Source organism: Acinetobacter sp. YH01010 (assembly GCF_013420775.1).
In the GTDB taxonomy this organism is placed as follows: Bacteria; Pseudomonadota; Gammaproteobacteria; order Pseudomonadales; family Moraxellaceae; genus Acinetobacter; species Acinetobacter amyesii.
This window is the reverse complement of record NZ_VOYF01000004.1, coordinates 1-57,671: the sequence shown is the minus strand read 5'-3', so window position 1 is coordinate 57,671 and position 57,671 is coordinate 1. Positions and strand designations below refer to the sequence as shown.

54 protein-coding genes, 4 tRNA genes and 1 pseudogene (1 of these 59 running past the window's edge) are annotated in these 57,671 nt (G+C 41.7%); 25 read left to right on the top strand and 34 right to left on the bottom strand.

What is annotated here, in order from left to right; genetic code table 11:
• Both FTT77_RS04825 and truA read left to right on the top strand, forming a co-directional pair.
• On the top strand, window positions 1-670 hold the 3' portion of the coding sequence (locus tag FTT77_RS04825; RefSeq protein WP_180007259.1) for an asparaginase domain-containing protein. It extends 293 nt beyond the left edge of the window; the window shows 670 of its 963 coding nt (coding positions 294-963); its start codon lies beyond the left edge, outside the window; the stop codon is at window positions 668-670.
• Between the two features lie 16 nt (window positions 671-686).
• The gene (gene truA, locus FTT77_RS04820) at window positions 687-1,484 is read left to right on the top strand and encodes a tRNA pseudouridine(38-40) synthase TruA (protein WP_180007151.1); all 798 of its coding nucleotides are present in this window, start codon (window positions 687-689) and stop codon (window positions 1,482-1,484) included.
• Window positions 1,485-1,611: 127 nt separating this feature from the next.
• On the opposite strand, the gene FTT77_RS04815 is transcribed toward truA, so the two are convergent.
• A complete protein-coding gene (locus FTT77_RS04815; RefSeq protein WP_078189717.1) occupies window positions 1,612-2,619 on the bottom strand; it encodes an AraC family transcriptional regulator in 1,008 nt (335 codons plus the stop codon).
• A 231-nt stretch (window positions 2,620-2,850) separates the two neighbouring features.
• On the opposite strand from FTT77_RS04815, the gene infA reads away from it, so the two are divergent.
• The 3 genes from infA to FTT77_RS04800 all read left to right on the top strand — a co-directional run bounded on the left by infA (window position 2,851) and on the right by FTT77_RS04800 (window position 4,161).
• On the top strand, window positions 2,851-3,072 hold the full coding sequence (infA, locus tag FTT77_RS04810; RefSeq protein ID WP_001284370.1) for a translation initiation factor IF-1: 222 nt from the start codon (window positions 2,851-2,853) through the stop codon (window positions 3,070-3,072).
• 153 nt (window positions 3,073-3,225) lie between these two features.
• Window positions 3,226-3,600, top strand: a complete 375-nt coding sequence (locus tag FTT77_RS04805; protein ID WP_180007150.1) for a hypothetical protein — start codon at window positions 3,226-3,228, stop codon at window positions 3,598-3,600.
• A 114-nt stretch (window positions 3,601-3,714) separates the two neighbouring features.
• Window positions 3,715-4,161 carry a hypothetical protein gene (locus FTT77_RS04800; RefSeq protein WP_306669366.1) on the top strand — a complete coding sequence of 149 codons (447 nt, stop codon included), beginning with the start codon at window positions 3,715-3,717 and terminating at the stop codon, window positions 4,159-4,161.
• Between the two features lie 74 nt (window positions 4,162-4,235).
• On the opposite strand, the gene leuB is transcribed toward FTT77_RS04800, so the two are convergent.
• The 4 genes from leuB to leuC form a co-directional block, all read right to left on the bottom strand.
• Window positions 4,236-5,315, bottom strand: a complete 1,080-nt coding sequence (leuB, locus tag FTT77_RS04795) for a 3-isopropylmalate dehydrogenase (RefSeq protein ID WP_078189719.1) — start codon at window positions 5,313-5,315, stop codon at window positions 4,236-4,238.
• A 41-nt stretch (window positions 5,316-5,356) separates the two neighbouring features.
• Window positions 5,357-5,920: a hypothetical protein gene (locus FTT77_RS04790; protein ID WP_111884086.1), complete on the bottom strand. Its 564-nt coding sequence runs from the start codon at window positions 5,918-5,920 to the stop codon at window positions 5,357-5,359.
• Window positions 5,921-6,029: 109 nt separating this feature from the next.
• The gene (gene leuD / locus FTT77_RS04785; protein ID WP_180109034.1) at window positions 6,030-6,680 is read right to left on the bottom strand and encodes a 3-isopropylmalate dehydratase small subunit; all 651 of its coding nucleotides are present in this window, start codon (window positions 6,678-6,680) and stop codon (window positions 6,030-6,032) included.
• A 99-nt stretch (window positions 6,681-6,779) separates the two neighbouring features.
• Window positions 6,780-8,228, bottom strand: a complete 1,449-nt coding sequence (leuC, locus tag FTT77_RS04780; RefSeq protein WP_180109035.1) for a 3-isopropylmalate dehydratase large subunit — start codon at window positions 8,226-8,228, stop codon at window positions 6,780-6,782.
• A gap of 356 nt (window positions 8,229-8,584) precedes the next feature.
• Here leuC and FTT77_RS04775 point away from each other — a divergent pair, with 356 nt between their 5' ends.
• Window positions 8,585-8,821 carry a DUF2061 domain-containing protein gene (locus FTT77_RS04775; RefSeq protein WP_078189723.1) on the top strand — a complete coding sequence of 79 codons (237 nt, stop codon included), beginning with the start codon at window positions 8,585-8,587 and terminating at the stop codon, window positions 8,819-8,821.
• 129 nt (window positions 8,822-8,950) lie between these two features.
• On the opposite strand, the gene FTT77_RS04770 is transcribed toward FTT77_RS04775, so the two are convergent.
• Entirely contained in the window at window positions 8,951-9,160 is a 210-nt protein-coding gene (locus FTT77_RS04770; RefSeq protein ID WP_180109036.1) for a hypothetical protein, read from the bottom strand.
• A 469-nt stretch (window positions 9,161-9,629) separates the two neighbouring features.
• Between FTT77_RS04770 and FTT77_RS04765 the strand changes: the two genes are divergently transcribed.
• Window positions 9,630-10,493 (top strand): LysR family transcriptional regulator, encoded by an 864-nt coding sequence (locus FTT77_RS04765; RefSeq protein ID WP_078189725.1) that lies wholly within the window; start codon window positions 9,630-9,632, stop codon window positions 10,491-10,493.
• A gap of 197 nt (window positions 10,494-10,690) precedes the next feature.
• Here the strand turns inward: FTT77_RS04765 and FTT77_RS04760 are convergent, their stop codons facing one another.
• The 3 genes from FTT77_RS04760 to FTT77_RS04750 all read right to left on the bottom strand — a co-directional run bounded on the left by FTT77_RS04760 (window position 10,691) and on the right by FTT77_RS04750 (window position 12,248).
• Window positions 10,691-10,933: a DUF2789 family protein gene (locus FTT77_RS04760; RefSeq protein WP_078189726.1), complete on the bottom strand. Its 243-nt coding sequence runs from the start codon at window positions 10,931-10,933 to the stop codon at window positions 10,691-10,693.
• 94 nt (window positions 10,934-11,027) lie between these two features.
• Entirely contained in the window at window positions 11,028-11,501 is a 474-nt protein-coding gene (locus tag FTT77_RS04755; protein ID WP_180109037.1) for a DUF2628 domain-containing protein, read from the bottom strand.
• 90 nt (window positions 11,502-11,591) lie between these two features.
• On the bottom strand, window positions 11,592-12,248 hold the full coding sequence (locus FTT77_RS04750) for an HAD family phosphatase (RefSeq protein WP_111884093.1): 657 nt from the start codon (window positions 12,246-12,248) through the stop codon (window positions 11,592-11,594).
• 181 nt (window positions 12,249-12,429) lie between these two features.
• On the opposite strand from FTT77_RS04750, the gene FTT77_RS04745 reads away from it, so the two are divergent.
• From FTT77_RS04745 to FTT77_RS04735, 3 genes are all read left to right on the top strand, one after another.
• Entirely contained in the window at window positions 12,430-12,909 is a 480-nt protein-coding gene (locus tag FTT77_RS04745) for an RNA pyrophosphohydrolase (RefSeq protein ID WP_078189729.1), read from the top strand.
• A gap of 77 nt (window positions 12,910-12,986) precedes the next feature.
• Complete coding sequence (ptsP, locus tag FTT77_RS04740; protein ID WP_180005299.1) at window positions 12,987-15,284, top strand: phosphoenolpyruvate--protein phosphotransferase; 2,298 nt, start codon at window positions 12,987-12,989, stop codon at window positions 15,282-15,284.
• Between the two features lie 79 nt (window positions 15,285-15,363).
• A complete protein-coding gene (locus tag FTT77_RS04735) occupies window positions 15,364-15,570 on the top strand; it encodes a hypothetical protein (RefSeq protein WP_180109038.1) in 207 nt (68 codons plus the stop codon).
• Here FTT77_RS04735 and FTT77_RS04730 read toward each other — a convergent pair.
• Complete coding sequence (locus FTT77_RS04730) at window positions 15,554-15,715, bottom strand: hypothetical protein (protein ID WP_180109039.1); 162 nt, start codon at window positions 15,713-15,715, stop codon at window positions 15,554-15,556. The genes FTT77_RS04735 and FTT77_RS04730 overlap by 17 nt on opposite strands.
• Before the next feature lie 144 nt (window positions 15,716-15,859).
• On the opposite strand from FTT77_RS04730, the gene FTT77_RS04725 reads away from it, so the two are divergent.
• A complete protein-coding gene (locus tag FTT77_RS04725; protein ID WP_180109040.1) occupies window positions 15,860-16,021 on the top strand; it encodes a hypothetical protein in 162 nt (53 codons plus the stop codon).
• Window positions 16,022-16,043: 22 nt separating this feature from the next.
• On the opposite strand, the gene FTT77_RS04720 is transcribed toward FTT77_RS04725, so the two are convergent.
• Both FTT77_RS04720 and FTT77_RS04715 read right to left on the bottom strand, forming a co-directional pair.
• Window positions 16,044-16,244, bottom strand: coding sequence for a hypothetical protein (locus FTT77_RS04720; RefSeq protein WP_180109041.1), 201 nt, complete (start codon window positions 16,242-16,244; stop codon window positions 16,044-16,046).
• Window positions 16,245-16,437: 193 nt separating this feature from the next.
• Window positions 16,438-18,099 carry an acyl-CoA dehydrogenase family protein gene (locus tag FTT77_RS04715; RefSeq protein WP_180109042.1) on the bottom strand — a complete coding sequence of 554 codons (1,662 nt, stop codon included), beginning with the start codon at window positions 18,097-18,099 and terminating at the stop codon, window positions 16,438-16,440.
• 91 nt (window positions 18,100-18,190) lie between these two features.
• Between FTT77_RS04715 and FTT77_RS04710 the strand changes: the two genes are divergently transcribed.
• Window positions 18,191-18,799 (top strand): TetR/AcrR family transcriptional regulator, encoded by a 609-nt coding sequence (locus FTT77_RS04710; protein WP_180109043.1) that lies wholly within the window; start codon window positions 18,191-18,193, stop codon window positions 18,797-18,799.
• Between the two features lie 624 nt (window positions 18,800-19,423).
• Here the strand turns inward: FTT77_RS04710 and FTT77_RS04705 are convergent.
• On the bottom strand, window positions 19,424-19,672 hold the full coding sequence (locus FTT77_RS04705) for a hypothetical protein (RefSeq protein ID WP_180062908.1): 249 nt from the start codon (window positions 19,670-19,672) through the stop codon (window positions 19,424-19,426).
• Window positions 19,673-20,713: 1,041 nt separating this feature from the next.
• Between FTT77_RS04705 and FTT77_RS04700 the strand changes: the two genes are divergently transcribed.
• Window positions 20,714-22,234: a catalase gene (locus tag FTT77_RS04700; RefSeq protein WP_111884100.1), complete on the top strand. Its 1,521-nt coding sequence runs from the start codon at window positions 20,714-20,716 to the stop codon at window positions 22,232-22,234.
• Window positions 22,235-22,316: 82 nt separating this feature from the next.
• Here the strand turns inward: FTT77_RS04700 and FTT77_RS04695 are convergent, their stop codons facing one another.
• From FTT77_RS04695 to hcaE, 9 genes are all read right to left on the bottom strand, one after another.
• Window positions 22,317-23,372, bottom strand: a complete 1,056-nt coding sequence (locus tag FTT77_RS04695; protein ID WP_180109044.1) for an MBL fold metallo-hydrolase — start codon at window positions 23,370-23,372, stop codon at window positions 22,317-22,319.
• Window positions 23,373-23,432: 60 nt separating this feature from the next.
• A complete protein-coding gene (locus FTT77_RS04690) occupies window positions 23,433-24,374 on the bottom strand; it encodes a cation diffusion facilitator family transporter (protein WP_078192768.1) in 942 nt (313 codons plus the stop codon).
• 231 nt (window positions 24,375-24,605) lie between these two features.
• Window positions 24,606-25,508, bottom strand: coding sequence for a DMT family transporter (locus tag FTT77_RS04685; protein WP_168377924.1), 903 nt, complete (start codon window positions 25,506-25,508; stop codon window positions 24,606-24,608).
• Window positions 25,509-25,944: 436 nt separating this feature from the next.
• The gene (gene hcaD, locus FTT77_RS04680) at window positions 25,945-27,180 is read right to left on the bottom strand and encodes a 3-phenylpropionate/cinnamic acid dioxygenase ferredoxin--NAD(+) reductase subunit (RefSeq protein ID WP_168377925.1); all 1,236 of its coding nucleotides are present in this window, start codon (window positions 27,178-27,180) and stop codon (window positions 25,945-25,947) included.
• Between the two features lie 11 nt (window positions 27,181-27,191).
• Complete coding sequence (locus FTT77_RS04675; RefSeq protein ID WP_180109045.1) at window positions 27,192-28,154, bottom strand: 3-carboxyethylcatechol 2,3-dioxygenase; 963 nt, start codon at window positions 28,152-28,154, stop codon at window positions 27,192-27,194.
• Between the two features lie 65 nt (window positions 28,155-28,219).
• Window positions 28,220-29,038: a 3-phenylpropionate-dihydrodiol/cinnamic acid-dihydrodiol dehydrogenase gene (gene hcaB, locus FTT77_RS04670; RefSeq protein WP_078192772.1), complete on the bottom strand. Its 819-nt coding sequence runs from the start codon at window positions 29,036-29,038 to the stop codon at window positions 28,220-28,222.
• A 2-nt stretch (window positions 29,039-29,040) separates the two neighbouring features.
• Window positions 29,041-29,367: a 3-phenylpropionate/cinnamic acid dioxygenase ferredoxin subunit gene (gene hcaC / locus FTT77_RS04665; protein WP_067763933.1), complete on the bottom strand. Its 327-nt coding sequence runs from the start codon at window positions 29,365-29,367 to the stop codon at window positions 29,041-29,043.
• Window positions 29,367-29,885, bottom strand: a complete 519-nt coding sequence (gene hcaF, locus FTT77_RS04660) for a 3-phenylpropionate/cinnamic acid dioxygenase subunit beta (protein ID WP_067763936.1) — start codon at window positions 29,883-29,885, stop codon at window positions 29,367-29,369. The genes hcaC and hcaF overlap by 1 nt, the downstream gene beginning before the upstream one ends.
• A complete protein-coding gene (hcaE, locus tag FTT77_RS04655; protein ID WP_078192774.1) occupies window positions 29,882-31,249 on the bottom strand; it encodes a 3-phenylpropionate/cinnamic acid dioxygenase subunit alpha in 1,368 nt (455 codons plus the stop codon). The genes hcaF and hcaE overlap by 4 nt, the downstream gene beginning before the upstream one ends.
• 278 nt (window positions 31,250-31,527) lie before the next feature.
• On the opposite strand from hcaE, the gene hcaR reads away from it, so the two are divergent.
• Window positions 31,528-32,433 (top strand): DNA-binding transcriptional regulator HcaR, encoded by a 906-nt coding sequence (gene hcaR / locus FTT77_RS04650; protein ID WP_180002937.1) that lies wholly within the window; start codon window positions 31,528-31,530, stop codon window positions 32,431-32,433.
• Window positions 32,434-32,833: 400 nt separating this feature from the next.
• Here the strand turns inward: hcaR and FTT77_RS04645 are convergent, their stop codons facing one another.
• The 8 genes and pseudogenes from FTT77_RS04645 to FTT77_RS17575 form a co-directional block, all read right to left on the bottom strand.
• Window positions 32,834-33,691, bottom strand: coding sequence for an alpha/beta fold hydrolase (locus tag FTT77_RS04645; RefSeq protein ID WP_078189745.1), 858 nt, complete (start codon window positions 33,689-33,691; stop codon window positions 32,834-32,836).
• A 294-nt stretch (window positions 33,692-33,985) separates the two neighbouring features.
• On the bottom strand, window positions 33,986-35,254 hold the full coding sequence (locus tag FTT77_RS04640; RefSeq protein ID WP_180078117.1) for an OprD family outer membrane porin: 1,269 nt from the start codon (window positions 35,252-35,254) through the stop codon (window positions 33,986-33,988).
• 547 nt (window positions 35,255-35,801) lie between these two features.
• Window positions 35,802-36,821: a 4-hydroxy-2-oxovalerate aldolase gene (gene dmpG, locus FTT77_RS04635; protein ID WP_180109046.1), complete on the bottom strand. Its 1,020-nt coding sequence runs from the start codon at window positions 36,819-36,821 to the stop codon at window positions 35,802-35,804.
• Between the two features lie 11 nt (window positions 36,822-36,832).
• Window positions 36,833-37,729, bottom strand: a complete 897-nt coding sequence (locus tag FTT77_RS04630) for an acetaldehyde dehydrogenase (acetylating) (RefSeq protein ID WP_180066245.1) — start codon at window positions 37,727-37,729, stop codon at window positions 36,833-36,835.
• A gap of 36 nt (window positions 37,730-37,765) precedes the next feature.
• Window positions 37,766-38,563, bottom strand: coding sequence for a 2-keto-4-pentenoate hydratase (gene mhpD / locus FTT77_RS04625; protein ID WP_078189749.1), 798 nt, complete (start codon window positions 38,561-38,563; stop codon window positions 37,766-37,768).
• A gap of 683 nt (window positions 38,564-39,246) precedes the next feature.
• Window positions 39,247-39,915 carry an HAD-IA family hydrolase gene (locus tag FTT77_RS04620; RefSeq protein ID WP_180109047.1) on the bottom strand — a complete coding sequence of 223 codons (669 nt, stop codon included), beginning with the start codon at window positions 39,913-39,915 and terminating at the stop codon, window positions 39,247-39,249.
• A 151-nt stretch (window positions 39,916-40,066) separates the two neighbouring features.
• Complete coding sequence (locus FTT77_RS04615; RefSeq protein WP_078189751.1) at window positions 40,067-41,038, bottom strand: RluA family pseudouridine synthase; 972 nt, start codon at window positions 41,036-41,038, stop codon at window positions 40,067-40,069.
• Between the two features lie 55 nt (window positions 41,039-41,093).
• Window positions 41,094-41,404, bottom strand: a pseudogene (locus FTT77_RS17575) (hypothetical protein).
• A 394-nt stretch (window positions 41,405-41,798) separates the two neighbouring features.
• On the opposite strand from FTT77_RS17575, the gene FTT77_RS04610 reads away from it, so the two are divergent.
• The 6 genes from FTT77_RS04610 to FTT77_RS04585 all read left to right on the top strand — a co-directional run bounded on the left by FTT77_RS04610 (window position 41,799) and on the right by FTT77_RS04585 (window position 48,030).
• Window positions 41,799-45,227: an Rne/Rng family ribonuclease gene (locus FTT77_RS04610; protein WP_180109048.1), complete on the top strand. Its 3,429-nt coding sequence runs from the start codon at window positions 41,799-41,801 to the stop codon at window positions 45,225-45,227.
• 185 nt (window positions 45,228-45,412) lie between these two features.
• The gene (locus FTT77_RS04605) at window positions 45,413-47,254 is read left to right on the top strand and encodes a long-chain-acyl-CoA synthetase (protein WP_180109049.1); all 1,842 of its coding nucleotides are present in this window, start codon (window positions 45,413-45,415) and stop codon (window positions 47,252-47,254) included.
• A 140-nt stretch (window positions 47,255-47,394) separates the two neighbouring features.
• Window positions 47,395-47,470 (top strand) — tRNA-Lys (locus FTT77_RS04600).
• A 21-nt stretch (window positions 47,471-47,491) separates the two neighbouring features.
• Window positions 47,492-47,567, top strand: a tRNA-Lys gene (locus FTT77_RS04595).
• Window positions 47,568-47,616: 49 nt separating this feature from the next.
• Window positions 47,617-47,692, top strand: a tRNA-Lys gene (locus FTT77_RS04590).
• Between the two features lie 262 nt (window positions 47,693-47,954).
• Window positions 47,955-48,030 (top strand) — tRNA-Lys (locus FTT77_RS04585).
• 137 nt (window positions 48,031-48,167) lie between these two features.
• Here the strand turns inward: FTT77_RS04585 and FTT77_RS04580 are convergent.
• Window positions 48,168-48,821 carry a hypothetical protein gene (locus FTT77_RS04580; protein ID WP_228145137.1) on the bottom strand — a complete coding sequence of 218 codons (654 nt, stop codon included), beginning with the start codon at window positions 48,819-48,821 and terminating at the stop codon, window positions 48,168-48,170.
• A gap of 300 nt (window positions 48,822-49,121) precedes the next feature.
• Between FTT77_RS04580 and FTT77_RS04575 the strand changes: the two genes are divergently transcribed.
• Window positions 49,122-49,379: a PspC domain-containing protein gene (locus tag FTT77_RS04575; protein ID WP_180007126.1), complete on the top strand. Its 258-nt coding sequence runs from the start codon at window positions 49,122-49,124 to the stop codon at window positions 49,377-49,379.
• 118 nt (window positions 49,380-49,497) lie between these two features.
• On the opposite strand, the gene FTT77_RS04570 is transcribed toward FTT77_RS04575, so the two are convergent.
• A complete protein-coding gene (locus FTT77_RS04570; protein WP_168377935.1) occupies window positions 49,498-50,604 on the bottom strand; it encodes an HPP family protein in 1,107 nt (368 codons plus the stop codon).
• Between the two features lie 275 nt (window positions 50,605-50,879).
• Here FTT77_RS04570 and FTT77_RS04565 point away from each other — a divergent pair, with 275 nt between their 5' ends.
• Both FTT77_RS04565 and FTT77_RS04560 read left to right on the top strand, forming a co-directional pair.
• Entirely contained in the window at window positions 50,880-51,461 is a 582-nt protein-coding gene (locus tag FTT77_RS04565) for a hypothetical protein (protein WP_180109050.1), read from the top strand.
• Entirely contained in the window at window positions 51,461-52,063 is a 603-nt protein-coding gene (locus FTT77_RS04560) for an OmpA family protein (RefSeq protein ID WP_168377937.1), read from the top strand. The genes FTT77_RS04565 and FTT77_RS04560 overlap by 1 nt, the downstream gene beginning before the upstream one ends.
• 291 nt (window positions 52,064-52,354) lie before the next feature.
• Here FTT77_RS04560 and FTT77_RS04555 read toward each other — a convergent pair whose 3' ends face one another.
• Window positions 52,355-52,642, bottom strand: a complete 288-nt coding sequence (locus tag FTT77_RS04555; protein WP_257223011.1) for a 2OG-Fe(II) oxygenase — start codon at window positions 52,640-52,642, stop codon at window positions 52,355-52,357.
• Between the two features lie 313 nt (window positions 52,643-52,955).
• On the opposite strand from FTT77_RS04555, the gene glyQ reads away from it, so the two are divergent.
• Both glyQ and glyS read left to right on the top strand, forming a co-directional pair.
• Window positions 52,956-53,939 (top strand): glycine--tRNA ligase subunit alpha, encoded by a 984-nt coding sequence (glyQ, locus tag FTT77_RS04550; protein ID WP_067666981.1) that lies wholly within the window; start codon window positions 52,956-52,958, stop codon window positions 53,937-53,939.
• Window positions 53,939-56,008, top strand: coding sequence for a glycine--tRNA ligase subunit beta (gene glyS / locus FTT77_RS04545; RefSeq protein WP_180109051.1), 2,070 nt, complete (start codon window positions 53,939-53,941; stop codon window positions 56,006-56,008). The genes glyQ and glyS overlap by 1 nt, the downstream gene beginning before the upstream one ends.
• A gap of 46 nt (window positions 56,009-56,054) precedes the next feature.
• Here glyS and FTT77_RS04540 read toward each other — a convergent pair whose 3' ends face one another.
• Window positions 56,055-57,617, bottom strand: coding sequence for a DUF262 domain-containing protein (locus FTT77_RS04540; RefSeq protein ID WP_180109052.1), 1,563 nt, complete (start codon window positions 57,615-57,617; stop codon window positions 56,055-56,057).
• Window positions 57,618-57,671 lie beyond the last annotated feature (54 nt).

Sequence of the window (57,671 nt, the reverse complement as noted above, 5' to 3'; positions counted from 1 at the left end):
TATAGGACAGTCTGCTCATATCGTGCTTACAGGCAGCCAATATCCGCTGTTTAATGTGGCTGGTGACAATACCCGTGAATTTACTGATGCCATCGACAATTTAAATTTTGCATTGGAATCGGTACATCAATTGAGTGTTGGGGTTTATTTGGCCTTTCACCATCAATTGATGCATGCTCAATCCGCACTGAAAGTGCATACAACCGATCTAAAAGCCTTTGATGGGCTGCCAGCCACACAGCCACTTTCAATGCTGACATCGCCTTATATTGTTCAGGCCAATGATTTAGACAAAGCGGCTCATTTCAATTGCCTGAATTGGATGTGGCAACCGATTGCAACCAAGCTACACAGTCAAAATTTAACGACTCTGCTTACACACACGCCAGACGTTTTGATTCTGCAAGGTTTTGGCACAGGCAATATTGCCGTTGATGCTGAGTTACTCAATGTATTAAAGGCTATACAACAAAAAAATTGCAAAATTATTTTAAGTACACAGGTTGTTCATGGCGGTATAGATCAACGCTATGCTGTGAATGACTGGGTCAAAGACAGTGGAATATTACTAAGCAATTGTTTGGGTCATGCAGATCTTTATGCCAAATGTTTGAAAATGTATTTACAATACGGCAGTGCCGCAGACTGGACTGCGCATTGGAACGATTAAGTCATTTGAGGTAACTATGCAACGTTTTGCGATTGGGATTGAGTTTTGTGGCATGCAATACAAGGGCTGGCAAACTCAGCAACCGGGCGTACCAAGCGTGCAAGAAACCATTGAAACCGTCCTCAGTAAAGTAGCCAATGAGCCGATCATGTTGCATGGCGCTGGCCGAACAGATGCCGGCGTCCATGCAACCAATATGGTGGCACATTTCGATACTCAGGCGATTCGCCCCATTCGCGGATGGTTAATGGGCAGCAATAGCCAATTACCCCGTGATATCTCCATCCAATGGATTAAGGAAATGGATCAGGACTTCCATGCCCGCTTTAAAGCGCAAGCACGTCGTTATCGCTATGTGGTCTATAACAATCCACAACGTCCAGCTTTACTGCACAAGCAAGTGACTCATGTTTATGCCAAGCTAGATGTGCTAAAAATGCAACGTGCCGCGGCCAAATTTGAAGGCACTCATAATTTCGAAAGCTTCCGTGCCGCAGCCTGTCAGTCCAATCAGCCTGTTCGTCATGTCAGCCATTGCCGTCTGATCCAACACGGATGCTACTTGGTCCTAGATATTCAGGCCGATGGTTTTTTACATCACATGGTGCGTAACATCATGGGCTGTTTGTTGGAAATTGGGCAAGGTATGTATGACGTTGACCATATTGACGATATTTTTGCTGCTGAAGACCGTAAAGCAGCAGGTGTCACTGCACCACCCGATGGACTATATTTTATCCATGCAGACTATCCAGCTCAGTTTAAACTTCCTCAAGTTCCGTTAGGACCACATTGGCTAAATATGCCTGAATAAACAATCCCTCCCAACCCCACTTTCACAGAGAGGGTGTTTCATTTCCGCCATTGCCAGATTCTAAAGATGAAAATCCCTCTTTGAAAAAGGGGGATTCTGTTTAGGGAATACTTTTAAATGTTCAACGTTAACGCTGCTTTCGTTTACGATATTCCACAGGCGTTTCATTGGTCCAGCGTTTAAATGCACGATAGAACGTACTTGGTTCAGAAAAACCCGTTAAGTACACAATGCGCTCCACACTTTCATTGGTATTGGCCAATAATTTTTTAGCCAAACGACAGCGATAGTCTGACAAAATTTGCTGAAAACTAGTATTGGCTTCTGACAACTGAGTCCGTAAACGACGCGGGGTAATGTTGAGCTGCGCAGCGACCGTTTCAAGCGTGGTTTCACCACTTTCTAGCGTTGAACCAATTGCACGGCGAACTTCACCGACCAAATCATAACGCGCCAACTCCTGAAGTTTTTCAATCGCCAACTGCTCATGCAATTGTAATAACTCAGGTTCTGCCTGCCACAATTGATACTCTAAAATAGCCGGATCAAAATACAATCGGGTTTCTTTCTGCCCTAAGCTCACAGGGCATTCATAAACACGGAAATACTCATCATCTGGCGCGCCCTGACTAAAGTTAAAGTCGATATAAATCGGCTGAAAACGCCCTTCAGTAATAAACTTAAAGAAACGCAAAACACCGGACATCGCGCATTCAGAAAAATGACGATTCACGATATTTTCTGCCCAAGGCTGATGACCATTGGTCAAATAGCAGCGGTCATCTTCAATCACCAATTGTGCATGAAAGGCATCGCTAATTAGGCGTTGATACGCCAAAGCTCGCTTTAAACCTTCACCAAAATTCTCAGATGAAATAAATAAGTGTTCAATCACCTGCCCTCGATATAAAGGCAAATGCTCTCCCAGATGCAAACCAATATCAGGATCCTTACTGACTTCTTCTGCAGCCACCCAGAACGCAAATTGCGCATTCAATGGGGTACGGTCATTGGTTTCAACCTGATTTAATGCCACACCCGCTTTTGTTAAAATTTCTTCTGTTGGCAATCCGGCACGACGAATCGCTTGATACCCTAAACGCAACACAACAGATGCATCAGTTAGCTGACCCACTCCAGAACCTTCCTTGTATGTACTTCATTTATACCTAAAAAGATTGATTTTAGATTAACTGTGATTGACCAAACTGACAACTGTTACTGCACATTTTTTGTTGAAAATATTTAACTGAATTGTTCGCTTATTTTACTGACAGTCGATCAGTTCAAAGCCTTTTACGGCTTGTATTCTGAAAAAAAATTGACTATAATTTGCGCCTTGCTAATTTATTCATTCAGGTAGGCTATGGCCAATAAAGAGGAACTCATCGAGTTCGAAGGCGTTGTCACCGAGACGCTTCCTAATACTATGTTCCGTGTACGTTTAGAAAACGGTCATGAAGTGATTGCTCACATCTCTGGCAAAATGCGTAAACACTATATCCGTATTTTGACTGGCGACAGTGTTAAAGTAGAAATGACACCTTATGATTTGACTAAGGGTCGTATCACTTACCGTGCGCGCTAAGTTTTAGCGAAGCGAAAAAGCCACTTTATAAGTGGCTTTTTTTGTATTTATTTCAATACAATGATAAAAATTGACTGCAAATTTGCTTTCCTTTACAGTCTAAAAACATAAAAATTCGATTATAAAATTCAAAATATAAGGACATAAAATCATATGAAACATCTAGGATTAGTCGGTGCTATCTTTTGTGTGGCTTGCGCCACGACAGGCCAAAAGCAACTCAATCAATCCCTACAACACTATATTGGACAGCCAGCTGATCAAGTTCATAAAGAGCTCAACTTGAGTCAATTGGGCTATAAAGTGATGGGAGCACCCGTACAAAGCAATGAAAAACTTAGCTATACCATTTTACGCTCGATGCCAATCCCGATTGGTACACCAAATATCGGCACCAGTATAGCCATGGGCGCCCCTATCCCAACGCCGTCTAAAGGTGGTGTCACTGTCGATATGGAATGTAAAATCGAGTTCAAATTACGCAATCAAATAGTTGAATCCATTGACTATGTTGGCAGAGCTTGTTGATCCTGCATGAGAATACTAGAGGCTAATCTTGCTCAGATGACCGTGTATCAAATGACTACAGTGTTATACAGACCGATCTGACTAAACTGAATTTATTTCGTGAGGAACTGACCCATGGAATTTATTTTAGAACATCAGGTTTACAAAGATCAGCGTTTTATTCGTCCGATATTGAGCATGGGATGCGTTCTAAGCATTGTATGCTTGGCTGGCTGTAGCACGACATCAACGATATCCTCCGTTGAACGTGAACGCTATTTAACCTCATTTATTGGTCAATCGAGCCAAACGATTCAAGCAGAACTTAATCTCAGCAAACTCGGCTATCAAAGAACCTCTCCCGTAGAGGTCAGTTCTGACTACCTCCGTTATCGTGTCGCACGCCCGATCAGTATTCCTTTACCGATGGCTGAAAATCCCGCAATGGGCATGGGCAGCGGCGCTGCTGTGCCGATTCCCAGTGGAAATACACGCTATGAGGTTGAGTTAAACTGCCTTATTCAATTTCGCTTAAAGCATAATATTGCAACTGATGTCCGATTAACTGGTCGCACCTGTTAGCGCATCAATTCTAAGATTGATAATTTCTAGGCACAAAAAAACGCAGCATAAACGCTGCGTTTTTTGATTCGCCATTAGTTCAATGCAGAAACTACAGCTTGACCCATTTCAACAGTACCGACTTGAGTACTGCCTTCTGACATGATGTCACCTGTACGTAAGCCTTGATCTAAGACGTTGCCTACTGCATCTTCAATCGCTTTTGCCGCCGCTTCTTCACGGAAGGTATAGCGCAGCATCATAGCAACAGACAGAATCGTTGCTAATGGGTTCGCAATGTTTTGACCTGCGATGTCTGGCGCTGAACCGTGGCAAGGCTCATACATACCTTTACCATTTTCATCTAAAGAAGCCGATGGCAACATGCCGATAGAACCGGTTAACATCGCCGCTTCATCAGACAAGATATCGCCGAACAAGTTACCTGTCACGATTACATCAAACTGTTTTGGCGCACGGACCAATTGCATAGCAGCATTGTCAACATACATATGAGACAAGTTAATTTCAGGATACTGCTCTTCTTTTAACGCAGTTACAGTTTGTTTCCAAAGCTCAGTCACTTCTAGTACGTTGGCTTTATCCACTGAACACACTTTACCACCGCGTAAGTTCGCCATTTCAAAAGCAACTTTGGCAATACGCTTGATTTCAGATTCAGCATATACGTCAGTATTGAAACCTTGTTTTTCGCCGTTTTCGAGTTCACGAATACCACGTGGTTGACCGAAATAGATCCCGCCAGTTAACTCACGTACGATCAAAATATCCAAACCTGCTACGATTTCAGGTTTTAAGCTCGACGCATCTGCAAGCTGCGGATAAAGAATTGCTGGACGTAAATTGGCAAATAAATTTAATTCTGAACGAATTTTTAATAGGCCACGTTCTGGACGAATTGAACGCTCAATGGTATCCCACTTAGGACCACCCACTGCACCCAATAAAATCGCATCAGCAGTCTTCGCTTGTGCTGCTGTTACATCTGGATAAGGTGAACCGTGCGCATCGATCGCTGCACCACCTAAAAGACCTTGTTCCCAAGTCAAACCTAAGTTGAATTTCTCGTTTACACGTGTCAGCACTTGTTCAGCCGCTTTCACGATTTCAGGACCAATACCATCACCTGGTAAAATCAAAATATGTTTTGACATGAGTCTTTCCATTTATACGCTGGCTTGATTACCAGTCAGATTTAAAGTTTCTTTTCTACAAACTCACCAAGTCCTGTGAGGACATTGTAGGGTCGGCAGAAACGTCGAATCGTTTTTGCACCTTGCTTTAAGTCTACACAGAGCGGATCAGGCGCAGATTTATCCAGTAAACTGCCTCTGTTTTTTGAACGCTCACGGTACATTTTAAAGGTGTACTCGTGTTTGGACCTAAAGTTGTGAATGACATGCAAGCGCTCTGCTTTTTCCTGAGAAATTGGATAATAGCGAATCACGATTTCATGCTGACCTGTAGGTACAGACAAATACAAAGGATTAGGTTCAGACAATGAACGACCATTCAACCGTACAATGCCTGCTTTAATCGCAGCACGTTGTACACGTTGATTATTTGGATCAACCACTTGTATTTGATCAAAACGCTCAAATTCACAGTGCGCTGTACCTGCACAGTAAATCAAAGCATTATTGTTTGTACTTTCAGTTTCTTTCACATTTTTAATGCGTGCCGTGTCAAAGCTTTGACAGGCAGAGAGCGTTGCAAACAGCGCTCCCGTTACAACCAGCTGACCGAAGAACTTTTTCATTTTTCGAACCCAACCTGATAAATTCTGGCTAACGTATAAATTTTGTTTCGCCTGATATTAACAAGACTTAAGCCGACTGACTACTAAGAAGTTCTACAGTGACACTGACTTAAGCTTTAATTTCTGCAAATACCCAAGGGCGAGATGCTTTGGTTTTTTCTTCATAAGCACGGATATCATCGGCTGCTTGTAAAGTTAAACCGATATCATCCAAGCCATTCAATAAGCAGTGTTTACGGAATGGATCGACTTCAAATGTAAATGCTTCACCACTCGGTGTACGCACTTCTTGCGCAGCCAAATCAATGGTTAATTGATAGCCTTCAGATGCAGCACATTCTTTAAACAACTGATCGACGATCTCTTCAGACAAGATCACTGGCAACATGCCGTTTTTAAAGCTGTTATTAAAGAAAATGTCCGCATAGCTTGGTGCAATCACGGTACGGAAGCCATATTCTTCCAACGCCCATGGCGCATGTTCACGGCTTGAACCACAACCAAAGTTAGCACGTGAAATCAAGATCGATGCACCTTGATAACGTGGTTTATTCAATTCAAAGTCAGGGTTTAAAGGACGTTTTGAGTTGTCTTGACCCAAATAGCCTTCATCCAAATAACGCAATTCATCAAAAAGATTTGCACCAAAACCTGTACGCTTAATTGACTTTAAGAACTGCTTTGGAATGATTAAATCTGTATCGACATTGGCACGGTCTAATGGTGCAACGACACCTTGTTCAACGGTATATTTTTTCATGTTTATTTCTCACTGAATCCGTGACCTCTCCCTAACCCTCTCCTAAAAGGAGAGGGAACTCCTTCTCCCTCAGGGAGAAGGTTGAGATGAGGGCTTAAACTAGAATGTACGCACATCCACAAAGTGACCTGCAATTGCCGCAGCTGCTGCCATTGCTGGACTCACCAAGTGTGTACGACCGCCATTACCTTGACGACCTTCGAAATTACGGTTTGAGGTTGATGCACAGTGCTCACCTGGTTGTAATTTATCTGCGTTCATTGCTAAACACATAGAACAACCCGGCTCACGCCATTCAAAACCAGCTTCGATTAAGATTTTATCTAAGCCTTCAGCTTCAGCTTGTGCTTTGACTAAACCAGAACCCGGCACCACCATCGCTTGTTTAATGCTTGAAGCCACTTTTTTACCTTTGGCAACTTCAGCAGCAGCACGAATATCTTCAATACGCGAGTTGGTACAAGAACCAATAAATACGCGATCTAATTTGATATCAGACAATGCTTGACCCGCTTTTAAGCCCATATATTGGTATGCACGTGTCCAATCGTTACGTTGTACATCATCTTTGGCTTGTTCTAAAGTTGGCACTGCTTGAGATACAGGAATCACCATCTCAGGAGAAGTCCCCCAAGACACTTGTGGCTCAATCTCTTCACCTTGCAACACCACAACAGTATCAAAATGCGCGCCTTCATCAGACACTAAAGTCTTCCAATACTTTACTGCAGCGTCCCACTGTTCGCCCTTCGGTGCATATGGACGGTCTTTTACATAGGCAATGGTTTTGTCATCGACAGCCACCATACCCACGCGCGCGCCACCTTCGATCGCCATGTTACACACCGTCATACGACCTTCGATCGACATATCACGGAATACTTGACCACCAAACTCAATCGCGTGACCTGTACCACCTGCCGTACCGATTTTACCGATAATTGCTAAAACCACGTCTTTAGGAGTTACGTCTTGACCCAATTGACCGTCAACACGCACCAACATGTTCTTCATTTTCTTTTGAACTAAGCATTGAGTTGCCAACACATGTTCAACTTCAGATGTGCCGATACCATGTGCCAAGCAGCCAAATGCACCATGCGTTGCAGTATGTGAATCACCACACACCACGGTCATACCCGGCAAGGTTAAACCTTGTTCAGGCCCAACCACATGCGCGATCCCTTGACGCACATCGTTGATGTCAAACTGGGCAACATTAAACGTTTTACAGTTGTCATCTAAGGTTTGCACTTGGATACGTGAGGTATCATCTTCAATACCCGCAATACCTTCAGCACGCTCCTTAGTAGACGTAGGTACGTTATGGTCTGGCGTTGCAACGTTAGCGCTTAAACGCCATGGTTTACGACCTGCAAGTTGTAGACCTTCAAAAGCTTGTGGAGAAGTCACTTCATGCAATAAATGACGGTCGATATACAATAATGAAGAGCCATCATCTCGTTGTTTTACTAGATGGTCATCCCACAATTTGTCATACAAGGTTTTTTTTGTTTGGGTTTCCGCTTTTTGGGTTTCGCCTGCCATGTCGATTTGCTCCACTGGACTGGGTAAATTCTTTCGTTAAATCGATTATAACCACGTATTCACATAAATCTAATTTATCATTTTTATTAGTTTAAAAACTTATAGGAATGATATTTAACTGCTGATTTCCGTTGCATTTTAATCACCATTGATGCGTTCAAAACACACTCACTTCAATACTTTCAGCAGATGAAACTTTAGATTTTTCTCCGAGTTTTTGATCACTTTCTGCCATTTTTAAACAGTAATTTAAAAATTCAATGATCATAAATTGAATTTTCTCTTTTACATTGCAAATAAGAATCATTATTATTAACTCATTGCCAAGATTTATCAATTTAACAAGGAGCATTCTCATGGCACACATTAACAAGTTCGTCGAAAATAATCAGCGCATGTTCAAAAAAACCTTGAGCTATTACATTATGCATATCACGGTTGCGATGTTGGTTGGTTATTACGTGACTGGCAGTATTGCAATGGCTATTACCTTAAGTTTACTTGAACCAACTGTTCAAGCGGTTGCCTTTTTCTTCCACGAAAAAGCATGGGAAAAGAAAGATAAAGCAGCAGAGGAAAATATCCCCGCTTAATTCAACCCTGCTCCTTGTAAAAAAACCACCATCACGGTGGTTTTTTTAATGACCTTAAAACGTTCTTTTACTCCATCCACTTTAACTTTCCATCGATTTCATCCTATAGATTCAATTGTAGACAGAACATCAAAGCTTGGCTTTTTGCTGTAAGGCCAGCTGATCATGCGCCTCAACCAATTGTTCTATCGCAAGAATCAGTCTGTTTTTTGCCGCATTACACTCGGCAGCTGCACGGTTTTCGTCGTCTTCATCATCTGCGATTTCATATATCGCACAGCGCTTTTCGACTGTCCCTTCAAAAATATCCAATAAATTTTTAATGTGTTTAATATCCATCGCCTTCTCCCTGTGAGGTACAACATTGCTAATCGATGCAGCCATGACTGTACCTGTTGCTATAATTATTCACTGAAAAGTATGTTCCCCAAGCCATCAAAACTTGAGTTCATTTTTTTGTTTTAGTTCAATACTGAATTAAAAAGAAACGTCATCGCTCCTCTTTAATTCAAACGGTTGAATTACTTTCCAGCCCTGTATTTTTTATATTATGCATAACTCTGGTTTCGGTTTAAAAAATAACTTTGTAACAGCGCATTTGAGCTGAAAATGTCACAGCCCAATCTTAAATCATGCAGTGACCAAGTACTCAAATAACACTATTGAACCCTGAAAATCCCCTCAGATTTAAAGCGTCATCTGGCTTGAACGCCTAGTTTTAAATCAAAAGATACAACTTTTCCTTTGATTTATTCTTAAAATATTATAACAATGAGACTACGCATAAAAATTCTTTATAGGAATGAAGATGAATCTCGCAGCCTTTGAAGCCTTTGTAAAAGTCATGGAAACTGGTTCGATCTCTTTGGCAGCAGATCAGCTCTTCATTACGCAACCTGCTGTGACCAAGCGTATTCACAGTTTAGAAGAATACTTCGGTGTCAAACTTTTTGAATCCGCGGGTCGTGGTGTTCAAGCGACGCATGCGGCAAACTCTCTCTTGCCAAAAGTAAAAAGCTGGCTGAATGAATTGGGTGATATTCACCATACGCTCAGCCATGAGCAAGGTCAGGTTCAAGGTAAACTGAAAATTGGTACCAGCCATCATATCGGCTTACACCATTTACCGGCGCATTTGCGTCAATATGTACAACAGTTTCCAGAAGTGACCTTAGATGTACACTTTGTTGATTCTGAACAAGCCCATGAGCAAGTTTTAGCTGGCGACTTAGAGTTGGCTTTTTTGACTTTACCGCCACAAGGTGACAGCCGTTTAAAATACATCACGACATGGAATGATCCATTGGTATTCGTGGTTGCGCCTTTCCATCCTTTGGCGCAAGTTGAACATTTAACCTTAGAAGATTTGATCCAATACCCAAGTCTTTTACCTGCGGCGCAAACCTATACCAGTCAAATTACTTTGGCTGAGTTTGAAAAGTATGGCCTGAAGCCAAAAGTCACCATGAGCAATAACTCACTTGAGTCGATTCGCATGTTGGTTTCAATTGGTCTCGGTTGGTCAGTCCTTCCTAAAACATTATTGAACCAAGATTTAAAACAATTGAATTTACCTTCAAACATGAATCGTCAATTGGGGATGGTATGGCATCCAGGCCGTACTCAATCACTTGCTGCACAAAAACTGGTTGAATTGATGAAACACATCTAATTCATTTTTTGCCTACAAAATTCAATTATTAATCAAGCCACCGCTATGGTGGCTTTTTTTAGTGATCTGTTTGAGCATTTAGAAAAAGCGAATGATTTTCTATATGTTGAATGGTCGCTTAAATTTATTTTGCATTAAAAATGGGATCGCCTATTTCAGCCGATCCCATTAAAAAAACCAAGGAAGACCCGTCAGTTTTACTTCGTCAACGAATCTTCATGTAATGATTCATTCAATTGATCGACAATAATCGCCCATTCACCATCTGACTTAATTTTTTCGGCCAAGAACTGACGCTGAGCATCTGTCCAATAGTCTGCTTCGGTAATTTTAGTTTGGGCACTGAGTTGATGCGTCACGATAAATAAAGCAATCGCGTCTTCACTCGAATCTAAACCCAGTTGTTCAAATAGATGAGTCATGCGTGGACGTACACTCATTGTCATTCTCCGTGTTAAAACTTATTGTTTATGGATACAAAATTTCTGTTTTAAGGATATAACACGGAACGGACACGCACTCAATTACAGAATTCTACAGCGGTGAAAATTGAATAAAAGGCAAACTGAGCATAATCATCACGACAGATTGAATAAATACCAACAATAAAGGCAGCCCCCAGTTCACTCCTCCTTCTTCAGCAAACACCTGTTCACTATATTTCGGCTGCTGCATATAGGCTTTGGTCTTTTGCACAGCAAAATCGCTATAAAGCCGCTTTCCGATCCCTGCGAGTATGAGGTTAGGAATCAATGACAGCCCCATCAAGACTTGTTCAGGCACACCGATGATGAGTGCCAACATGCTAATCAAAAAACCAACCGCAAAGAATAAGAAGAAATAGCGGTACATCTTTCGATAGAGTAACCAATAGGGTCCAAAAATTAACCCCGCCCAACTCAGGCCACTGTTCTGCCCACCTTGTTGTTCTATGAACTTTAAATAAGATTGAGCACGTGGCCCTATAAAGATTTGAATTAAATGTTTAAAAGAAGCTTCTGTCTGCATATGGAGCAATATTTCAAATAAGTTAGCCGAAGTTTAATCAAAAGGACGTCAAATAAAAAAGCATCTCAAGATGCTTTTTTATGTTTATCTTTAGGCTTGAATTGACCAGTCTTGAATGTCCCAACCTTGTTCTTTTGCAAGGACTTCTAAACGGTCATCTGGGTTAATTGCAAAGGCATGATCGGCATATTCCAATAGGAAGCGGTCATTAATCGAATCTGAATAGGCCCAAGATTCTGTCACATCACGACCTTCTAACCATTGATTCAAACGGACTAATTTGCCCTTTTGGTAGCACGGAGTATTAATCACTTTACCCGTATATTTACCATCCACAACTTCGGCATTGGTCGCAATGATTTCAGTAATACCAAATTCACGAAAAATCGGTGCGGTAATAAAATCAGACGTTGCGGTGATCCCGACCAATTGATGTCCTGCATCTTGATGGCGCTGAATGGCAGCAAAGCCCTCAGGACGCATTTGCGCACGAATAACTTTTTTCATAAACAACTGATGTAACTCAGTTAAGTAGGCATTGTCATGTTGGGTTAAAAACTCAAATACAAATTCGTTATAAGCAATCGGGTCAAGCTGGCCTTTTTTATAATCATCATAAAATTTGTCATTCATGGCACGATGACGAATTGGATCAACCAAGCCTTCATTGACCAAAAACTCCCCCCAAGAATGGTCAGAGTCGGTATTTAATAAGGTGTGATCAAGGTCAAACAGTGCCAATTTCATGAAAATACTCGTAAAAGCTGAAATTTAAGAAAAAAATTGTAAATCTATCTCCGCTAGTCGATAGAAATTCGTTAAGATCATAACAATTTTAACATTTTTACACTTTGCTTTTTCGAGATGGACACAGAAATAAACGTCCCCGTGAGCAAAGTCATAAATTACACAATATTTAGGTAGCCAAATGATCGATTCAGAAGGTTTCCGACCCAACGTCGGGATCATTTTGGCAAACGACATTGGACAAGTTTTATGGGCAAAGCGCATTGGTCACAATGCCTGGCAATTTCCACAAGGAGGTATCCAACATGGAGAAACCCCCGAACAGGCACTTTACCGTGAGCTGAGAGAAGAAGTTGGCTTACTGCCCGAACACGTCCAGGTGATAGCACAAACCCAAGGGTGGTTGCGCTATCGTTTGCCACATCGGTATATACGTACGGATTCAGACCCCGTTTGTATTGGTCAAAAACAAAAGTGGTTTTTATTAAAACTGACGGCTTCGGCACAGCATATTCAGCTGGATTTGTCAGATCCACCTGAGTTTGATCAATGGCAATGGGTCAGCTATTGGTACCCTTTGGGTCAAGTGGTGAATTTTAAACGCGATGTATATCGTAAAGCCATGGTGGAGCTGTGCAATCAGCTTCCGCAAAAACCGTAAAAATTTGCAGAATGGATGCAGATTTTTAGGATGAGTGTTGTTATAAATAAAGCAGAATAAATTTTGGAGCAGACACGATGTCGAACATGCAACTGGATACCTTAAGACGCATAGTCCAAGAGATTAATGCGTCGGCCAGTTTGCATGAATCTTTAGACATTATGGTCAATCAAGTGGCAGAAGCCATGCATGTGGATGTCTGCTCAATCTACTTGCTTGATGAACGAAATCATCGTTATTTACTAATGGCTTCTAAGGGTTTAAACCCTGAAGCCGTTGGGCATGTCTCTTTGCATACCAGTGAGGGTTTGGTCGGCTTAGTTGGACAACGTGAAGAAATCGTCAACTTAGACAATGCACCCAAACACGAACGCTTTATGTATCTGCCAGAAACGGGGGAAGAAATTTACAATTCCTTCCTCGGTGTTCCGGTGATGTATCGCCGTAAAGTTATGGGCGTCTTGGTGGTTCAAAACAAAGAGCCTCAAGACTTTAGCGAAGCTGCCGAATCTTTCCTCGTGACCCTGTGCGCTCAACTTTCAGGGGTGATTGCCCATGCACATGCCGTCGGGAATATTGAAGTCTTTCGTAAACCAAACAACCTCCCTGCCTATAAAACTTTCCAAGGTATTTCAGGTTCAGGCGGTATTGCGCTAGGTCGTGCAGTCATCCTGTATCCACCTGCTGATTTGGCTTCAGTCCCCGATCGTGAAGCCGATGACATCAGTGAAGAACTCGAATTACTCGACAATGCCATAGACGCAGTTCGTCAAGAAATTTTGTCTCTCGATGAAAAGATGCAAGATGCCCTCATGGCCGAAGAGCGGGCATTATTTAGCGTGTTCTTGCGGATGCTCGATGCCAATGCCCTCCCCGCGGAAATCAAAAGTGAAATTCGTGACGGTAACTGGGCACAAGGTTCGGTACGCATTGTTATTGATAAACACATTGCGCTCTTTGCACAGATGGAAGATGACTATCTCCGCGAACGTGTTTCAGACTTAAAAGATCTAGGGCGTCGTATCTTGGCCTTTTTGCAAGAAGCAGATGCCAGTCACCGTGAAATCACCGATGAAAGCATTTTAATTGGTGAGGAAATTTCTACGGCTGCCTTGGTTGAACTCCCTGTCGATAAAATCGCGGCGATTGTAACCACTGAAGGTGCCATGAACTCACACATGGTGATTGTGGCACGTGCCCTCGGTATTCCAACCGTAGTCGGTGTGACTGAACTACCAATTAATACCCTCGATGATGTCGAAATGATTGTCGATGCACATCAAGGTCGTGTATTCATCAATCCACCTCGTCGTTTACGCACACGTTATAAAGAGATTCAAAAAGAAGAAGAGCAAATTGCTAAAGATCTGAAGCAATACGAAACCAAAGATGCCATCACCCCTGACGGTGTTGCGGTTCGATTGTTTGTAAATACTGGCTTGATGATCGATGTGGTTCGCGGTGTACAACGTGGCGCCAAAGGTGTCGGTCTATACCGTTCTGAAATTCCATTTATGTTGCGTGATCGCTTCCCAGGTGAAGAAGAACAACGGGCGATTTACCGTCAACAGCTCAGTCATTTTGCCAATAAACCCGTGGTGATGCGTACCCTCGATATTGGTGCAGATAAAGACCTACCTTATTTCTCGATTGAAGAAGAAAACTCTGCACTGGGTTGGCGTGGGATTCGCTTTACCCTCGATCATCCTGAGATTTTTTCAGCCCAAATTCGCGCCATGCTCAAAGCCAGTATTGGCTTGAACAACTTGCATATTTTGCTGCCGATGGTGACCAGTGTCAGCGAAGTCGAAGAAGCATTGTATTTGCTCGATCGTGACTGGCAAGCGGTGCAAGAAGAAGAACAGGTGAAGATTACCAAGCCCAAAATCGGCATCATGGTCGAAGTGCCGAGTGTGCTGTTACAGATTGATGAATTTGCTGAATTGGTGGACTTCTTCTCAGTGGGATCAAACGATTTAACCCAATATTTACTTGCGGTTGACCGTAATAACCCACGTGTTGCCAATGTCTATTCACACTCACACCCAGCCGTACTTCGTGCGCTGACTCGTTTGGTGCAAGAATGCCATAAATACGACAAGCCGATTAGTATTTGTGGGGAAATGGCCGGTGATCCACTCACAGCCATTTTACTGATGGCAATGGGCTTTAACACCCTATCGATGAGTTCGAGTAACATTCTCAAAGTCCGTAAAGCCATCTGCCATGTGCCGATGCCCGATGCAAAAGAGCTCTTGGATCGTGCATTGAGCATGAATAATCCACTGATGGTGAAAAGCATGATGGAGTATTACTTCAAGACTCATGGTCTTGGTGATATGGTGAAATCGGCCACACGTATCGTGAGTGCTTAAGACCACTCATGTAAAATAATAAAATGAGGTGATGATGGATTTTTTATTTTTTCTGGCTTTTGTCGCCATTGCCTTTTATATGACAAAGATCCATCCGCAACTCAAACAAAAAATGTTAGAGCTGCAACACGACACACCGATTGAAAAAGCATCCTCAACTCGACCTCGACCGTCCCAAACACAACAAGTCAATACACGACCAACTAAGCCAACAAAATCCCAAGCCCCTGTCAGCCGCTCTCGTATTCCCCCCATACTTGGTATAGAAATTACTGCGTCACAGTAGCGCCGCTTAGGTAAAAATGATCCATCGGTACTGGCTGCACAGCGCGCCAAACAGCTAAACCAGACGCATCACACTGACTCAACATGGTTTGAGCAATTGACCAGTCAAGTGGAACACGTACTCCAGCAAACCAATGACGCCTCAAAACATCAAAGTACAGCGTCTAGACCGCAACAAAAATCCGCATTCAACAAAATGTTTGAAGACTTATTTTCAAAATAAGCGGTGTTTTAAGGTTCTACATTTAAACTCAAAACTAATGCTTTAAATACCGCATGGAACCATCTGAATGAACGTCGGTATCTTATTATTCAACGAAGTTGAAGTCTTAGATGATGCGGGGATTTCTTCGGGAATCAATGCATCTCTTTATATTGTGGCCAAATTGCATGGCCTAGAGATTGCGAAGCGAACAGTAAAACGTATGGAATATGATGTGAACTTTGTTTAAGCAGATGCTGAAGCCGAATCGTTTAGTAGACTACAAACTGAGAAAACACACTGAAATAAAAAGGGAGATAATCATTCGAATATCCCCCTTTTTTGTGCTTTGCATAGCCACGTTTTGCATTTTTCTTTCGATCTACAAAAGTTTGGCTTTTGTTAAAATCGTTCATGTGTTTTGCCACAAAGTTGCGAACTTCAACTTCAGACAGGACTTTTTTCTTTGCCATTTGCATTCACCTTTTGCCTATACAGCACCCTCGTGCTGTAGTGCATATATTGGTCTATTTTTAGATTTTTTCAAGCACTTTCCTATGGCTTTTTGATACAGCGTAGTTAGTCCCATGTCCATAAAAAATTGTTTTCCCACATTATTCCCATCTCCAAAACCCTCTCCCATTAAGAGAGGGAAATACATTGTATTTAACTTGCGAAAGCCCGTTCCAACAAACGCTCCACATCGACCATTTTAGCATCCAACATCCCCACCACTTGCCCATGTTTCGCACTATAACGGCTTTGAATAAAACCATTTGCTACATAATCAGGCGCATAGCGTTTCAATAACACCGCTTGTGCAAGTACCGTTAAACGACTGACCAAACTGCGCCCCATAAATTGTAAATCTTCAGGCGATTGATGGAACAACCTGAACAAGTCCTGCAATTCTGTTTGCAAGCTTTCATCTGTACTTGCTGTACTGGCCAAATCTTTAAACAGCACCTCAATAGATTTAGGATCACGCCCAATCGCGCGCAGCACATCTAAGCACATAACATTGCCTGAACCTTCCCAAATGGTATTCACAGGTGCTTCTTTAAAAATGCGCGCCATGATGCCGTTATCAACATAGCCATTACCACCAAAGACTTCCATCATCTCCCCTGTTAGCTCTACCGCACGCTTACAAATCCAAAACTTGGCTGCTGGCGTCATGATGCGCTTCCATGCCACAGACAAAGTATCATCCGATTCATAGCACTGCGCCAAATGGAAACTGAGCTGCGTCGCTGCTTCACTTTCCAAAGCTAAATCTGCCAAGACTGCTCGCATTAGGGGTTGATCAATCAGATGTTTACCAAAAGCCTGACGCTGACGGGTATAAGCAATACATTGCACCAAGGCTTGACGCAGCATGGCACTTGAACCGACCGAACAGGTCAGACGAGTATAGTTCGCCATTTCAATAATGGTTGGAATGCCACGCCCTGCCTCACCAATCATGATGCTCCATGCATTTTTGAATTCGACTTCCGAGCTTGAGTTACTGCGGTTACCGACTTTTTCTTTTAGGCGCTGTACCTGAATATTATTCTTCGTGCCATCTTCCAGCCAACGCGGCACAAAGAAGCAGGCCAAGCCATCTTGTTCGGTTTTTGCCACTACCAAATGCGCATCACACATTGGTGCAGAGAAAAACCATTTATGCCCTGTGAGCAAATAAGCTTTGCCTCGTCCTGTTTCTGCTACAGGTACAGCGATAGTTTTATTGGCGCGTACATCCGAACCGCCCTGCTTTTCGGTCATGCCCATACCGAGCCAAATCGACTTTTTCTGCGCAATCGGTACATCGCGTTCATCATATTCTGTCGATAGTAGTTTCTCGCCAATTTTCGCCCACAGTTCAGACTCACGTTGAATGAGTGGAATACTGCCGAGTGTCATTGAATTTGGACATAAATTGCCGCACTCGACCTGACCTGCTAAATAAAAACGTGCTGCCCACTCCACCCATTTTGCCTTGGAATTTGGCTGATTAAATGGATGTGCATGGGTATCAAACTGGCGGTTGAGTCCCATCCATTTATGCCATGAAGGATGAAACTCGATAAAGTCAGTACGGCGGCCTCGCGCATCGAAGGCATGTAAAATTGGGGTATGTTTGTTGGCTAAAGCCCCATGCTGAAAGTATTCACTTGAACCTGCCACTTTACCCATTTCGCATAAAGTCGGCTGATCATGGCTGCTGCAGCGTTTTAAGATTTCATGTAAAACCGTATCGCTTGAAAATAGATTGTAGTTTTCCAGTTCATCAAATTGGTTGCTGATTTGATGCGTCATCCATGTCTGTTCTAATGTATTCATCGACTATATTTTCCGCTTGTTCTTGTTGGCATTTCATTTCAGTATAGAGAAAATTTAAAGCATAGACGTTCGGTTTTCCGCGCTTAAAAATATGAAGAATTTAGCCATTAAAATACGGCGTAAGCCACGTCAATCACGTGCAAAACTGACGCAAGAAGCCTTACAGGACAGTTTTGTTCGGCTTTTGCATGAGCGCCCTGCCAGCCAAATTACCATTCGGGAGATTACCGACCTTGCAGGCGTGGGCTTGGGAACCTTTTATGAATATTTTTCGAAGAAGGAAGATTTGATTGCGTTGACCATTCATTTGCATGTGAAACACAATGCGGAAAGCTTAAAAAGTTATGCACAAAGCTTGATCAAGTTATCCACAGATTTGGAGTTTCAGACGTATTTGGAGCGCATTATTCACTTTCAAATTGAGCAAATTCAAGCACAGCAGTTTTTATGGTCGCAGGTATTTTTGTTGGAACGGCAGATTTCAGATATTGAAAGTTACCGTAAAAGTTATGTCATGATGGTGCAAATGTGGCAACACATGCTTAAGCCTTTTATAAATAACGAGGAAAAGCTCAAGCCAATGGCTTTAAATATACAAAGAGTGTGTTATGGCTTTGTTTCGCAAAGCTTGTTGATCGTACCAAACTTTACTGAATGGGATGAATTAAAGCGAGATATAATTCATATGTTGCGCGATTAGACTTCGCGGACAAGTCTAATGACGTTTCAAATGCATTGGTGAATAAAATAAAGTCATGTTATTTACAAAAAAACGGCTCTTAAACCAGTTATTTTAAATATTTAGGAAATTCATTTTTACGGTAGAAGAAAATCATTCATCACTTGGTTCATCCTTCAATAAAAGTGTTTTAGAAGTTAAGCTTATATTGCTAGCTTACTTATCTCATTTATACGCCTTTGCAATGCTGGCCAGTTGTAAGCTCTTTAAAAACTCAGCCGTATATTTCGGGCTATGGCGTAATGCATCTCGATGATCGCCATTTGGGATCGCATGATAGACCGCTGGCAATTTTTGTTTGCACACTTGCTGGTAATAACTTTGAGTACCAAGGTGATCTACAAATGGTCTGCGGCGCCTTAAACAAACATCAGTGTTACGGTTAGGGTCATATATTCAATCGACTACCGTTTTAAATAGCTTAGGGATGGCCTTAAGTCTGAATTTTTTAAAAGATTGGCTGATGTGCTTGTTTTAACTAATTTTTTAGTTCTGATAAACAGCGTTTACGGGCCTGATTTAGTAAAGACTGCATATCTGGACTAACCTGTTGATCTACATTGATCGATCTGCTGCGGCTGCTCCCTACAACACGCTGGGGAAAAATGCCGCTACATTGGTATCTGGATTTGGATTGGTTTCTACGTATTCAGCAATACATTCATATTGATAACCACCCGGTGCCAAGGGTATTGCAGCTTTAAAATTTAATTCAAGCGCATCTTTTTGCCCCTGAGCTGCAACCGCAATAGCAGCTGCACCACCTTGACTACGCCCCATCACCATCCAGTCTTTACTAAATTGCCTCGGCTTCCAAGAATGCAATGCACGCACAGAATGCACCAAATTATAAACTTAACTGACTACATTCATATGAGGGCGCAGTTTTGGCTTACCCAGTCCTTATAATCTGTTGCAACCACTACATAGCCATGCCTCAAACAACTGTCGATTGCACTATCTATGACTAGTTGCAAACTATATACAGGCCCATTGTATAATCACTTGAAGGAGCACTTGTATCAGCCACACAGTCGTGCCATGTGCTCATGCCAATACGGTCCAGTCTTGTTTAAGTGCTTATCCTTTTGGGCGTAAAATATATCCCGAGGTCAAAATGGGTTCGCCATTAACCCCCCTCAACTACGATATGCGATCACGTAAGGTTGCCTAGTATGTTGATATGATGTAGGAATCGATTCAAGCTGGAGTGACAACACCTGACCTGACAACAATAGAGATAGCTGTACCAACTGGCATCACCCCATAAAAATTTATTTACAATTTTCTAAAACAACTTAGACCACTTGCCAATATTTCTTCAGCTGTATTTTTAGCTTATTTTAAGTATTAAATAATGTCTTTAATGTTGAAAAGCTCTGCAATATTAACAACATAAAAATGTCTTTCATTAACTAGAATCAGCAAAAAAACCTATATTAAGGCCAAAATCCATAATAAAAATATGGATTTAGATATTTCGTCCTGTTCTACCTATCATAGCTTTATATTTGAGTTTAATTCATGGATAAAATATTAAAACAAAATATATAAATAAATAATATAAATTCAATAACTTAACCAATCGAATTAACCATTTATTCAAAACTATTTTTCCATTTGTCAAAAGCCACAGAAAGCTTTAGAGTCAATAAGTATATAAAGATTTTTAAGCTTTTAACGGCTACAGTTTTATGACTTCTCTTCGATTGATTGCTGCTTGAAAAATTTTAGAATGAGAGAAAAACTGTTGTCACATTGTCACTTTAAAATGAATTAACAAAACGGTTAATGTCATGTGCTGTTGAGCGTGTTATCAATTGAAGGGTTATAACTCCCAACTTTAATACATGATTATAATAATGGAGATACTCAATGAGCGACGACGTTAAAAAATGTCCTGTCACCCACCTAACAACTGATGCTGGTGCTCCTGTTGTAGACAACCAGAACAGTATGACGGCAGGTGCACGTGGTCCTTTGCTTGCCCAAGACCTATGGCTTAATGAAAAACTCGGTAATTTCGTTCGTGAAGTAATTCCAGAGCGTCGTATGCATGCCAAAGGTTCTGGTGCTTTCGGTACGTTTACCGTGACTAACGATATTACCCAATATACCCGCGCTAAAATTTTCTCAGAAGTTGGTAAAAAAACTGAACTTTTTGCTCGTTTTTCTACCGTAGCAGGTGAGCGTGGTGCTGCAGATGCAGAACGCGATATTCGTGGTTTTGCCCTGAAATTCTATACTGAAGAAGGTAACTGGGATTTAGTTGGTAATAACACCCCTGTCTTCTTCCTACGTGATGCTCGTAAATTCCCTGACTTAAACAAAGCAGTAAAACGCGATCCTAAAACCAATAAGCGTAGTGCAACTAATAACTGGGATTTTTGGACTTTACTACCTGAAGCTCTACACCAAGTTACGATTGTGATGTCTGACCGCGGTATTCCAGATGGTTACCGTCATATGCATGGTTTTGGCAGTCATACTTTCAGTTTTATTAATGCCAATAATGAACGCTTCTGGGTTAAATTCCACATGCGCACTCAACAAGGCATTAAAAACTTAACCGATGCTGAAGCTGAAGCGATTATTGCCAAAGACCGTGAAAGCTCACAAACCGATCTGTTCAATGCAATTGAACGCGGCGATTTTCCAAAATGGAAAATGTACGTTCAAATTATGCCTGAACTTGATGCAGAAAAAGTACCTTATCACCCATTTGATTTAACCAAAGTATGGCCTAAAGGCGACTATCCGTTGATTGAAGTGGGTGAATTCGAACTCAACCGTAACCCTGAAAACTATTTCCAAGATGTTGAACAAGCCGCTTTTGCACCAAGTAACTTGGTGCCGGGCATTAGCTTCTCACCTGACCGTATGCTGCAAGCGCGTTTATTCAACTATGCTGATGCTGCACGTTATCGCGTGGGTGTAAACCATTACCAAATTCCTGTAAATGCACCACGTTGCCCTGTTCACTCGAACCGTCGTGATGGTCAAGGCCGTATGGATGGTAACTATGGTGCAACACCGCATTATGAACCAAACAGCTTCAGCCAATGGCAAGAGCAACCACAATACAAAGAACCACCATTGAAAATTACTGGTGATGCTGACTTGTGGGATTATCGTGAAGATGACAGCGACTATTTCAGTCAACCACGTGCATTATTCAACTTAATGAATGATGAACAAAAACAAGCATTGTTTAATAACACTGCTGGCGCAATGGGCGATGCACTCGACTTCATCAAATACCGTCATATCCGTAACTGTTACGCATGTGATCCAGCTTATGGTGAAGGTGTTGCAAAAGCATTAGGCTTAACTGTAGCGGATGCGCAAGCTGCTCGTGCAACTGATCCAGCTCAAGGTAATCCTGGCTTGCTTTAAGTTTTATCTTTGAATAAAAAAACCACCTTTTAAGGTGGTTTTTTCTTGGCATTAAATATTCCAATTACCTTCTAATTAATCCTTAAACAATCAATTTTTTGCCTTCATGCATGGTCAAAAATGGATTCATTAACTTTGACGTTTTACGCATGGCTTGATGTAAGTCATGTTCTGGTTGGTCTCTAGCTTCATCAGTCAACTGAAACGTCCGATAATGCATGGCCAATGAACATTTTGACTGTAAATCTTTATGCGCCTGAAAAGCTTCTTCGGGATTCATGTGCAAATATTTCATTAAACGACGTGGCTCATAAGCTCCAATCGGTAATAACGCTACTCGTGGTGCACCTAGGCGTGTATGGATTTGTTTGAAATGCGCGGCATAGCCCGTATCTCCAGCAAAGAAGAAATGTCCTGTACTATGCACGATGGAAAAACCTCCCCATAAGGCATGATTTTGATCTCGCCAACCACGACCTGAACCATGCTGTGCAGGCGTATAGACGATGCGTAAATCTTCAAACATTTCCGATTGCCACCAATCAAGTTCAATGACATTGAAGTGTGTTGGCAAATAATAAGCGTTGCCTAAACCAGTATAAATCGGCATAGCAAATTGTTCATGCAACCAATCTAGACTTGCCAAATCCATATGATCATAATGATTATGACTCAGCAAAACCCCATGAATGGTGGGTAATTCTTCTAAGGCAATGCCTGCAGGACACGCGCGTCGTGGTCCAGTCCCCTGACGTGGGCCTGCATACTCCGCCCACACAGGATCGGTCAAAAAATTATATGGACCAATTTGAATCAAAACCGTCGCATGTCCGACAAACCATACCAACCAATCATCCATTTTAGCCAAAGGTCGATTTTGCGGAATGCTACGCGAAGAAGCAAAAAACTGTTGGTATTCTTGCTCACGATCTACTTTCCATGTATCGCTTTTACGCGTCATGATCCATTTCAGCATATCTTTACGCGTAAACGCATCTGGATTTCGAAGGGTATTAAAAAAATTTTCCCCATTAAAATGGTCAGTTGCCAGATAATCAAATACAGGCTTCGTCCACGTATGTTTCATACAGCTTTTAGTACTGATTTGAAACTGTGCTGATTGAGTTTTTTGATTCATGTGTATTTAAAATTCATTCACTATGCTGACAAACCTTGCAAAGTATTTAACCTCGCAGACCTATTGATCAAGACGACCTTTCATGCGCTCAAGCCAAACCTTCCGAGATTGAGGCTTGACAAAGAGTGCCACAATTTCAGGATGAAGCTGTTTAATTTGTGCTTCAATTCTGTTGACACAAGCTTCTATATCATCTGACGTTAAATTATCTTTAAATTCAAGACTCAAAGATGCCAAAACTTGATGTGCACCCATCTGCTCTGTTAACACCCCATTGGCAGAATGCACTGCTGGATCTTGCTCTGCAACCATCAAGACATTATGCCTCAATTGTGGGTCAGCAGTTTCTCCCATGAGCAATCCTTTAGTCTCACGTGCAAGTAAGATCGCTGAAATAGCGAGCACCACACCAATTAGAATTGATGCCAGACCATCAAGCATTGGCATATTCAGCGCGTGTGATAAATAGATACCGATCAGGGCAATAAACAGACCAATCAGCGCTGCTGAATCTTCAAATAACACGGTAAATGTCGTCGGATCTTTACTGCGTCGAAATGCTTCAAAATAGCCCTGTTTCCCTTTGATTTTACGAAATGCTTTCAATGCCACAAACCAAGAGGTCCCTTCACACAAAATCGCAATACCTAATACGATATAGTTAATCATCGGATTTTGCATTTCTTCGGGGTGATAAATATGACTAATCCCTTGATAAATCGACACGATCGCACCCAAAGCAAAGACCATCAACGCCACAATAAAAGCCCAAAAATACAGCTCTCGCCCATAGCCAAACGGATGGCGTGCATTTGCTGGCTGCTGCGATTTTTTCATACCGTAGAGCAGTAAGATTTCATTTAAAGTATCAACCACAGAGTGAATAGCTTCACTCAACATGGCAGAACTATTCGTGATATAGGCAGCGACAAACTTCACCAGTGCAATCGCTAAATTGCCGAAGAGCGCTGCATATACCACGATTTTGTTAGATTCAGACATTTAAAATTGTCCTAAATTTATTTTTATCAAACAGATCTATTTGATTTTATAGCTCATTCCATAGTACTCAAACTGACTGTAGCTGTTGTTTGTTATTTTGTTGTTTTTACACCAACTGTCGATTGTTTCGACAATGCCATCATATTCCATGTGAAACACGCTCTTTAGCGCAAAGGTATAGAACAAAAAAGGAAGCCGCAGCTTCCTTATAATTCTCTAGATGTACGAGGTTCAACGTACTTTATTAAAATACTGCTCGCGCCACTCTTTCCAAAAGTACATCACAATACCAAACATCACGACGACGATTCCAACAAAGGCATTGGAGCTAATATGTTCACTGTTCAACGTAGCTCCCAAAACCAATGCTATGACAGGTGTCATCACATTACTGAGTGACACCGTTGATGCGGCCAAACGTCTTATAAGCCAGAAGTAACACAGCATTGCCACAATGGATGACATGATCATGGTAAAGACAAAACCTATCATGGCACGGCCACTTGGCAATTCGGTTGGAAAATGCTGCCAAATAAATGGAATAATGAGCATCGATCCTAAAGCAGAAACAATCAGGGAACCGGTTGCCTGTGACATCGGCTTTAACGGTGCATTAATCTGCTTCACCCAAAAAATCGAACTAATATACGACACCATGCTGATTAGCATCAGTACAACGCCAATTGGATTGACTTTGCTATCAGCAGAATCTGCAAAGACAAAAGTTAGACCTCCCACTGCAACCGCCATGCCCAACCACTGCAAAGCGACCAATTTATGTGTTTTTAAAATTACATGCCCAATCAAACCGGCAATTAAGGGTGAAAAACCAAAAATCAGTGCCATTAAACCAGAGGTGAGATAATTGGCTGCCAGATAAATAAACAACTGTGCGCCAATCAAATTCAAACTCCCTGCCACATAACTTTTTAATGAGGTTTCATCAAACGGCAAAGGATCACGCATCAATTTCAATAGAAACAGCGCAATAATAGATGCGCCGAAGTAACGGATAATCAACACCCACATCGGATGTATTTCCTGCACACTCCACACAATCGCGAGCGGCGTCGTCGCCCAAATCAGTACCAAAAGAGCATATATACTTGCCGTCAGCGGCAGTGAAGATTTCATTTCATTCTCAAATTTGATTGTTCTAACGACTTAACCTGAAACCCACTATTCAGATCTGGAACTACTCGTAAGACCATTAACTAATAAAGTTTAAGACCAATTATTGTTCTCCCCTTTATCAACTAAATTGGAGGCGGTATGAATGCCACCCGATCGTTTGGGGTATAAGGACTTCTCTTCAAACGATCAATAATCTCCCCTAACCACTCTTAAAAAAAAGAGGAGGGAAACATCTAAACGAAATCCATTCTTCACAAAGACTACTCCCTCCTTTGAAAAAGGAGGGCTGGGGAGGATTAAAACCGTTGAATAGATCTACATAAGCTAAAACTATATACATGGACTACAAAATAGCTTTATAAGTGCGATGCTAAAACTAAAGACATAAAAAAACAGACCTACGTTACCGCAAGTCTGCTCATCTTAGACATTCAGCTTACTTTACAAGTTTACGTAAATCTTGGCTTAAATCTAAATATTTATCTGCTTCAAACGCTGCATTCTTGCTGATCAGCTTTTTCAGGTGACGCATTTCTTTTGCCGCATTTACCGTAATACCGCCGACAATAACGCCATCAGTCACACCAAACATCACGAATGATGATTCAGCGCGAAGCTCTGGATTGATTTCACCACGAACTTGCCATTCAGCAGCCGCCATGTCACCTACGAACTGATAATTGATGTCCAACTGATCTGTCCAGAACCATGCCGGGTTAGGTGTCGGATGCTCAACGCCCATCACATGACGTGCAAAGATCCCTGCTTGCAGGTTGGCATTTTCCCAAGTTTCGACACGACGGTGGTTACCGCAATTACGAAGTTGAGTTGCCACATCACCTGCTGCATAGATGTCTGCATTTGAAGTCTGGCAGTTTTCATTTACTTTAATCGCGAAATCAACATCCAGGCCAGCTTCTACAGCCAATTGTGCATTTGGCACGATACCAATACCATAAACTACAGCATCAGCGCGAAGTTCTTCACCACCCTCAAGGGTAATCACCACTTCTTCACCATCCAGTTTGCAATCTGCAATTTTGGTTTCCAGACGAACGTCGATCCCTGCCAAACGTTGTTGTTCAAGCAGGAATTCGCTCAGGATACGAGGTGAACAGCGGCCCATCACCATAGGACCCATTTCGATCACAGTTACCTGACACTCTTTGAAACGTGCTGAAGAAGCAAGCTCAAGACCAATCACACCACCGCCGATCAATACAATACGGCGACCCGCTTGTAATACAGGCACCAATGCTTGTGAATCTTCTAGGTTACGTAGCGTATAAACATGTTTACCCAGCGCATCGAAATTCGGTAAACGGCGTGCTGCACCACCGGTTGCTAGAAGCAACTTGTCAAATGCAACAATTTCGCCATTTTTCAGTTCAACTGTTTTTGCATCGCTATGGATTTTCACAACGCCATTGCCACGAATATGTTCAACACCGAGTTCTGCCAATTTTTCTTCTGACAGAATTTCGATTTTGGTCTCTTCAGGTTTTAGAATTACGTCTTTAGACAAAGGCGGACGTTCATAAGGAAGATGTGTTTCATCACCCACCAAAATGATTTTGCCTTCATACTTGTTCGCACGGAGTTCTAAAATGGCGCTAGCACCAGCTTGACCAGCTCCAACAATAACGATGGTTTCGATACCATTTTGGCTCATGGGTTTGTTCCTTATTTCAATTCTGCAGATACGATGCCGAAGCCCGCAATCCACTCACTAATGTCTTCGTAGCAATGTGTTGTCATGTCGTATTCGCCAACTTCATGTAGTGCAGCAAAAGCAGCCATCCAAGAACGAACTTCTTGACCGCCACGACCACCTTCAACACGAATTTCAGCTTCAGTCATCGCTTCAATGGCAGCAAAGTCAGCTTTGGCGAAAGTATCAAGCAATGCACGATCCCATTCTGGGTTTAAAGGCACTGCGACAGAAGTATCACCCGCTGCGAGTTTTTGACCGACAGCAATGATTTTGCCTTGACGTGTATTACGTGCCTCTTCAGTTGGATTACGACCTGCAATCAGGAACTCTTCCACTTCTGGTGGAACTGAACCCATTTGCGGCGTTGGTGGATCATGAGACAAACCACCTGTACCCAAAACAAGTACACGTTCATTCTCTAAGTTCAATGATTTAATGAACTGACCGACTGCACGACCCAAAGCGACTGTACGCTTGGTTGTTGGCATCGGTGCAGCTGCACCATTGATAAAAATTGGAATCGTTGGATAACGATCAAGCTTGCCACCACATAGGAAATGTAATGGTTGAGTCACGCCATGATCTGCTTGCATACGGTATGAGTACGCAACATCAACACCTTCATCCAACACACGACGTACTAAATTCACTGCAGTTTCTTCAGGTACGTTGATGTGATCATTGTCTTTACCATAATCCCAGTCACCTGCGGCTTTGGCACGAATACCGACGCAGAAAGATGGCATGAGGTCATAGAAGAAACCATTGAAATGGTCTGGACCAAAAGTAATGATCAATGTTGGATTATAGTCTTCAACTTCTTTCGCAAGTTGGGCAAAAGTTTCACGAACTTTTTCCTCTTTGTATTTCTCTTGCGGAGAAGCGAATTCCATTAGGGGACTGTGCGATGCACAAATAAGTTTAACGGCCATGGGTGACTCCTAAACGGAAGGCAGCCAAGACGGCTGCCGAGTAAGTCCTTTACGTATTTGGCGAATTAAATCTCGTCAAAGAAGCCAGCACGTGGTTGACGTAAACCACGGATACCCAGACCACATTCAGCATTAATTAAAACACCAGTTAATGGGCGGTTGTTTTGACGAGAAGCCAATAACACGTATGAACCAGTCATATCTTCAGGTTCGGGTAAGAAATTGAGCGGCATGCCGCGTGCAATCTTCTCAGGATCACGTGCATCGAGTAGACCAAGGTTTTCTTGGCCTAAAGATGCAGCGCCTTTGATGTTTACATTCATACCCGACGGAGCAACAGCGTTCACTCGTACTTTAGGCGCAAGCTCATAGGCTAATTCTTTCATGATCCCAACGCCAGCATGCTTAGACGCTGTGTATACAGGGCCTCCGCCTGCCGAATACAGTGCTGAGTTAGACAAAGTAAATATGATAGAACCTTCCGAAGCTATCAATGCATCAAGTGCAGCTTTGGCACCTAAGATGAGAGATTTGGTGTTAATCCCCATAATCTCATCAAAAGCTTTTTCCAGCTGTTCACCCGATGTATTGACGATATCTGCGTAATGATCCCAGATACCTGCGTTTCCGACGAAACAGTCAAGTTTGCCATAATGTTCTACAGTTGCTTGAACTGCACGAACATTATCCTCATAGCTGGCTACATCTCCTGCGATCGCAAGCACGCGGTCACCAAAATGTTCTTTCAATGCATCAACTTTCGATTGAGAACGTTGAAGAACAGCAACTTGTGCACCTTCTTCTAAGAAACGTTCAACCAATGCCCAGCCTAAGCCTGAACCACCACCGGTAATAAGTGCAACTTCGCCTTGTAGCCAACCCATGATTACTCTCCTGCCATCTCTACGTATAAAGCACCATCTTCAACAATCACAGGGAATGTCTTGATAGGATCTGTTGCTGGTAAGCATAATGCTTGACCAGTTTTCAAACAGAATCGAGCCGAATGAAGTGGACATTCAACAGTGCCATCATCTTCAAGGTAACCTTCAGACATTGAAGCATTACCATGTGAACAACGGTCGTTCATCGCGAAAAATTCGCCATTGTTGTTGAATACTGCAAGCGCATCGATACCGTTAACGCCGCAATCTACTTTCAATGCTTCGCCTTCGTCTAATTCGTCAACTTGGCAAACAAAAATCTTATTCATTAGAAGAACACGCTCAGGTTATGTGAGTTGTAAGTCACCTGATCAAGGGTAATCTTACGGTTGAAGATTTCGAAACCTTGCTCAGTGTCAACTTTGCGGATCTTGTCGTGACGCTTACCACAGTAGATTGTTACATCTTTCTCTTTCTGGGTACGGTACAACAAGTACGTTACGTAAACGTCGTATTCACCTTCAACTTCTGTCGCTTCAACAATCACATTTGAAACCATGTGTGTTGTACGTGAAGGAGGTTCTTCAGCCCAAGCCATACCTGTCTCTAAACGAGCTACACGGCGTTCCAACAAATCTTTAGTATCGTTAAATACCCAAGTTGTTGGCGGCTCAATCGAACGACGACGGTCACGTGTTTGCGCGTTTGGTGTTGTGCGTAGCGTATAAGAAATATCTTCCGCTAATACAGCTAACCAATCGCGGAACTTCCAATCGTCCAGCAATTTTGCTTCACGATAAAGAAACTGACTAATTTGGTGATGAAGTTCTAAACTGATTTGACTCATTTCATAAGCTCCTTCTCATATTCGTCAGCCGCAGCTTCAACGTCTTCCCATTTTTCATGAATCAATAAATCTGCCCAACGGCGGTACATACCACGTGCTGCAGTCTCAGAGAAAATATAGTTAGTGATACCCGGGATACCATCTTCACGTACTTTCTCGTTGCCTTTACCCATTTCCATAATGAGTTTGTTTTGACGTGCTTTATAACCACGTAAAACTTTTTGAATTTCAATCCAGTTCTCAGAGTCATCTTGCTCAAGGAAACCAGCAGGACCGAAGGCACGTGTTGCAGAACGTTCAAATGCTGCTTGTACATCTTCTGGCGCGTCCGCATCACAGATACAGAATGCCCATACTTCAGTCTTGTTTGGACCACGTGGGTGCCATACACGAAGCGTTGCAGTACCGTTCAACCAAGATAGTGTTGGGAACATGGTGTTGTGACCAGCAAGACGCAGTGCACGAGTTTCACCTAGGCGTTCTTTCACTTCTTCATACGTTTCACGGAAGTAGTTTGCTACTTCACCATCCACCCATACGTTTGCGTCTGGTTTCTCAGTGAAGAAGAAGCCTGAACCGTGACCACGTGAACCGTATTGGATCGCGTCTTTGGCAGTTTCCCAAACTGGACGGGCAGTTTGTGCAGCACCTAATTTCTTAGAAGATTCATCATCTGGTTTAGCACCAAGCACCTGAATCGCAGATGCATGAGAGAACAACGCGTGGTATTGGTCAGAAGCGAACTGTTCAGCTGCAAATTTCCAGTTACAGTCGATTTCCCATTTGTGTACACCACCAACGATCACAGTACCACCTTCACGACGGTCTACAACGCCGTCCAGGTACCAAGCGATATCACCCATGTATTCTTCTAGATCTGGAGTTGTTTCATCCCAGCAGCCGAATACTAAGCCTTTGTATGATTTAACGCGGTTAACTTCTACCAGACCCCATTGCTCTTTACATGCACCATGTGGGTAAGCACGATCTTCAAGCGGGATATCTTTTAGAGAACCATCAATGCCATAAGACCAGCCGTGGTATGGGCAAGTAAATGCACGTGTATTACCACAGTCCGCGAAGCTCACACGCATAGAGCGGTGACGACATTGGTTTAAGAATGCTTTGATTGAGCCATCTTTTTGACGTGCCACGATGATTGGATCTTCACCCATATAGGTATTGAAGAAATCGCCGGCTTTAGGAATTTGGCTCTCATGGCATAGGAATAACCATGTACGACCGAACACACGTTCTAATTCAAGTTCGTAAATGTCTGGATCGGTATAGATAGATGGCGTGATACGTCCATTTTGTGCATCGACTAAAGCATCGATTTCGCGCACATCAATTTTTCCACTCATGAAAAGCTCTCCTGTGACCATAAGGCACAAAGTAATAGACTCAACTTTTCAACGATGATGGATTTTAGAGCGATATTCGGGAAATATTTATTTTGTTTTAATTAAGAGATTTTATGGATTATTACGGTAGATTTTTTTTATAGTATTTTTTTTAAATTACCGAGAACACCATTTATTTCGTGAATGGCAAAATAATCCTCACGCAATAGTTGTTTATAGATTATACTGAACGAACTTCTAAGTAAGACATTTTTTGGATTACTCCACGGGTTGATTATATGGAATTACGACACTTACGCTACTTCATTACTGTTGCTGAAGAACTCAATTTCAGTAAAGCTGCGTTAAAACTTTATACTGCTCAACCTTCTTTAAGCCAACAAATTAAAGATCTTGAAGAAGATGTCGGCGTAAAATTGTTGCACCGGACTAAACGCAAAGTTGAGCTCACAGAAGAAGGTGCCGTATTTCTAGAACAAGCACGTTTAACCTTGGCACAAGCAGACAAAGCTGTGGCTATGGCACGTCAGGTTTCACAAGCCAAACAGCAGATGCTGCGCATTGGTTTTGTCCCTGTTGCAGAGATGAAAATCTTCCCTTATGTGCTGCCAAATTTACGTGTTCAGAACCCAGAACTCAAGATTGAATTACTCAGTTTAAATAACCGCGATCAGATGAAATTGCTGCAAAAAGGTGAACTGGATATCACTTTTACCCGCAATAACTTCCACAGCGACGAAATTGAAAGTCAGTTTGTACTGCGTGAACCGCTGATCTTTATTTTACCCAAAGATCACCCTTTAGCGAAGTACGAGCGCATTCCAGTTAAAGCATTGAATGGGATTGATTTTATCATTCCTGCACGTGAACAATCTGGCACGTTGCATGAAGCCATTTTGGACTTTGCTTCGACCCATGATATTCAATTTAATATCGTGCAAAAAGCCGACAATATCCTGTTTAACATTAACTCCATCGGCATGGGCTTAGGCTGCACGATCCTACCGGGATACATCGCGCCATTGACCATGAACAATACGGTGATTCGTCCTTTAGATGTCGAATTACCGTATCTAGACTTGTATGTAAGTTACCGAAAAACGGCGAGTTCTGTGGCTGTAGATAAATTCCTTGAACTGCTAACCAAAGTTTTTTATCTCGATATTAATCGCGAACAGCGTTAATTTTCGCCAAGTCATAATTTATAGATATAGCACCATTATTTTTAAAATGAATAATGGTGCTTTTTTTATGGCTAAAAAGTCGCTTTTTTAATCGTTTAAATGTTTTAATCGACGCATTTTATCTATCATGCATATCGACTTGATGGAAAATAACTTATAAATTTTAGTTTAGACATTGATAAAAATTGCTAAAAATTGCCGATTTACAACTTAAGTCTAATAAATAATTCCCCTCCCCCAACCATTTAGATGGGCTTATTTTATGCCTTTTTATTGATTTAGACCGTGTACTGTTGCTCCATTAATGAGAATAATACTCATTTATTATTTTAAAGTCAAAATTTTTATATAAAAAAGGATGGTCTATACCATCCCTTTTTGTATTAACTCAGCTGCTCGATTAAACACCGCGTGCAGTTAGGTAGTCTTTAATAACTGTGTTGAATTCTTCAGCTTTTTCAACTTGTGACCAGTGACCACATTGGCTAAAGATATGCGCATCTGCATTTGGAACAGTGTTTAAAATATCCCACGTACGAGATACTGGAATCACCACGTCTTGTACACCGTGAATAAGCAATACTGGTACAGTAATGTCTTTCATTTTTTCGAAGTCGAGTGGGAATTCAAAACGGTCACGGTCACGTGCGCCAACAACATCCATCAAACGGTTAGATGCATAGTCATTTGCAGCAGATGCAAAACGTACTTTTACCAATTCGTCTGTGATCAAGTCTTTGTTTACAACAAACATAGACAAGGTTTTCTTGATGCCTTCTTCGGTTAATACAGGGTTTGCATGTGCTTTAAGTGCTGCAGTTTGTTTAGCACCGCCTGTACCCATAGAAACGATACCCAATACACGTTCTGGATAGTCCAAAGCCATTTGGAATGCTAACCAGCCACCGAGTGAGTTACCCACTAACCAAGTTTTTTCAATACCTAGTGCGTCTAACGTACGTACAGCGTGATCAACCCAAGCACGGATACCATAAGCAGTATTCGGTGCAACAACAGTTTGACCATAGCCAATCGTATCGATAGCGATACAACGTGCTTGTTCACCAATTTGAGGTAGGTTCAACCACCAGTTAGCAGCAGCAGATACACCTGTACCTGAACCGTGTAAAAATAGAATTGGTGTGCCTTCACCCACTTCGTGGTAATGCGTTAATTCGCCTTCAGCAGTTTCAATCCATTTATCTTCTAAACCAAAGAATGAATCAGTTGTATAGTCAGGAATCTGAACAGTGCTCATACATGCTCCTCGTATTGCGTAGAGCTTATGTTTCAATCCATAACGGATTTAAACACAAGGGGGACTCTTTTGGATTTTGTGGTTTTTACAGTCTCATATTACCTGTTCAGCCACTGCTAACTGATACATATTTACGATCATAAACAACAAATAGACTATAATTTAAGTTATTGTTTTTTAAATATATAACTCAAAAATATATCCATAAAATCTTTGAGGTATTTCTTTTTTAAATAACCCAGCAAATAAAAAGGGAAGCAATGAATCCACTTCCCTCTTTTTTATCCTGAGAAATTAGAACTTATAGGTATAAGTTGTCGCGACACGGTACTCTTGCAAGTCAGATTTGTAATCGAAATCGGCATCGATATACATTGCCTGGAAGCCTAAGCCCTTCAACTTACCTTCAGGCACGGTGTAGTTCACAATTAAGTTCAATTCATCTGACTTCTGATCTTTAAGACCAGCAATTTCTGCATCTGAACCTGTGAAATACACAGCAGTTGTATTTAAGCCTTTCACACCCATTTCTGAGAAATCATAGCCATAAGTAAAGCCCCATGATTTTTCATTTTTTGCAGTAAATGTTGCTATACCCCAGTTGACTAAGTACGGCTGCGGCACCCATCCACCCAGTGTTGGGAATGCATTATCACCAAACATTTGTTGATAACCCAAACCAAAGGTATGCGAACCGTAATTCACTTTCGCACCAACCGATAAGGCTTGGTTATCAATTTCGCCATACAGTTTGTCACCCGAATCCGAGTTATCGAAGTAACGGATATGGCTATCCAGTTTGGCTTTGTCACCTAACTTGGTTTTATAGTTCGCGCCGACATATTGCTGTGTGTAAATGTCTTGAACATCAGCGTACCAATAGCTACCACCAATCTCAGGTGTAAATTGATGGTCAATACCCGCAATATACATACCATCAGAAGTTGGCCCAAGATCATAATGGCCCACGGTGCCATCTGGTAATCTTTTACCTGGAGCGAACATTGATAAATCACGGAATTGGTTGTCATAACGGTTATTGATCCCGTCAATGTATGCCAAAGTTAACTTAGTATCTTTAATCTCTTTCGATTCTAACCATGCACCGCTATAAGTCGTCATTAACTGACGTGATGGATCGAAAACCAACACTGGAGACACTGGTAATAACTCACCCACTTTCAACTCAGTTTCAGATACTTTGGCTTTAAGGGTCACGCCCACTTTACCAAAGTTATCTTTTGATTCTTTACCATCGTGCGGCAAGATCCAGTCTGGGTTTTTATCACGTGCATTAAGTTTAAATGCATGTTGAACCAAAAGGTCAGCACCCACTTGAATACCTGCACCAATATCTTGATACCCTGACTTGGCATCCAAAGTCACACCCTGTGACCATGAACCCCAGTTACCCGCTGGATTTTCTTTAATTTGACGGTCTAAGTAGAAGTTTTTAAATTTCAATTGTACTTGGCTGTCGTCAACAAAGTCCGCATAAGTTGCAGATGTTCCTAATGTTGCTGTCGCAGCAAGAATTGCTATCCATAAATTTTGACGACGCATGGCTTATTCCCAGTGATCAAATTAAGCTATGACATCATCATGCTCAACAATACCTTGGAAAAAAATCCGACTACAGTATTAAGGTTTATCAGGCTTTTGTACGACTTGAACTTTGGAAGCTATTTCTGCTTATTTTCCTTAGAGATTAAAACAATAACTCTTTTTTATCATTTAGAACAACTGATTAAATTAACCACATGTTTTATTAACATAAAATTTAAAGTTTTTTATTTTTTGCAATTACATGCGCTGTATTAATTGCTTTTAAGTTTAAACAAAGTTTTTTACTGAGATTTATCCTTATTTGAGTTATAAAATTTAGCTATGACATGATATTTAATTTATATAATCATCAACAACTTAAAGTTAAATTTTACTACTATGGCTGCTCGAAATCAGCCATTGGTTCGCAGAACTTTTCTTATTTCAATCCGCTTTCCATGCCTCAAATCAATCTCAACGTAATCTCAAGCCCATCTCAAACCAAAACAGCTACTTCAGACATAAAAAAAGCGCCCATTTCGGGCGCTTTTTTTTTTAAAGCAAATTAAGCATTGGCTTCTTTTGCTTTAGACATGGTCAATGCTAGGTCTTCGATCATATCTTCCTGACCACCAACCGTACCACGACGACCCAATTCCATGAGGATTTCACGAGCAGATACGCCGTATTTCGCTTCAGCACGTTTTGCGAACAATAGGAATGAAGAATACACACCAGCATAACCTAGAGTTGCTGCATCACGGTCAGCACGGATCGGTTGATGCATCATTGGTACAACCAATTCTTCAGCAACGTCCTGAACTTTGAACAAGTCTACGCCAGTGTCCATACCCATACGGTTCGCCACTGCAACAAATAGTTCTAGTGGTGTATTACCTGCGCCTGCACCTAGACCCGCAGATGCCAAGTCGACACGGATCGCACCCGCTTCAACAGCCGCAACAGAGTTTGCCACGCCCATACCTAAGTTATGGTGACCATGGAAACCGAGTTCAATCTCTGAACCCAAGTTTGCACGTAAGATACCTACACGGTCAGTCACATCTTGAGGAAGCATGTAACCTGCAGAGTCTGTTACATAAATACAGTTTGCACCGTAAGACACCATTTTTTGTGCTTCTTCAAGTAATTTTTCAGGTGTTGCCATGTGCGCCATCATCAGGAAGCCCACAGTGTCCATACCCAGTTTACGAGCAGCAGTAATGTGCTGTTCAGAAACGTCTGCTTCAGTAGAGTGAGTCGCTACACGAATAGTTGCTACACCTACATCATGTGCCATTTTCAGGTGATCAACCGTACCGATACCAGGAAGTAAAAGTGCAGATACTTTCGCTTGTTTCAGGTTTGGAATCACCGCTTTCAGGTATTCTTCATCAGTTGCAGCTGCGAAACCGTAGTTCACAGAGTTACCGCCAAGGCCGTCACCGTGTGTTACTTCAATCAGCGGTACACCGGCATCATCCAGAGCAGTTGCAATCGCAACCATTTGCTCAGGTGTAGTTTGATGGCGCATGGGATGCATACCATCACGTAAAGTCATATCATTAATAATAATCTTAGACATGAAGGTGCTCCTTAAGCTTCAACTGCATTTAAAACACGTTCTGCGAACATTTCTGCGGTACGTGCAGCTGCTGCAGTCATAATGTCGAGGTTACCTGCATATTTCGGCAGGAAGTCACCCAGACCTTCAACTTCAAGGAAGATCGATACGCGGTTGCCATCAAATACTGGACCATTCACCAGTTTGTAACCTGGTACGTATTTTTGAACTTCTTTGATCATCGCATGTACAGATTCAGTGATCGCTGCCTGATCTGGCTCACCTTCTACTAGACAGTGAACAGTATCACGCATCATCAGTGGTGGCTCAGCCGGGTTAATGATGATGATCGCTTTACCTTGTTTCGCACCACCGACTTTCTCAATTGCACCAGCAGTAGTACGTGTGAATTCGTCGATGTTTTTACGTGTACCCGGACCCACAGATTTTGTTGAAACTGTTGCAATGATTTCGCCATAGTTCACAGGCTGAACGCGAGAAATCGCTGCAACCATAGGAATCGTTGCCTGACCGCCACAAGTTACCATATTGACGTTTGGCACTTCACCTTGTTCAAGCAATGCTTCAAGGTTGACAGGTGGTACGCAGTAAGGACCAATTGCAGCAGGTGTTAAGTCAATCATTAACACGCCAAGTTCATTTAATTTGCGGCTGTTTTCAGCATGAACATAGGCAGAAGTTGCATCAAATGCGATTTTGATTTCGTCTTCAATTACGTGTGGAAGTAAACCATCTACGCCTTCAGCAGTGGTTTTTAAACCCATTTTAGCAGCGCGAGCCAAACCTTCAGACGTCGGGTCAATACCAACCATCCATACTGGTTCTAAAAATTCGCTGCGTTGAAGTTTGTAAAGCAAGTCAGTACCAATGTTCCCTGGACCGATCAATGCACATTTAATCTTTTTCATGAATGTGTACTCTTAAAAATTCCGTAAAACCCAAGCTTATTTCGCTGCAAATGCTGCAGTCACAGAACCAAAGCCTTCAATTTCAACTTTGAATTCATCACCAGGATTTGCCACAACCATTGGGCCTAAGGCACCGGTCAATACGATGTCACCTGCAAGCAATGGACGACCACGACGAACCATTTCGTCAGCCAACCACACTGCTGCATTTAATGGGTTAGAAAGACACGCTTTACCCACACCTTGTGAAACCACTTCTTCACCACGAGTCATGACCATTTTGCAATTTACAAGGTCAAGATCTGCAAGTTTTACAGGCTTAGAACCCAGTACAAAACCTGCTGAAGATGCGTTATCTGCCACAGTATCAATCAACGAGATTTTCCAGTTTTCAATACGGCTATCGACCACTTCAATTGCAGGCAGTGCATATTCTGTTGCACTAATAATGTCTGCATAGGTGTGTTTTTCTTTGGTCAAATCTTGGTTAATCACCAAAGCAATTTCTGCTTCAACTTTTGGCTGAATCAATAAACCAGCAGGGATTTCTTCACCATCGCCATACGCCATGTCAGCAAACAACATACCGAAGTCAGGTTGATCAACGCCTAACTGCGCTTGTACAACTTTTGAAGTTAAGCCAATTTTACGACCTACAAGGCGACGACCTTCTGCCACCGCACGTTTGGTATTCACTTCTTGAACGGCATAAGCAATATCTACATCAGCACTTTCACCACCAAGTTGTGGACGGATCGGTGCAATCGCAGCCTGATTTACTTCCGCATCGCGTAATGCTTGCGCAACTGATTCAACAACAGCAGAATTCGACATCAATGTTTCCTTAAACTGCAAAAATTGGATGCACAACGTGTTTCATCCCGATCACCATCGAAGTGATGAAAGTCATGTCAGGATTCGCCTAAAGCATTTCACTCGACACGCTACACGTTATGTTTAGATGCATTTAGCATCGAGATTTTAGAAAGTGAATACCAATACTTATTTTATTTATGACTATAGCTATTAGCTATAAATTAATCACTATTTATTATTAATAATCAAAAACTTAAATACAAATAAACAAATAAAATTCACTGTTTTTTTCGTGCTTAAATCCGAATCTCGACCAAAAAACTTGGCTTATACGACTAAAAGATAAGATTGAAAGATTATTTTAGCGTCAGGCCAGCTTTTACACATAAGTGTTCAATTTCATCTGATTTAGTTTAATAAATTGAAAATTTAAAAATAAATCAATAAACAACAATAAGATAAAACCAAAAAATCAAACAAAAAATCTATTCCAGCTTGTGGTGAAAGGCCAAATAGTTGCGCTCAACTTTTTAAGGTAAATTTGCTAGAAGACTGCTTGTTATTGTAGAAAAATCTAGTGTTATTACTTTTTTAAATAATTGAATTTACTGATTTCAACAAGTAGAGCTTGAATTACTATTCATTTGGTAACAAAAAAGGTGAAAACAAATTTCACCCTTTTTACTCGTTTGTATCTAAAACTATACAGCTAGACGTAATTTCACGTGTTCTAGTAGAAATTCAGTCAAATCACCTACGCTATGTGCAATATGTAAGGGTTGAAAATACTGGAGTGTTTCTACAGTATGCACTCCATAGCTCACGCCTACACGTGGCATCTGAATATTGAGGGCCATTTCTAAATCATACGATGTATCACCGACCATAATGGCTTGATCGGCACGCAGCCCCGTTTCCGCCAAAATTTCTGCCAACATCAACGGATCTGGCTTAGATTTGGTTTCACTGGCTGCACGTGTCGCACGAAACAGCGCATGACTTTGCGTTTGAGCCAAGACTCGATCTAAACCTTTACGGCTTTTCCCCGTTGCAACAGCCAATTGTAAACCTGCATCACGTAGTTCCTGCAACATGTCAGCGACACCATCAAACCACATATCACCTTTGGAATGGGCAACATAGTGATCGGCATAGCTTTGCAAAATTTCGCTGTGCAATTCGGGAACCGTCGGAAATAAACGCTGTGCGACTTCTGGTAGACCTAAACCAATAATACTTTTCGCATCAGCATCGGTCAGCGGCTGTGAATATTGATCCGCTGCGAATTTTAAACTCGCCACAATTTGACCCACAGAATCAAATAAAGTGCCATCCCAATCGAAAATGACTAGTTTTACAGCTGAGTTCATACGTTTTCCTAGATTTGATTCAGTGTTTGGTAATTCAGATTCTGGAGTGCATCAATTTATTTACCTCACCCCGGCCCTCTCCTTAAAGGAGAGGGAGAAAGAAAACTTACGAAGCAGTCCTGCTCAGGGAGAGAAGTCTCGTATTTAAAACTTACTCGTCATCTTCTGAAGACTTCACCACTTTGTCGGCTTTTTGCGCGCGTAGCTGCGCCACAAGGCTTTGCATATCTTCTGGCAATGGCGCTTCAATGGTTTGGTAACCCGGAATTTCTAAACGCATAGCATGTAGACATAAACGACGTGGCTTTGGACCACGGTATTCAGTTTCATGACCGTATTTTTCATCGCCCACCAATGGATGACCAATACTTAAACCATGTACACGGATCTGATGGGTACGGCCCGAAAGTGGAGACGCATAGACCAATGTGGCATGCATAAAACGTTCTTTCACGTTCCACAGCGTCTTCGACTCTTTACCTTCTTTAGGTGATACACGAACACGACGCTCGCCATTTGCCAGTTCGTAACGATGCAAAGGCTGATCAATGAGCTGCTTATCCAAACTCACCACGCCTTTCACCACAGCAGCATAAGTTTTTTGGATTTTGTGCTCACGTAACATGTCTTGCAGGCTTTTTAACACACTACGTTTTTTCGAAATCATCACCAAACCAGAAGTGTCGCGGTCAATTCGGTGAATCAGCTCAAGGTATTTCTTCCCTGTTGCGGCACGTAAACCTTCGATCAAGCCATACGCCACACCACTCCCGCCGTGAACAGCAATACCAGAAGGTTTATTCACCACCATTAAGCCTTCATCTTCGTACACCACACGGCTCAGTAAGCTTTGCGCGACTTTGTCCGATACGGGAACCGCAGACTCATCTTTTTGCTCATAACGAATTGGAGCAACTCGAACTTGGTCACCAATATTGAGTTTGGTTTCCGCTTTGACGCGTTTTTTATTGACGCGGACTTGGCTTTCACGAATCAGACGATAAATGCGACTTTTAGGCACACCTTTCAGACGACTAAACAGGAAATTATCAATACGTTGACCCGCCTGATGCTCGTCCACTTCAAACCAGGTGACGCTTTGCCATTCTTGCGTAGAATTCATACAGTTACTGTGACCTAAAAAAATACTAAAATTGATTAAAAATTGATCATTTAAGCTATACTTTTCGCAAGAAACATAAGCTTAGCCCATAGGCAGATGATGCAAGGTTTGATATAGTCAGCGCACGGAAACCACCGTAACTGAGTAAAAGTTGATTCATTTCAGTATTTACTGTCATTGAGCTTTCAAGCAATTACTCATTTAGCTCGGAAAGGTCCCAAAAGAATTATGCCGACGCCGAAGGCTTATTATATCGGCAAAACTGCAAACTGTTGCGTTTAATTGTGCCGTAGGTACATAAAACACAGTTTGCCCCAAAAAAATATGTGCCAACCAAGGTTGGTTTTTAAACGTAAACTGATACACATCAGACCAGTCGCTCCCTGGAAATCGTGTTCAGGCCACAACGTTTGATGCATTGGATCTGCACAGTTTGTAAAGGTACGATGATAATTCCGTATCAAGACGCTCTATCAGATATGAATGGATGCTCTTCGAGCAATGTGACAGTGAAAGTTACTCACATCCAATGCACCGTTTGTCCGCCAGTGAAACGCGTTCAGGTGACTTTAATCGTTTAAAAGATTGAAGCCGTATTGCCATCATCAATACGTGAATCAAAAACCGTTGCCCGCCCAAAGAAGGTCGGTACACATGCACAGATGATGTTTTTCGATCTGTGCAACTTGATCCATGCTATCTGATGCTCGCTACGAGTCAGGCGATGTTCTTCTGTGTATCACTATTAGGTGTTACACCCATGAAACGTATGTTGATTAATGCAACACATGCCGAAGAAATTCGCGTTGCACTTGTCACTGGTCAGCGTCTTTACGATTTTGACTTAGAGAATCGTACCCGTGAACAAAAAAAATCGAATATCTATAAAGGTCATGTGACTCGCGTAGAGCCGTCTTTAGAAGCTGTATTTGTTGAATACGGTGCAGGTCGTCAAGGTTTCTTGTCGATGCGCGAAATAGCTAATTCTTATTACAAAGCAGATCCTCGCCAAACTTCAAACATCCGAGAATTGATCACTGAAGGCACTGAGCTTTTGGTTCAAGTGGAAAAAGAAGAACGTGGTAATAAAGGTGCTGCCCTTTCTACATTTATCTCTCTTGCTGGTCGTTATTTGGTCTTGATGCCAAACAACCCGAAAGGTGGCGGTATTAGCCGTCAAATTTCAGGTTCAGTTCGTGAAGAGTTGAAAGAAATGTTGGCGTCTTTAAATGTCCCTCGTGGCATGAGCGTGATTGTACGTACTGCAGGTATTGGTCGTTCTCAAGAAGAACTCCAACTTGACCTTCAACACTTGCTGGACCTTTGGGCACAAATCCAGAGCACTGCAAGTTCTGGTCCATCACCAATGTTGGTTCACCAAGAAGCCGGTGTGGTTACACGTGCGATCCGTGACTATTTACGTGATGATGTTGCTGAAATTTTAATTGACTCTGAGCAAGCGTATAACGAAGCCTATAACTTTGTTAAAGCGGTGATGCCACGTCAAATCGACAAATTAAAAACCTATACGTTAAATGAACCGTTATTTGCTCATTTTGGTATCGAAAGTCAAATCCAAACTGCCTATGAACGTGAAGTAAAACTTCCTTCTGGTGGTTCAATTGTGATTGACCAAACTGAAGCACTGGTTTCAATTGATATTAACTCTGCAAAATCAACACGTGGTAGCGACGTAGAAGATACAGCGCTCAATACCAACCTTGAAGCTGCTGAAGAAATCGCTCGCCAATTACGTTTACGTGATATCGGTGGTTTGGTTGTGATCGACTTCATCGACATGACCAAAGACCGTAACCAACGTATGGTTGAAGCTAAACTTCGTGAAGCAACACAAAGTGACCGTGCACGTATCCAATTCGGTCAACTGTCACGCTTTGGTTTGATGGAAATGAGCCGTCAACGCTTACGTCCATCGCTTGAAGAAGCCACTGGTTATGTGTGCCCACGCTGTCATGGCACAGGTATGGTACGTGACCTACGTTCTTTATCACTTTCAATTATGCGTAAAGTGGAAGAAATTGCGCTACGCGAACGTCATGGTGAAGTTCAAGTTGAAGTGCCTGTTGAAATTGCTGCATTCTTATTGAATGAAAAGCGTCACAGCCTTGTATATCTTGAACAAACTTCAAATGTTCGTGTGACTGTACTTCCACACCCTCACCTAGAAACACCACATTACGAAATTTCGTATAACCCTGAAGGTTTTGCACCTACAAGCTATGAACGCACTGAAGCGACACGTTCTAGCGAAAAAGAATTGGGTTACGAAGCATCTGAATGGCATTTAGGTGAAGAACAGGCCGCTGCTGCTCAGCAACAAGCACCTGTACAACAACAAGAAAAAGGCCACAAAAAGAATAAGCAACAACCCGTTGCTGCTCAACAAGCACCTGCACAAGTTGCCGCTTCTGCAGCATCATCTAGTCCATGTGCATGGTTAGAAAACTTATTTGTTCAAAAACAAGCTGCAACCGTTGACCAGTCGCGTACTGCAAACAATGCCGCTGCTGCAATTGAACAAATGGTAAATAGCGGTGCTGCAAGCCGTGGCCAGTTTGGTCAAATTACCCCTGCATCGGCAGCGCCTGTTGTTGTCGTAGACAATAATGCTTACCTTGCGCCTTCTTCTGTTGTGCACAAACAAGAACGTGACAGCCATTCAGAAAAAGCTGACCGTGAAGAAAAACGTCACAACAAAAAGCGTACTAAGCATAAAGAACCACGTGAACAAGAAGCTCAATCGCATCAAGTTCATGAAGAAGTGCTACAACCTTCACGTCAAGACCGTCAAGAACAGCGTAACAACGAAGCACGTCAAAACGAACGCCAAGAGCAACGCTCTGAACGTCAAGAACCGCGCCAAGACAACCGTCAAGACCAACGTGAAAACCGCCGTAACTCACGCCGTCAACACAACAACGAACAAGTACAGCAAGATGTTCAAAATAATGAGCAACCGCAGTCTGTTCCACGTCGTGACCGCAACAACCAACAACGTCCAAATCGCCCAAATCGCCACCGCGATCAAAGCGTATTGAACGAGCAAGCGATTGCTCAGGAAGTTGCAACTGAGCAACAACCTGAAAACCGCAATCAACGTCAACCTAAAGTTGAAGTTGTTAATGCACCACGTCAAGACGTGATGCCAACAGCACTTGTAGTAAATGTTGATCAAGCTCAAAGCGAAATCGTAGCGCTAAATACTGCCCCAGCAGTTGAAAAACCTGTAGAAACCCCAGTAGTCCCAAAAGCCGCTGTCGTTGAAGCAGAAAAAGTGGAAAAACCTGCGACTGAAACAAAAGAAGCAGCGCATAAACCACAGCATGCGCAGCAAAAACCGTCTCGTGCAAGCAATGACCCTCGTCAGCGCCGCCGTGAACAGCGTGAAGCTCGTGCTCAACAAGCACAGGCTCCGAAAATTTCGCCATCTCAAGTGCCGACACTAGGTCAATACACTATAAGCAGCTTGATTAAGCATGTATACGGCGAAGACTGCTCAGTACTGATTGAGCAATTTGGCTTAATTCCAACATTCAACCGTGCATTGCAAAAATTCACGGAAGAATATGCCGCAACTTTGACTGCACCTGCAGCTGAAACAGCTGTAGAGAAAAAGCCTGTCACTCGTGATGTTCAAGTTGCAAAAGCTGCACCTGAAGCTGAACCAGCGCCAATGTTGGATTTGACACCACCAAAGCCTGTGTCAGATAAACGTGTTGCTAATGACCCACGTGAGCGTCGTCGCCTTGCTAAACTTGCCGCTGAACAAGCGAAACAAGACCAAGCAAAAGCACATGCTGAGGTGGAAGCTACGCCTGTCGCAGACACTGCTATTGAGGCGCCTGTAGTTGCAGAAGCTAAAGCTGCTACAGTTGAAGCCAATGTATCCGACGTTGCAATTCAAACTGAAGCACCTGAACCCGTTCAAGCTGAAGTACCGACACCCGTTCAAGCTGAACTGGATGTGAGTGCGCAGCCTGAAAAGACGGAAGAAGTGTCTAAAGCTCCTGCTAAACCAGTAGAAGAAAAAGCTCAAGCCGTTGAAGCGGAAAAGAAAGTTGAGGTTCCTGTAGACGAGAACTCGGCCACTGAAGGTGAAAAACCTGCACGCCCTCGTCGTCCTCGCGGTCGTCCACCGAAAAAAGTAAACACCGCAACTGAGCAGTAATTTGCTATTTTGCAGGTGAATAAAAAAATCCAGTCATTTCGGTGACTGGTTTTTTTTTGATACTTTTGTCAAATTAGGTTGATTGCACTAGATCGAAACGATTAAAAGACAATTGTAGAATTTGCTGCAAATTTCATTGCAAAGAAATAGACCGTATCGGATTACGAAAAATAAATAGGATTCACATGAGCCAAACTACACAACACGACCTTATTGGGATTGCTGATGTTGCAGCAAAAATTCCCGCGTTCATTAGCAAAGTACCCAACCTGTTGAGTGGTCTAAAGCAAGCCTATTTACGTACCCCAAATACTTCCGCAGGCTTAGGGATTGCATTTGAAAAAGCCGTAAAGCGTAATCCCAAAGGCTATGCGCTATATTTTGAAGAGCAAAAATACACCTATAACGAACTCAATGAATGGGCCAATCAAATTGGTCACTATTACCTAGCACTCGGCGCAAAAAAAGGTGATGTGATTGCGGTGATGATCGAAAACCGATCTGAACTCGTGGCAACTATCGTGGCTTTAGCCAAAATTGGCGTCACCAGTGCCTTGGTCAACACCTCACAAGTTGGCAAAGTCCTGACACACAGCATCAACTTAGTGAACCCAATTGCGGTAATTGTGGGCGAAGAATGCCGTCAAGCCGTAGAAGATATTCGTAATGATCTCAGTGTGGCTACAGATCGTTTACATTGGTTTGCAGATCAAGCCACTCGTGTTGATGCCGGTCAAGCACCTAAAGGCTTCTTAAACCTTGCAGAAGCGATTGATAAATTTCCAAAATTCAACACACCCACCACTGCAAGTGTAAAAGGCAAAGACGGCCTATTTTATATCTACACTTCTGGGACAACAGGCTTACCTAAAGCGGTGATTTTCACCAACAGCCGTTGGACTTTGGCTTATGGAACATATGGTCACGTCCTTAATCTGAATAAAGATGATGTGATGTACGTAACTTTGCCGCTCTATCACGCTACAGGCACTGTAGTTTGTTGGTGTGGGGTGATTGCAGGTAGCGCCACCCTTGCCCTGCGTCGCAAGTTCTCAACTTCATCGTTTTGGAAAGATGTACAAAAATTTGATGCGTCAGCCATTGGCTATGTGGGCGAGCTTTGCCGTTATTTGATGGATGCTCCACATTCAGACCTTGAAAAAGGCCATCGTGTGAAAAAAATGATTGGTAACGGCATGCGACCAAATATTTGGGATAAGTTTAAAGAACGCTTTGGGGTCGAAGAAGTCCTTGAACTCTATGCTTCAAGTGAAGGCAACGTTGGCTTTAGTAATGTATTTAACTTCGACAATACCGTTGGTTTTTCACCAACGCCTTATGCGATTATTCAGTTTGATAAAGAAAAAAATGAAGCTGTACATGATGCTAAAGGTCGCTGCATTAAAGTGAAAAAAGGCGAAGTCGGCTTACTCATCGGTAAAATTACCCGTCGCTCACCTTTCGATGGCTATACCGACACGGAAAAAAACAAATCCGTCATTATGAAAGATGTGTTCAAGCATGGTGATTCATACTTCAACACTGGCGACTTGGTCCGTGACATTGGCTTCCGACATGCACAATTTGTCGACCGTCTAGGCGATACCTTCCGCTGGAAAGGTGAAAACGTCTCAACCACTGAAGTTGAAAACATGGTGAGTGAGTACGATAAAATTGCTGAAGCTGTGGTTTATGGCGTAGAAATTCCAGACACCAATGGCCGTGCAGGTATGGCTGCCATCACGCTCACCGATGGTGCCGAACTCAACGAACAAGATTGTAGTGAAATGGTTCTACAATTTAAAAAATGCTTACCAGCGTATGCTGTACCGGTATTTTTACGTGTACAGAAAAAAGTCGAAACCACAGGTACGTTTAAATACCAAAAAAATAAGCTGAAAGAACAAGACTTTGATCCTCAGCAAACGGATGAGCGAATCTTGGTTTTACTGCCGAACGCGAGTGCTTATTGTGACTTGACCCCTGAAATTTATAATAATATTCAGGCCTATCAATACCGTTTCTAAATCAAACTTGCTCATTTTGACGACAATCACCCGTCAAAATGAGCCACATTGTTGTATTTATAATCAAACACAAGCAAGTTTATGATTTTTTACTTGCGCTTGAAGCAGATCTTGCTACAATACGCACCATCAAGCGAAATGGGTCGTTAGCTCAGTTGGTAGAGCAGTAGACTTTTAATCTATTGGTCCCGCGTTCGAGTCGCGGACGACCCACCATTTCCTTCGATACCACAAGATGGGTCGTTAGCTCAGTTGGTAGAGCAGTAGACTTTTAATCTATTGGTCCCGCGTTCGAGTCGCGGACGACCCACCATCTTTCTAAAATGCCAGTTTTAGATTACAATCTTGTGCATACCCCCTAAGGGTCGTTAGCTCAGTTGGTAGAGCAGTAGACTTTTAATCTATTGGTCCCGCGTTCGAGTCGCGGACGACCCACCATTCTTTCTTAGGGCTTCTTTCTTTCGGCAGTTGAAGAAAAAGAAACCTGCAGGTTCCGACCAAGACAAACCATCACCATTATTGGTTTTGATTCGCCATTCTCGAAATTTTGCTATAGCGATGTTGCGAAGTATCATTCTTGTCTTGCTAGATGAAGTATTTGACCTGAAAAATTTTAGATAACAAATATTCCCTAGTACTCAAAATTACGCGCTTCGTTTATCTTGCTAAAATTTTAAAATGTTATTTTAAAATTTTCTCAGGGTTGTTAGCTCAGTTGGTAGAGCAGTAGACTCTTAATCTATTGGTCGTGGGTTCGAACCCCACACAACCCACCAATTCTATTTAGTCTTTACTATGTCGTATTAATAATTCAATTTTTTATAAGCCAATAGCATTCGATCCACCAAGAACTACGAATTTCACGCCGACGCTCAAACTCAATTTATAATTTTATTTATTTTATCCGCAGCATTTAATTTGGGTCTTTCACCAAGGTATAGGCATGTTGAGGCTGAGGATAACCTTTAGAAAATAATTCCTGATTTCGGTCGACTTCACCTTGACGAATTTTGTCCAAATCCATAATGATTTTATTTTCATTAATCACGTGATAATAAAAATTCACGCCTTCTTTTCGATGAACCACCAGCTCGGTATGTGCTTCATTGACACTCCACGTATCCTTACGGTATTTCACATTAATGCCTGGCGTATTGGTTTTTTCAGCAAACACTTTACCAATTTGAATAATACTGCGGTGTACCGTGCCATCTGGTAATAAGTTAAGAATGAACTCCGCATCGCCTTCTGGGCATGGAATAAAACTGTCATCGCATTTTACTTTGGCATGAAAACGTCCAATAAAAATTTTGGCATGCTCAGGAACAGGAGCTGACTTTATTTCATCGTCATTCGGTAATGTCGCCTGCCCTGCCACTTGGGTTAATTTTTTTCCATGATCTTGCTTCGCTTGAACTTCCGATGCGACAGTTGATGCTGAACTTTCACCCTTATCCGCTGCGGGTTGAGGCGTTGGACTACAACCAATAAAAGAGAGGCTGAACACTCCTGCAAACACTGAAAGATATGCAAATTTCATCAAAAAAGGTGAAGCCGATGTTTTCATATAATGTGCCAAGACCAATCATTCATTGGTTTTTTCAGTTCTTGCTGACTTAATATTGTAATCAAATAATCAACGCTGTATACATATATTTGCGATATATGTTAATCATATCTCATTGTTATCGTTGATATTTAATTAATACTCAAGCTATTTTAAAGGCAAACTAATCAAACCAATTCTTCAAATTACATAACTTTACTTAATTTTTTTTCTGCACCCTTTAAATCGCAAAGCTTGTCACCATTTCTATAATATGAATTTGGAAATATTCAAATTTATTCTTTTTTGAAGGAGACCTGAATGGCCAATGTTGGTTTATATCGCTCAAACCGCTCTAACATGATTGCTGGTGTGATGGGGGGTATTGCTGAACGTTTTGGTTGGAACGTAAATTTACTGCGTATTATTTTTATCTTTGTATCATGCTTAAGCGCAGCCTTTCCCGGTATTTTGGTGTACTTGGTTTTATGGTTAGTCATGCCTAAAGCACAAGATAACTTTTTCCGTACCAATGGCTATTCAGATCCAATCCGTACTGTGAATGATGACAGACGTTAAAATCCCTTGACCCAGTTTGGTCGCTACGGTTTCTCCCCCAAGATTCCGTAGCTTTTTTTTGCCTACATTTTGGCAAAACCATATTTAAGTCTGATGAATTTAAATCAAAGTTTAAGGCTTAAGATTTTGTTTGCTGATTTAACTGTTGATATAACGCTGCGATCATATCAGCACGGCTAATCATTCCCACCAACCGTTTTTGCTCAACGACTGGAATATAATTAAAAGATCTTTCCACAAAATACGGCACCAAATCTTCAATCGGTTGATCTGGCTGCACGGTCACCACTTTGGGATTCATAATTTGATAAACGTGATTTTCCCAACTGGCTTTGGGGTCTGCGGCACGTTTAAACCATTCCACTACATCATATAAAGCCAAATTTCCCACCAAGCGATCCAGATCACTCACCACTGGCAAACTCATCAAATTGACTTGTTTAAACTTTTCCAATGCTGACTGAATATCATCTTCTGCACGCAAGCTAATCACTTGCTGGCTCATGAGATCACGACAATGAAACTGGCTTAGACCACGACGACTAGCTAACTGCTGTGCTTCTAAAATGATTTTTTGTAGGTCGTATTCACTGATATCGAGTAACTGACTTTGCTGTTCTAAGACTTGCTGAATATCCGCAGGTTGAATCGACACTTTTTGTGTCGGTGTTGGATCTGTCGTCCGTGTATTAACTTGTGATTTTTGTGGATACTGCTTACCTAGTAATCGGTTATAAATAATAGCAACCACCATCAAGAGGACCGAATTTAAAAGGACTGGATAAAAAAGAAAGGCGTAGCCTAAATCATGGACTGCCTCTCCGCCCAATACCGCGGTAATCGCTACTGCCCCACTCGGTGGATGCAATGAGTCCGTGGTCATCATTAAGATAATCGCTAATGCAACTGCGATACTAAAAGCTTCGGTTAAATTAGGAATATACATCGCACACGTCACGCCAATCAAAGCCGCAAGACTATTACCGACCACCATATTCCACGGCTGTGCCAAAGGACTAGCAGGTACAGCAAAGAGCAGCACAGACGATGCGCCCATCGGGGCGATATACCATGCATTTAAGTCACCTAGCGCTAACCAACTAATCAGCGAAGATATACTCAAGCCAAGCAAAGCACCTACCCCACATAGGATGCGATCTTTTAATGGTAAAACTTTAAAGTTGGGTTTAAGTGTATTAAGCCAAGCTGATTTTGCGTGAAACACGAGATGCCTGATTGATTATTCGAACAGATGGGCGATTATAAAACGAAGTCTCTTATAAGATGTATTTATTTTATACCTTTATCTTATAAAATTTTCTACTGAACAATATCTAATCCAAATTAAAGCCGAAAGAACTGAATAATGCTCACGAGTCAATCACCTGCTCATCTCTCTTATTTCATTAACGTTTTACAACAAAACCTAGACAGGCTAGCTGTTTAAAATTCCCTATAGTCAAAAGACCTATAAAAATATTTGAAAAAAGGATGTTCTGAATGAATAAAAATATCTTCGCAATGTGTGCCCTCTGTGTGCTTGGCTTGGGTTTATCGGCCTGCTCCAAAGAACCTCAACAAGCCAATCCGCCAGCCAATGATAATACACCTCAAGAAATGGCCCCAACTGAAACTGCAAAAAATGGGGATGATCTTATTCGAGAACCAGCACCACAAGTTGAAGCACCAGCGCCTCAACCCACTTTAGCTGAAATCCCCATGAGTAAAGGCACTTTAGGTTTACAAAGCGTCAAGGTGATTGGAAAAATTTTAACCGTAAAAGTGATAGCTCAACCTAACCCTGCCCCAAATGGAAACACTGAATTTATGAGCACATCCATCAATTTGGAACAAACCAATTATATTGATGATGACACAGCCAAAAAAGTAGGACTGCTGCAAGATGATGCTGGCATTTGGATGGCAGCACCTTTAAATGCAACAAATAAAGCTATCCAAAAAGCCAGTTATGAACCTATTTTACTCACCTTTAAATTCCCTGCGCCGCCTGAAAGCACCAAGACCATTAGCATCAATTTAGGTAATGCAGGTTCTTTTGACGGCATACCGGTTGAACGCTAATGAGAACATTACTGTATAGCGCAAGTTTGAGCTTATTGATTGCAGGATGTGTAGATTCCAAAACTGATCCACCGCAGACTGAACAGAACGTCGCAGAAATAGACAACACTCAGACTGTGCCAGAACAGCAGCCGAAGCCATCTGAACCAAGTCAACCTCAGGCAGAAGCCAGTAATTTATCGGCTGTCGGTTCAGATTTAAGTGCCAATCATAATGAATTTAATATTCAGGTGAATTTAAGTTCGGATGTGCTGTTTGATTTTGGCAAAGCCAATTTAAAACCCGAAGCTGAACCTGAGTTACAGCAAGCAGCCCAGACCTTAAAAAGCAAAGGTAAAGGCATTATTGCCATTGTCGGCCATACCGATAATATTGGTTCAGATGCGGCCAACCAAAAACTGTCGTTACAACGGGCTGAAGCGGTGCGTGATTATTTTAAAGCCCAAGGTATTGATTTAAATTATCAAATCAGCGGGATGGGAGAAAGTCAGCCGCTTAAACCGAATACCCTATCTAATGGTGAGGACAATCCTGAAGGTCGTCAGAAAAATCGACGGGTTGAAATTGTAATTAATAAAACCAAAAGCTTATCTGAGTCATAAAGCCTTGATAAAAATGAGTCTAAACGACTCATTTTTTATTTTACGACTAAATTTTTAGTGGTGAATTTTGATTCTTTTTTTGAGAATATCTCTAAACGATAGACGCGCCAAAGTCATATAGCAAACGTTCATTGAGCGGCGATATTTTTTATTCGATTTTCGTATGCTGTACCAAGCCACCTAAGTTGCAAAAGACGTTATAAAAGACCGATTACCCTGTTGGTTATTTGGGATTTTTTTGAAAATTACAGGCTGAATTTTCTTAAAAGATATTGATTTTATCTATCAAATTTAATCGATTACGCATCCGATACTTAATACATAGCATGAGCTGCCTTGCACCTCAGTCACTTCATGCCGATACAAATCTGGTCTAAATAATTTAACTCTTGGTAAATCAATGATGCTTCGCTCACATATAAATTCACCACCTGCTTTCGATTTTTTAATCACGATATTCAACCTAAAATGCTGCCCATATTGTACAGAGTCTTGACGTGGTGGAATCATTGAACCCACAGGAAAACGAAGAAAATAGGCATCACATTTAAGTCCTAAATGGTTTTGTAATAACAACATTTTGTCACAACCCGAATGCTGTCTTCCTTTTTACCAACGCAACCACTTCGAACCCATAAGTCTTTGAATAATTTTATTATTCCTAAATTTCATTGTATTTTTATAGCATGATCATCGTTAACAACAGTATCACTGATGAAGTTGTCTTATTGCCACCATATTTCACCAATAAAGACTCAGCTTCATTTAAAACCCGCAGTGCCTTTATTCTATCTGGCATTAAAAGCCCACTTGTTCACGCGAAACCTTTGCCACACACCCCCAAAATCCTTATAATTGAGCACAATTTTTATCTAATTTTAAGTGGATGACCATGAGTCGCGCCATATCGCATATTGATACCTTCCAAGGCTTAATTCTTGCCTTACAAAACTACTGGGCTGAACAAGGCTGTGTAATTCTTCAACCTTACGATATGGAAATGGGTGCGGGTACATTCCACACTGCAACTTTCCTACGTGCCTTAGGCCCTGAAACTTGGAACGCTGCTTATGTTCAGCCATCTCGCCGTCCGAAAGATGGCCGTTATGGTGAGAACCCAAACCGCCTACAACACTACTACCAGTTCCAAGTCGTGTTGAAACCAAACCCAGACAACATCCAACAGTTGTACTTAGATTCATTAAAAGCCATTGGTATTGATACCCTTGTTCACGACATTCGTTTCGTGGAAGATAACTGGGAATCTCCAACACTTGGCGCATGGGGCTTAGGTTGGGAAGTTTGGTTAAACGGTATGGAAGTAACTCAGTTCACTTACTTCCAACAAGTTGGTGGTGTTGAGTGCTACCCTGTGACAGGTGAAATCACTTACGGTCTAGAACGTCTAGCGATGTACCTCCAAGGTGTAGACTCTGTTTACGATTTGGTTTGGACCAAAGGTCAGTTTGGTACAGTGACCTATGGCGACGTGTTCCACCAAAACGAAGTGGAACAATCAACCTATAACTTCGAATATGCCAACGTTGAAAAAATGTTTGAACTCTTCGACTTCTATGAAGCGGAAGCGACTCGTTTAATGGAAGCGGAACTTCCACTTCCTGCTTACGAGCAAGTGATTAAAGCATCGCATAGCTTTAACTTGCTTGATGCACGTGGCGCAATTTCAGTAACTGAACGTCAACGTTATATTTTACGTGTACGTACATTGGCTCGTGCTATTGCACAAAGCTATGTCGCTGCGCGTGCGAAGCTTGGCTTCCCGATGGCAGAACCTGCTTTACGTGACGAAGTCCTTGCTCAACTCAAAGCTCAAGTTGAAGCGGAAGCAAAAGTAGAATCTAAGGAGAGCAAATAATGTCTAAACATACAGTATTGTTCGAATTAGGCTGCGAAGAACTTCCACCCAAAAGCTTAAAAAAATTACGTGATGCGCTACATGCAGAAACGGTAAAAGGCTTAAAAGACGCAGGTCTAGCATTCGATTCAATCGAAGCATATGCAGCACCACGCCGCCTTGCACTTAAAATTGTGAATGTTGATGCTGCGCAAGCCGACACTCAAAAACGTTTTGATGGCCCTGCGAAACAAGCAGCATTTGATGCCGAAGGCAAACCGACTAAAGCACTTGAAGGCTTTATGCGCGGTCAAGGCATTACAGTTGATCAAGTATCAACTTTCCAAGCGGGTAAAGTTGAAAAAGTGTGCTACTTAAAAGATGTAAAAGGTCAAAGCCTTGATGTTTTACTTCCACAAATTTTACAAGCCGCTTTAGATAACCTACCTATTGCAAAACGCATGCGTTCTGCTGCAAGCCGTACTGAATTTGTACGTCCTGTAAAATGGGTTGTGTTGTTGAAAGACAGTGATGTGATTGAAGCAACAATTCAGGATCACCAAGCAGGTAACGTGACTTATGGTCACCGTTTCCATGCTCCTGAAGCAATTACACTTGCAAATGCCGATGCTTATCTTGATGCCCTGCGTACTGCAAAAGTGATTGCAAACTTTGAAGAGCGCCAAGCCATCATCGACCAACAAGTCAAAGCTTTGGCGGATGAAGTGAATGCCATTGCGATTGTCCCTGCGGACTTACGTGACGAAGTAACAGCATTGGTTGAATGGCCAGTTGCGCTTCGTGCTAGCTTTGAAGAACGCTTCCTTGCAGTGCCTCAAGAAGCACTCATCACCACCATGCAGGACAACCAAAAGTACTTCTGCTTAGTGAATAGCGACAATAAACTTCAACCGTACTTCATTACCGTGTCAAACATTGAGTCGAAAGATCCGTCTCAAATTATTGAAGGTAACGAAAAAGTTGTTCGTCCACGTTTGTCAGATGCTGAATTCTTCTTCTTACAAGACCAAAAGCAACCGCTTGCATCTCGTAAAGAGAAACTTGCAAATATGGTATTCCAAGCTGAATTGGGTACCCTTTGGAACAAGTCTGAACGTATTGCTAAATTGGCTGTGGCTTTGTCGGCTATCACAGGTGCGAACCCTGCAGATGCTGAAAAAGCTGCACTCCTTGCAAAATGCGACTTAACTTCTGAACTTGTGGGTGAGTTCCCTGAGCTTCAAGGTATTGCGGGTACTTACTACGCACGTATTGAAGGCGAAAATGATGAAGTTGCTGAATCTTTAGGTGAACAATACTTACCTAAATTTGCAGGTGACGTTTTACCAAAAACCAAAACAGGTACTACGCTTGCGCTTGCTGACCGTTTAGATACATTGACAGGTATTTTTGGTATTGGTCAGGCGCCGACAGGTTCTAAAGACCCGTTTGCATTACGTCGTTCTGCAATTGGTATCTTGCGTCTTGTGACTGAAAATGATTTAGACGTTTCGATTGAAGATCTAATCAAACTTGCACTTGCTGCCTATGGCGATGTATTGAAAGATCACGATAAGACTTTAGCGGATGCTGTTGCATTCCTTGAAGGTCGTTACCGTGCGAAATATGAAGACCAAGGCGTGGCTGTAGATGTGATTCAAGCGGTTCAAGCACTTTCTCCAAAATCACCACTTGATTTTGACAAACGTGTAAATGCGGTAAATCATTTCCGTGACTTACCTGAAGCTGCTGCGCTTGCTGCTGCAAACAAACGTGTTGCAAACATTCTTGCGAAAGAAGCTGCACCTGAAGGCGCTGTGGTTGAAGCCAACTTGGTTGAAGATGCTGAAAAAGCATTGTTCGCTGAACTTGCGAAAATCACACCTGTGGTTGAGCCGTTATTTGCTGCGAAGGACTACACTGCTGCCCTTTCTGCGCTTGCTGCACTTCGTGCGCCAGTCGATGCGTTCTTTGACGGTGTAATGGTGATGGCAGATGATGCTGACCTAAAAGCGAACCGTTTACGTATGCTTGCACAGCTTCGTGACTTGTTCACAAAAGTGGCTGATATTTCGGTGTTACAGCACTAAGTCCCAAATTAAATTTAAAAAACCCGCTTTAAAGCGGGTTTTTTAATTAAATTTTCGTAATATTGAAAATCTTGCTTGAAAGTTCACCCAATCTCTCTAATATTTCAGATTCTGTACCATGAAAATCATGCGGTAATAAATTTTCAGAGAATGGATACTGCTTATCTTTCAAAATAGCAATCTTTTCCATAACACATCTATTTGCTAAATCATTACTGTTAATTGTAGTAGATACTAATAATAAATTACCCAATCCACCTATTAGCTGCTCTTTCCCTTTGTTTATATCTTTAATCGTAGATTGGGATACCAAATGTTCAATAGTCAAGGATTCATAATCTAAATTTAGAGCTGGATTATTTTGTTCCATCAATAAAGTAAAAATATATTTAATCACATTTCGATTTCTTGTTTGGTCTGAAAGATATATTAATTGCTTAAATTTAACATCAAATTCATCAAATTTTGGCATTTTATCTGATAAATGCTTATAGAGATTATTGTAAAAAACTTGAAAGGAATCATTACTATCTACACTATTTAGCTCCAATGCTAGCTTAGAATACCCTGTAGCAATAGATCCTGAAGACCTTTTTGAAGCAATCGCATTATACTGAAAATGAAAATGCTCAATTAACTTCATGCTCTTTTTTAAATTCTTCAGCGTAATTCTTTTCTTTTTATAAGCTACTAATAATGCTAGAACAAGTGAAGATTGTTGTCTTACACTGAAAACCCTAAGACCATTTAAACTATTCTTTATCTCTAGCATTTCTTTCGAAATAATTGTTGAATTTGGCATAAGCATTTGCAAATAGTTTTCAGAAAATTCGACTAACTCATTAAGAATATTTTGTGCATTAGCATCATGTCGATTGACGTATTTTTTCACTTTCGAAAAAAGCTCTTTTTCTGTCGTATATTCATGGTTAGCCAACCAATAATGAACTACATAATTATCAACTACATCTGAGCCTGATTTTGAAAGTTTATTTACAATAGAATTCCATGCTTCTTTGGGTTTATCTACACTCTTACTCGTAGATTTAATTTTTTGAAGCAACAAGTTCTTAATTAAATCAGAAACTCTTAAATCTTTACCTCGGGCATTCAATGTTTCAAAAATTAAATATGCTTCCTCTTCATTATCAAGGTTAATAAATACGAGCTTTAAAGATCGAATCTTGTCACGAATTTTCTTTAAATAATCCGTTATCTTTTTTTGATCTTCTTCATAAATACTAAATATATAATCTTTATTTTTAAGCTGCGAAAATTCATATTTATTTTTAAGGTTTAATTTATTTAGTTCATCTATAAGGTTCTTTTCGATTCTTTCAAATGCATTTTTTAAGTTTTGTTCTTCCACACCGATATCACTATTACCCATAATAATCTCATCAGGGTATGCTTGGATTTGGGAATGAAAATAAGGAAATGAGGTTTCCGCATTCAAAATATACTCATTTTCATAATCTACATTTTCTTTTTCTATGTACTGATGAACACCTCGAGCTAAATTATCACTTCCTAATCTAACCCGAATCGCGGATAAGAAATTGACTTGAAAAATATGAGGACTAGAGCCATCAGTTGAGTTACCACACAAAACTCACAACTCTATCCTCATGTTTAATAGTACCGAATTATTTTGCGTAATTGA

What these genes read in the sequence shown, in the direction of transcription:
- FTT77_RS04710 (WP_180109043.1), top strand. Translation starts at nt 18,191, where the DNA reads ATGAAGAATTTAGCCATTAAAATACGGCGTAAGCCACGTCAATCACGT.
- FTT77_RS04620 (WP_180109047.1), bottom strand. Translation starts at nt 39,915, where the DNA reads ATGAACTCAGCTGTAAAACTAGTCATTTTCGATTGGGATGGCACTTTA.
- FTT77_RS04800 (WP_306669366.1), top strand. Translation starts at nt 3,715, where the DNA reads ATGGAATTTATTTTAGAACATCAGGTTTACAAAGATCAGCGTTTTATT.
- leuD (WP_180109034.1), bottom strand. Translation starts at nt 6,680, where the DNA reads ATGAAAAAATATACCGTTGAACAAGGTGTCGTTGCACCATTAGACCGT.
- hcaC (WP_067763933.1), bottom strand. Translation starts at nt 29,367, where the DNA reads ATGAATAAGATTTTTGTTTGCCAAGTTGACGAATTAGACGAAGGCGAA.
- hcaB (WP_078192772.1), bottom strand. Translation starts at nt 29,038, where the DNA reads ATGGGTTGGCTACAAGGCGAAGTTGCACTTATTACCGGTGGTGGTTCA.
- FTT77_RS04605 (WP_180109049.1), top strand. Translation starts at nt 45,413, where the DNA reads ATGAGCCAAACTACACAACACGACCTTATTGGGATTGCTGATGTTGCA.
- FTT77_RS04695 (WP_180109044.1), bottom strand. Translation starts at nt 23,372, where the DNA reads ATGAATCAAAAAACTCAATCAGCACAGTTTCAAATCAGTACTAAAAGC.
- FTT77_RS04755 (WP_180109037.1), bottom strand. Translation starts at nt 11,501, where the DNA reads ATGCAGACAGAAGCTTCTTTTAAACATTTAATTCAAATCTTTATAGGG.
- FTT77_RS04770 (WP_180109036.1), bottom strand. Translation starts at nt 9,160, where the DNA reads ATGGATATTAAACACATTAAAAATTTATTGGATATTTTTGAAGGGACA.
- truA (WP_180007151.1), top strand. Translation starts at nt 687, where the DNA reads ATGCAACGTTTTGCGATTGGGATTGAGTTTTGTGGCATGCAATACAAG.
- hcaE (WP_078192774.1), bottom strand. Translation starts at nt 31,249, where the DNA reads ATGAGTGGAAAAATTGATGTGCGCGAAATCGATGCTTTAGTCGATGCA.
- FTT77_RS04805 (WP_180007150.1), top strand. Translation starts at nt 3,226, where the DNA reads ATGAAACATCTAGGATTAGTCGGTGCTATCTTTTGTGTGGCTTGCGCC.
- FTT77_RS04615 (WP_078189751.1), bottom strand. Translation starts at nt 41,038, where the DNA reads ATGAATTCTACGCAAGAATGGCAAAGCGTCACCTGGTTTGAAGTGGAC.
- FTT77_RS04610 (WP_180109048.1), top strand. Translation starts at nt 41,799, where the DNA reads ATGAAACGTATGTTGATTAATGCAACACATGCCGAAGAAATTCGCGTT.
- FTT77_RS04685 (WP_168377924.1), bottom strand. Translation starts at nt 25,508, where the DNA reads ATGAAATCTTCACTGCCGCTGACGGCAAGTATATATGCTCTTTTGGTA.
- FTT77_RS04765 (WP_078189725.1), top strand. Translation starts at nt 9,630, where the DNA reads ATGAATCTCGCAGCCTTTGAAGCCTTTGTAAAAGTCATGGAAACTGGT.
- leuB (WP_078189719.1), bottom strand. Translation starts at nt 5,315, where the DNA reads ATGTCAAAACATATTTTGATTTTACCAGGTGATGGTATTGGTCCTGAA.
- dmpG (WP_180109046.1), bottom strand. Translation starts at nt 36,821, where the DNA reads ATGTCTAAGATTATTATTAATGATATGACTTTACGTGATGGTATGCAT.
- FTT77_RS04700 (WP_111884100.1), top strand. Translation starts at nt 20,714, where the DNA reads ATGAGCGACGACGTTAAAAAATGTCCTGTCACCCACCTAACAACTGAT.
- FTT77_RS04745 (WP_078189729.1), top strand. Translation starts at nt 12,430, where the DNA reads ATGATCGATTCAGAAGGTTTCCGACCCAACGTCGGGATCATTTTGGCA.
- FTT77_RS04640 (WP_180078117.1), bottom strand. Translation starts at nt 35,254, where the DNA reads ATGCGTCGTCAAAATTTATGGATAGCAATTCTTGCTGCGACAGCAACA.
- FTT77_RS04720 (WP_180109041.1), bottom strand. Translation starts at nt 16,244, where the DNA reads ATGGCAAAGAAAAAAGTCCTGTCTGAAGTTGAAGTTCGCAACTTTGTG.
- FTT77_RS04645 (WP_078189745.1), bottom strand. Translation starts at nt 33,691, where the DNA reads ATGAGCACTGTTCAGATTCCTGACTATACAACTGATTCATTCTTTGGT.
- hcaR (WP_180002937.1), top strand. Translation starts at nt 31,528, where the DNA reads ATGGAATTACGACACTTACGCTACTTCATTACTGTTGCTGAAGAACTC.
- FTT77_RS04555 (WP_257223011.1), bottom strand. Translation starts at nt 52,642, where the DNA reads ATGTTGTTATTACAAAACCATTTAGGACTTAAATGTGATGCCTATTTT.
- FTT77_RS04675 (WP_180109045.1), bottom strand. Translation starts at nt 28,154, where the DNA reads ATGGCCGTTAAACTTATTTGTGCATCGCACAGTCCCCTAATGGAATTC.
- hcaD (WP_168377925.1), bottom strand. Translation starts at nt 27,180, where the DNA reads ATGAGCCAAAATGGTATCGAAACCATCGTTATTGTTGGAGCTGGTCAA.
- infA (WP_001284370.1), top strand. Translation starts at nt 2,851, where the DNA reads ATGGCCAATAAAGAGGAACTCATCGAGTTCGAAGGCGTTGTCACCGAG.
- FTT77_RS04725 (WP_180109040.1), top strand. Translation starts at nt 15,860, where the DNA reads ATGAACGTCGGTATCTTATTATTCAACGAAGTTGAAGTCTTAGATGAT.
- FTT77_RS04565 (WP_180109050.1), top strand. Translation starts at nt 50,880, where the DNA reads ATGAATAAAAATATCTTCGCAATGTGTGCCCTCTGTGTGCTTGGCTTG.
- FTT77_RS04750 (WP_111884093.1), bottom strand. Translation starts at nt 12,248, where the DNA reads ATGAAATTGGCACTGTTTGACCTTGATCACACCTTATTAAATACCGAC.
- FTT77_RS04690 (WP_078192768.1), bottom strand. Translation starts at nt 24,374, where the DNA reads ATGTCTGAATCTAACAAAATCGTGGTATATGCAGCGCTCTTCGGCAAT.
- hcaF (WP_067763936.1), bottom strand. Translation starts at nt 29,885, where the DNA reads ATGAGTCAAATCAGTTTAGAACTTCATCACCAAATTAGTCAGTTTCTT.
- FTT77_RS04630 (WP_180066245.1), bottom strand. Translation starts at nt 37,729, where the DNA reads ATGAAAAAGATTAAATGTGCATTGATCGGTCCAGGGAACATTGGTACT.
- FTT77_RS04775 (WP_078189723.1), top strand. Translation starts at nt 8,585, where the DNA reads ATGGCACACATTAACAAGTTCGTCGAAAATAATCAGCGCATGTTCAAA.
- glyS (WP_180109051.1), top strand. Translation starts at nt 53,939, where the DNA reads ATGTCTAAACATACAGTATTGTTCGAATTAGGCTGCGAAGAACTTCCA.
- FTT77_RS04715 (WP_180109042.1), bottom strand. Translation starts at nt 18,099, where the DNA reads ATGAATACATTAGAACAGACATGGATGACGCATCAAATCAGCAACCAA.
- FTT77_RS04760 (WP_078189726.1), bottom strand. Translation starts at nt 10,933, where the DNA reads ATGAGTGTACGTCCACGCATGACTCATCTATTTGAACAACTGGGTTTA.
- FTT77_RS04735 (WP_180109038.1), top strand. Translation starts at nt 15,364, where the DNA reads ATGACAAAGATCCATCCGCAACTCAAACAAAAAATGTTAGAGCTGCAA.
- mhpD (WP_078189749.1), bottom strand. Translation starts at nt 38,563, where the DNA reads ATGTCGAATTCTGCTGTTGTTGAATCAGTTGCGCAAGCATTACGCGAT.
- FTT77_RS04790 (WP_111884086.1), bottom strand. Translation starts at nt 5,920, where the DNA reads ATGAAAAAGTTCTTCGGTCAGCTGGTTGTAACGGGAGCGCTGTTTGCA.
- ptsP (WP_180005299.1), top strand. Translation starts at nt 12,987, where the DNA reads ATGTCGAACATGCAACTGGATACCTTAAGACGCATAGTCCAAGAGATT.
- FTT77_RS04575 (WP_180007126.1), top strand. Translation starts at nt 49,122, where the DNA reads ATGGCCAATGTTGGTTTATATCGCTCAAACCGCTCTAACATGATTGCT.
- leuC (WP_180109035.1), bottom strand. Translation starts at nt 8,228, where the DNA reads ATGGCAGGCGAAACCCAAAAAGCGGAAACCCAAACAAAAAAAACCTTG.
- FTT77_RS04580 (WP_228145137.1), bottom strand. Translation starts at nt 48,821, where the DNA reads ATGAAAACATCGGCTTCACCTTTTTTGATGAAATTTGCATATCTTTCA.
- FTT77_RS04560 (WP_168377937.1), top strand. Translation starts at nt 51,461, where the DNA reads ATGAGAACATTACTGTATAGCGCAAGTTTGAGCTTATTGATTGCAGGA.
- glyQ (WP_067666981.1), top strand. Translation starts at nt 52,956, where the DNA reads ATGAGTCGCGCCATATCGCATATTGATACCTTCCAAGGCTTAATTCTT.